This window comes from Bacillus sp. F19 (genome assembly GCA_023823795.1).
Taxonomy (GTDB): Bacteria; Bacillota; Bacilli; order Bacillales; family Bacillaceae; genus Bacillus_P.
Window position 1 is genome coordinate 3632343 of the sequence record CP085710.1, and the last position, 57671, is coordinate 3690013.

Genomic DNA, 57671 nt, shown 5'->3' on the forward strand with positions numbered 1-57671 from the left:
TCATCATTTGGCTCTTTTTTATTAGCTTTTACATAGTTCTCAATTTCAGTAAGACTGTTGCTGTCAGCGAGTGCACGCTGAGCAGATGTTTTCGACTGCAGAACTGCGTCGTAAATATGGAAGTTATAAACACTGATATTTTTAACAAGCATTTCTCTATCGAAAGATCGTGTTAAAAGCTGCGGACGCTCTGTTTCAGCAAGTCCAAGGTTGAAGAAAAATACACCAGCCACTAAAAGATAGAAAGCTGTTTTTTCTTTTCTTGTCACAGTTGCCTGAGTTTGAAATCTTGGACGCCTCATAAGCCAAAAAAGAATGACAATATCAACCAAAAGCAATAAATCAATTGGTTCAAAGAGTGAAGAAATACTGCTTCCAAGATCACCCATATTACTGGTCTGGAATAAAACAGGAATGGTTAAGAAATCATTAAAGAATCGGTAGAAAACAATATTGGCAATAAGGACAGCTGTTACAACGATGCTTGCCCCCAAAATGTACCTGTTTCGATTCTTCTCTTTCATAAACAGTCCAAAACCAAAAATGAACAGCAGAAAGCTTAATGGGTTTATGAACAGGATAAATTCCTGTGTGAAGTTTTCAATTTTAATGTCAAAGCTAGTTTTGTAGACAATGTATGTTTTCACCCACATAAACAATGTCGCAATTAGTAAAAATGAAATTTTAGAAAGTGATTTAATACGCATTTCATAACCTCCTCATACGTTAGAACCTGCGTAACGATTATCTTCCACTTATACATTTTCCATAAATTAGGCTGATTTGAAACAACTAAATCATATCTTAATACTTCTTTAACAAAAAATCAATCGTTTTTAACATTACCCATACAATAGGATGATAGAATAATAATGTTCAGCTTATTCGTTTTACCCTATAGTTAGACGTATAAAACCTAAAAAAGTTTCAAATTCACCAAAATAAAAATTATTCAGAATATTCCGCAATAAAGGAGCCTTATCTCACAAAGAAAGGCTCCTTCATATTATGACTTATTATATTATTTATATGTGCATCAAACTGTTGAAAGGTTTGTTTTTACAAGCCAAGCACCGCCGATGACTCCGGCATCATTGCCTAAAGAAGCAATTGAAATGGAAGCTCCCTCTGCAACGCGGGGAAATGCAAAACGCTTAAAATATTTTTCTGTATTTTTTCTTAAATGTTCGCCCGCTTTTGAAACACCGCCGCCAATGACAATCTTCTCCGGGTTTAAACCGTTGGATAAATTGGCAAGAGCAAGACCCAATTGTTTTGTAATATACTCAACAACCTCTGAAGCAACTAAATCGCCTTGTTCAGATGCTTCAAAAACATCTCTTGACGAAATACTTCCATTTTCCTCATATAATTTTCTTAGAGTACTAGGTGAATCGCTCTCATTCAGCTTTTCTACAGCAAGCCTTACAATTCCGGTTGCAGAAGCAATTGTTTCAAGGCATCCTTCTTTGCCGCAATTACAAGGGGCTCCTCCCTCTACTACAGAAGTTATATGGCCGATCTCACCGCCAGCTCCATTCACACCATGCACGACAATGCCATTTGAAATGATGCCTCCGCCTACTCCTGTACCTAAAGTGACACATATAACATCTTTCGCTCCGTCGCCGGCACCTTTCCACATTTCTCCGATAGCAGCAATATTTGCATCATTGTCGATTACAGCTTTTAAACCTGTTTCGATTTCAAGATGATGCTTTAGCGGGTAGTTCTTCCAGCCTAAGTTTACTGTTTCATAAACAAGGCCTGTCTCTAAATTCACAGGACCGGGAGCTCCCATGCCAATTCCGGCAAGTTTTGATTTCGTTTGTCCGAGCTCTGCAAGTTTAGCATCGATTGCTTTTGCAATATCTGTTGTTATCGTTTTCCCGCTTTTATCTGTCGGTATTTCCCATTTTTCGATCATTTCCCCATAATGGCTGATAAACGCCATCTTAATTGTTGTTCCGCCTAAGTCAATTCCTACTAGCCATTTATCTATCATTGTCTCTGCCATCCTTTGTTTATATTCTTCTAAGAAACCGTTTGCACAATTCATTGAAAGGTTTGCTTTAATTTTTCTTCCTCACGCGCTGGCCCTCTTGTCTTAAAAGCAGCACAGCCATCTGATAATCCTGAACTTCGATAAGATTTGATTCAAACAACTGTCTGACTTCCATTTCCATCAGTTCTAAATCAGCTGAACGGTCTCCAATGTATATGATTGTTCCATACTTTTTTAAAAGCTGCTGAATATCATAGATTGTTTTCACTTTCCCACCTACTCATTTGAAGCTTAATCTAACTACATTAAAGTATAAAGGAATGTTGAAGTGCGTCAAGAGAATTATCAGCAAAAAAGGAAATATCCGTACTGATCGAGAAATTGGGAGGTTTAATAAAGTGAAAAAGAGCAGTTTCCTGCCCTCCTGAAGCTTTTTTAGAATACCTTTGCATAATAGACTCCATAAAAGTATGCAAAAACTACAAACAGAATGGACAGTAAAGCTCCAATCAGCCTCAGTCCCCATTTGTGCTGTTTTGGCAGCTGAACAATCAGCGCAGCTAAAAAACCCCCAAACAAGCCTCCAAGATGACCTGCATTATCAATATTCGGCACAGCAAATCCAAAAAGAAGATTAAGCACAATAATGAAAATTAAATTTGAGCCAATCGTTCTGAAAAACAGCTTTGGTTTGCTAATTCCTAAATAAAGCAATGCACCGAAACATCCAAAGATGGCTCCTGAAGCTCCTGCAGATATGGAAGGACTCAGAGCAAAGCTTGCAAGCGTACCTGCTGCACCTGCAAATAAGTAAATGACTAAAAATTTAACAGAACCGTACATTTTCTCAACGGCGCTGCCGATGTAAATTAATGCCAGTGTGTTCATCAAGAGATGAAGCATGCCAATGTGAAGAAAAATCGGCGTAAAGAAACGCCACCACTCACCGCTAATAATAGAGGGGTTGTATTTAGCTCCAAACTGAATTAAGGTTTGTGTGTTTTGACTTCCGCCTGCTGCTTCTAAAAGCATAAACATAAAGATTTGGACCGCAGTAAACGTGTAGGTGAAGATTGGTTTTCCAAAATTGAAAATTTGCTTTTCTTCTTTTATTCTGCGATTTGAGTGAGAAATTGCTTCACTTTTTAAAATGGTAGTGTTAATTGTATCTGATGTTTTAGCAGTTAGGCTGACTCCAAGCAGCTTTTCAAGGTAAAAGAGGATCTCCTCTTCATTATCTTTATGAACGACAACTGATTTTAAAGTGGTTTGTCCCTCATGATAAGGTTTTTCAATTCGAAACTCCCAATGATCTACCGGCGGATACGCAGAAATATACACATTTAATAATTGTATGGGATGCTTCCAGGACTGTTTGCGAATGCGGTCTATGTGCATCGCTGTTCTTTCAATATCCTGCTGCAGCTGACTTCCCCAATCAAGGTCCTTTCTAATAAAGCGAACAATTTGAAACTCTTTATTGTTATATGGACCAAGCAAGACTTCCTGCTCATCATCTGATAAACGGATCAACTGATAATCATGCATCGTGACAACATCATGGATTAACTTCCAGAAAAGCTCATCCTGCTTAATTCCCATATTCTTCTCTCCGAACTTTTTATCAATAGTATATCAACTTAAATGAATGTTGTTAAAGTATTGTGCTTTTCAAATAAAAAAACACCTGTTTACTAAACAGGTGAGCGTTAACGAAAAGCACGAAACATAAATTTTTCCCTGATAAATGGAATTCTCATGGACAGCTGGATAAAAAAGTGGCGAATTTGCGGCTGACTGAGCACAACGTTCATCAGACGGTAACGATACTGGTAAAAAGCAAGCACTCCGAGCACCATAAGAAGTATAGAATTTAACTTTCGCATCTTCATCCCTCCTAGTAATACTTTTTGCCGGGATCCCCTTTTTTATCCGTATTTTCTTTCAGTATATAAGGAACGCTAACAAAGCAGCCGCAAGAATGGCTGAAAAATTAACTGCATCATTGTTTAAAAATCCTTTTATTTTATTGCCCTGTTTCTGACAATGCAAGTATCGTTCTGTTTTTTTCCCGCAGGCAGGACATTGATATTGCACCTGAATCGAAGCACCGAGCACCGTATCTATCAAATTGCCCATGAATCCAAGCATAATGATAAGCAGTAAATCCACAGCTTGAATCGAAAAAACCAAATAAGCTGAAATTCCTATCAGCCATGCACCGGAAAATGCTGATGCAGTTCCAAGAGAACTTACTGCTCCTGATGTTCCTTTCCTTACCTGCTTCAAAGTGAAAATCATTCTTGGCATTTTTTTGCTGAGCGTTCCTATTTCAGATGCCCATGTATCCGCGTTTGCTGCAGCGATAGAAGCGCTGTAAACCATGAAACTCCCGTCAAATGGCATAAAAGCATTTACAATGCTGATGAATGCAGAAACACCTCCATTTGCCAACACTTGAATGGCGTCTCTCTGATCCCCTTTTACAAGTAAATCGTCTATACTCTTTTTTTGATCACGCTTAAACTTGCTCCAAAAACTTGAGCTTCCAAAGAAAATCCCGAGTAAAATCAATCCCGGATAGCCGAAGCCTGCAAAAATAGAAATACCAATAAAGCATGCAGCAACAGTTCCGCTAATGGTTAATGACTTCATCTTCAGCCCTGCAAATGAAATCAGGAGAATAAAGGATATGGCAAGAAAATGATCACTCACTTGTTATAATCACCTCATTTTCCGTCAAAATTTGATGGACAGGCAGATCATGTGCTTCTGCAGGAATACATGAAACTAATTGAATTTCAAAAGCTAGTGAAACAGTTAAACCGCTGTATAGTGTCAAGTACCTGTCATAATAACCCCCGCCATAGCCAATTCTATAGCCATTTCTGTCATAGCATATTCCAGGAACTATGAGAAGATCGATTTCATCAGGGGAAACTGGATCTGTTTTTGAAACAACAGGCTCTTTTAAGCCGAAATAAACAGTTTCAAGCTGATCTGTTGATTGAAACGTCCGAAATTTCATTTTCTTTTCCCCTGGGTAGCATTTAGGAATTGCCACTCTCTTATTTTGCTTTAAGGCCTCTTGAATGATCAGGCTTGTGTCCACTTCTTTGCCATTTGAAATGGTAATGGCTATTGTCTTGCTCTGCTTCCAGAAGGATTGCTTAAAAAGTCTTTTATTTATACGTTCGCAATTCTTTTTGTATGTATCAAAGTCTAAAGATTCGAGCTTGCTTTTTACGTCATTTCTAAGTTTTGTTTTCAGCATTCCAAAAACTCTCCCTTTGCCCAGTATTTGTATGTATAAAAAAAACAGCAAGGAAAAATTCCTGCTGCTTACTTTGTTTCGCGGTGTAATGTAACCTTTTTCTCTCTAGAGCAATATTTTTTAAGCTCCATACGATCCGGGTTATTACGTTTATTCTTTTTAGAAATGTAATTACGTTCGCCGCACTCTGTGCAAGCTAATGTAAGATTAACGCGCATGTTGATTTCCCTCCAAACTAAAAAACTTATACTAAATCAGACTTAACTATAATAGCATTTTTAAAAAAGAAATTCCACATTATTTTATTTTTTTCTTCAATCTATAAAAAGAAGAGAATTAAGAATCCCTTTTCGTATACTCTCTCCAGGCATTAACCGTCTCTTCATTTATATCTGCGAGCGCTGAATGATCCTGAATCTGACAGTGGCCAATCATCCCGCCAATGCTGCAGGATTTTCCCACATAGCTATTTTCCCATAAAATCGAATGGGTAATTTCTGATTTTTCATGGATAATAGCAGACTCTGAGAGAACCGTCTGCGGACCTACTATTGCGCCTTCATGAATAATCGTATTTCTGCTTATATATATCGGTCCTTTTAATGTCACATCATCATAAATGGTCACACCATCCTCCATCCAGATGCCTTTAGCTATCTCTTTGCCCTTAGAAGGAAGACTGACTTTATGATGGAGCATGTCAAACTGTGCCTCGCGATATGTTGCAAGTGTCCCAATATCAGACCAATACCCCTCAGCTTCAAAAATACTGATTTTCTCATTATGCTTTAAGATTGCAGGAAACACATCTTTACTGAAGTCATAATGAGTAAAATCTTCGAGATAGGTAAATATCTTTGGGTCCAGAATATAAATCCCCGTATTAATTGAATGTTTAGTAAGGTCGCTCCAGTTTGGCTTTTCGAACATCTTATCCATTCTTTTATCTGAAGACAAAAGCACTCCATACTCGATCGGCAAATCCAGCGGTTTTGTAAAGATAGTCGCTGCTGCAAGCTGGTCCTCATGATGCTGTATTCCTGCACTCAAATCAAAATCCGTCAGAATATCTCCGCTTATAACAAGAAATGATTCCGTCAGCATTTGCTCTGCCAGTTTTACACTTCCTGCTGTACCGAGAGGCATTCCGTCTTCACTGTAAGTAATAGTGACACCCCATTTTGAACCGTCGCCAAAATGGGAACGGATGGAAGACGACAGATAATGAACAGTCATAATAATATCAGTTATTCCATGTCTTTTTAATAACTCAATGCTATATTCCATGACAGGCTTGTTTAATATAGGGACCATTGGTTTTGGACAGTGATTTGTAAGAGGTCTAAGCCTGCAGCCTTCTCCGCCTGCGAGGATCACAGCTTTCACATTTTTCAGCTCCTTATCTTTTATGATAAAGCACTTCATACTCTTGAATAACTTTTTTCACGATATGTTCATAGGCAAAACGGCTCAAAATTTCTTTATATCCCTGTTGGGCCAGACGGTCTGCCCGCTCTTTATGTTGGAGTGCCTCTAGGATTGCTGATGCCAAAGCTTTTGAATTTCCTCGCTCAAATAGGAGGCCATTTTCATTGTGCTTGATAATCTCTTTTAACCCGCCGGTATTTGCAGCAATTGTCAGTTTTTTTGCCGCCATGCTCTCCAGTGCAACAATTCCAAATGGTTCATAATAGCTCGGAATAATAGTCATCTCACAGTGCGTAAGGAGTATATGTATAAGGTCTTCATCTATAAAACCAAGGAATGTTACATTTTCATGAACGTTCAATTCTTTCGCTTTTTTTTCATATTCGTTGCGATGCGGTCCATCTCCTGCTATAACAATGTGGATTTTAGGAAAACGCTTCAAAATACCCGGTATAGCGGATAACAGCACATCAAAACCTTTTTCTGCGACAAGTCTTCCCATCGAGAAAAGATAAGGCTGCCCAGTCAATGATATATCATTGCGCTTTGGTGAATTTTTATCATACATATTAGTTTTTAAAAGATTTATTCCATTAGGGATTACAGTTAGTTTTTCAGAAGGTATGTGAAATTGCTCCGTGACCTCTTTCAACATATAGTCACTGCATATAATCACTTGATCTGCAGCTTGCACCAGCAGGCTTTCTTCCCTTTGTATGTACTTTTGCAGCTGGGTCATGATCCCGCCGTTCCTTCCCATTTCTGTCGCATGAATCGTGGCAATCAGCGGCACTTTAAACAGCTTTTGTATAGATCTTCCCGCCCCTGCTGTCAGCCAATCATGAACATGCACTAAATCATATTTGATGTGACTATTCTTTATTAGAAATTGAACAAATGCACGATTGTAATTTATTACCCACTCAGAGAGCGACTGATGCTTTTGCTGAATAGACTGAATCCGGTATATATGAAGGTTTGGAACTGGATTCTCATACAATGGGAGTTCTTCATCTGAAGCTATTGTAAGAAGCGCAACTTCATAATTTTGTCCAGCAAGTGCATTTGTCAGCTCATCCACATGTCTTCCAAGCCCCCCAACAAGATTTGGGGGGTACTCTGTAGACACCATCAGTATTCTTGGCCTGACAGCAAACTCTTGTAACTCAGATGTGTTTCTTTTCAATGGAAGAAATGTAAATAAATCTGGTTCCGGGTTATAGTTTTCTAATTCTTCATCCGATCGTTCGCTCAGTTCGTAATAATGATTTAGGTGCTTTTGAATACGATAATGTCCATAATCAGCAGAAGTGCCGTTTCCAATCATGAATGTCCAGTCGCTGCTTGCGGCAAGCATCCATTCCTTAATAAGATACCATTTTTTCCTTGTATTCATTTCCCGGGAATTTACAGACTGGCTGTATAACTGCTTCTCGATTAAATGAAAGTGCTGAAAGTATTCCGCTGTTTTTTCATTCAGCCAAATATCACCGTACCCATTTCTTCCCCATGTAGAAAAACCTAAGCCGACATGGCGGCTGACCTTATTTTTATTTTTCAGCCAATCAGAAGGGAGAACAAACGGGTTTTCCTTTTTTAACAGCTCAGAAAGAAAGGCCGGACCCTCAAACCACCAATGGCCGAATAACTCAAAATCAAATGGAAGCACGATAAGCTCAGTTGCAGAACACAGCCTCTCCAAAAAATTATGAGCATCATTTTCAGCTTGTTCAAATGCGATTTCATCATTATAAATCGTTTTATCTTCCGTCTTTCCAGTTATGCTCCAAAGTTTCAGTCCGGTATTGATTCTTGTCTTTTTAAGAAATGCAAACTCTTTAATATCTTCCCAATTTCTTGTCAGCCCGACATCCCGGTAATATTCCCGATATACATGATGTGCAGGGTATCCACTATGCTTATCCCATACAGCATTAGCTTTTTCACTGTTCCGTTTAAAAATTGTGAGGCCTTTATAGTTCAAAACAGGGCCATTTATTTCAGGAGAATCAGCAAACGTGTATTTAATTCCTTGTTGAATGAGAATCTGCGCGGTTTGATCATTTATCGCCATTTCTGGAAGCCAAAACCCTTTTGGAGCTGTTCCGAAATGGTGTTCAAACACTTTCATTCCCGTTTCCACTTGCATTTTCATGCCTTCATCCGTGCAATGAAACGGGAGAATTGCATGCGTTGCACATGTAGTGATAACCTCAATTTTTCTTCTTTTGAATAGATCAATATATCCTTTTAAAATATTGCCCTTAAATTCTTCAAAGGTTTGGATGATCTTATTGTAATGAGAAAGATAAAAATGTAATACTGATTGCTCCTCATTAGTTGCCCTGCTGAATTCTGATCTGATTAACAAAATCATCTTGTCCAGGTGACAACGGTATTTTTCCTGGGTCTTCTTATCGGTCAGCATTTCCATAAGAGTAGGGGAAAAAGAGATTGTTATGGACGGATTGTCCACACCGTTTAAACTCCAAAGCATTGGAATATACGATTCTGAGAGAGCTTCAAAAAGCCAGAGCTGTTCATATTCTGTATTTGTATAGTCAGTTATGAAAGGCAAGTGGGCATGAAGGATGATCATGCTGTTTTTCACCATGTGCTAATTCTCCTTCTATTTGTCATATACCGTATAAGCTGAGAATTGCTTTTCCCAGGATTCAGGTTCCCCTTTATAAACTGTCCAGTCAGTATCTCTGCCATCAGTATCCGTCATTTTCAATTCATTTGACTTCAGAATAGTCAGTTTAACATTTTCAGATGTATGCAAAATTAATTCTGCATAGTAGCTGGAAGCTGCTCCTATGCCTTCAATAAAAAGATAAGTGTGTTCATCTGTGATTTTAAAATCTTTATAGTAAAGAGAGCTTTTCTTTTTTTGATAAAGTCTTAACGTTTTTTTCAGAGAAGAAAAAGGCTCCATGCATAATATGGAGATCGCGATCTCAGTTTTAAACCCTACATTCCACTGTAAATACAAAACAGATGGATTTTTCATTATAAGAGTCATTGCATCTCCATGCAGATGGTTTAATTGATCCATCGAGGTCTGATTTACCAAAGGGCTTCATCCCTTTCATTGTTCATTGCTGTTATTATTATGACATAAGTATAATCTATGAGAAAATCACTTGAATTAAGACATTTTTCGACAATTTACATATTACCCTTTAGAATGTATCAAATCTATGATATAAAGAAAAAGGGAAAAAATATTAGAAGGTGAATAAATATGGAGATTATGATCATTGCCCTGTTTGTAGTCAGCATTCTTTTAATTGGCATCTCTTTCTTTCAGAGAGATCACGTAAAAGATATTGAACAGGAAGTTGAACACCTGTCTGTTTCTTCGATGCAAGAAATATACAAGCTGAAGAAAAAAGTCAGAGTGCTGGAAGAAGAAATTCTTCAAAATGATTTGGAGCTTACTGATAATGATTCGATTGACCCTCAGACGCTGCAGCGCATCATTTTGAAACATAATCAAGGCTTATCCACTGAGGCAATTGCAAGATCTGAATACTTAAGCGAAGAAGAGATCGGAGCCATTCTTAGAAAGAATGAGAGGGTCTTAACATGAGCAAAAAAGGATTTCAATCATTCGCAGCCGGAATGATTTTGTCTACATCTGTCCTTGCTGCTACATATTTCATAGGTGACAGCAATGAAAAAACAGCTGTTCCTGTAAACAAAGAATTTACCGAAAATGATATTAAAGAATTTTTAATAAAAAATGGCCAGACAGCGATTGATACAAAAGAGTATGACGAGCTGATTGCGTTTAAAGAAACAACGCTGATTGAAAAACAAAAGCAAGCTGAAGCCCCTCCTGAAGAAAAGCCTCAAAATGAAAAATACACGCTGAAAATTGTAGAAGGCATGAATACAGGTGATGTTTCTGACATCCTTGAACAAGAAGGCGTCATTGCCTCTGCAAAGGAATTTAACGAATTTGTCATTAATGGGAATTATCACACAAAGGTGCGCATGGGAACTTTTGAACTTACTAAAGGCATGAGCTTCAGCGAAATTGTCAATGTACTTGTTAAATAATGAAAGAAGAGCTTGTCACTCCCAGGTGACAAGCTCTTTTGGCCTTATGCATTTAAATCATATCTTCTGCCTTTTACAAGATATAAGACACTTTCAGAAATATTCGTTGCATGATCTGCAGTACGCTCAATATATCTGCAGACAAACATTAATTGAGTAATCTGCTGCATAAGCTCTTTGCGCTCCGGCATGATTTCCAGAAGCTCTTTAATTGTTTGTCCATATAAATCATCTACTTGATCGTCCATATCAGCAACCTTCTTAGCTAATAAGACATCTTCCTCGTTATATGCCTTAACAGAAAGAGAAAGCATTTCTACAGCAAGCGCATGCATTTTTTTGATTGTTTCAATCGGTTTGAATAAAGGTTCATCACCTATTCGGATCGTTGATTTGGCGATATTAACTGCAAAGTCAGCCATTCTTTCGATATCATTAGAAATTTTAATGGCAACAATAATACGTCTTAAATCAATCGCAACTGGCTGCTGTTTTGCAATAAGCAGGATAGCTAAATCATTAATTTCCTCATCCAAATCATCAATGCGCTCATCGTTTTCAATGATTTCGAGCGCCGCTTCTACGTTTTTAGTTTCCAGGGCCTGGATAGCTTCTGTTAAAGCCAGCTCAGTGAGTTGTGCAATTTCATTTAATTTATCACGCAGCAATTTTAAATCGTATTCAAATTTCTCTCTAACCACCATGTTTAGTTCCCTCCAAATTTTTATCTATTTTCTATAATTATAGATGATTGTCTAAAGATATGGGAATAAGTCGTGCAAGTTATCATCTGCACGACTTATTCCTTTAAACATTATCCGAAACGTCCAGTAATGTAATCTTCTGTTCGTTTATCTGAAGGATTTGAGAATAAACGGTCTGTTTCTGAATACTCAACAACTTCACCATTTAAGAAGAACGCAGTCCGATCCGAGATACGTGCAGCCTGCTGCATATTGTGAGTAACGATTACAATGCTGTACTGTTTTTTCAATTCCTGAACAAGCTCTTCCACTTTTAATGTGGAAATTGGATCAAGAGCAGATGTAGGTTCATCCATTAAGATAACATCCGGCTCAATTGCAAGACAGCGGGCGATGCATAGACGCTGCTGCTGACCACCAGATAACCCGAAAGCATTTTCTTTTAGACGGTCTTTTACTTCGTCCCAGATGGCAGCACCCTTTAAACTCTTTTCAACGATTGCATCAAGTGTCTTTTTGTCACGGATCCCATGGATTCTTGGACCGTATGCAACATTGTCATAAATTGATTTTGGGAAAGGATTTGGCTTTTGGAATACCATGCCTACTCGTGTGCGCAGATCTTCCACTCCATAGCCTTTATCAAAGATATTTTTACCGCGGTAGATGATTTTTCCAGATGTTCGAACTGTAGGAATCAGCTCAACCATGCGGTTTAGCGTTTTAATATAAGTAGACTTTCCGCAGCCAGACGGTCCGATAATCGCCGTTACTTCATTTTCATAGATATCCAGGTCAATATTTTTTAATGCCTGATCATTTCCGTACCAAAGGTTGAGATTATCTGTTTTGTAAACGATGCTTTTTTCTTTTTTTGCATTCGTTTCAAATTCTTCGTTTTCCTCGCGCTCTTTCACAATTTTTGTCATTTCCATGTGAAACCTCCTTCATCCATATCAAAAAAATCTTAGTAGCGTTTTTGGAACTTGTTGCGAATTAACACGGCAACTGAGTTCATAACGATCAAGAAAATAAACAATACAATAATTCCTGCAGCAGCAACATTCTGGAAGTCAGCCTGAGGCCTTGAAGCCCAGTTATATATTTGAATAGGTATGACTGTAAATGTGCTCAAGAAACTTTCCGGCAGGTAATTTACAAAGGCAAATGCTCCAACCACAAGCAGAGGTGCAGTTTCGCCAATTGCTCTTGAGAAAGCAAGGATACTCCCTGTTAATATACCTGGTACAGCAGCAGGCAAAACAACTTGACGAATTGTCTGCCACTTAGTAGCACCCATTCCATAAGATGCTTCGCGCATCTCTTTTGGAACTGAACGGATGGCTTCTTGTGATGCAACAACAATAACTGGAAGAACAAGCAGCGACATGGTGAATCCACCTGCGAGAATGCTTCTTCCGAGGTCAAAGAAACGCACGAAAACCGTTAAGCCCAATAATCCGAAAACAATGGAAGGAACGCCTGCAAGGTTGGCAATGTTAATTTGCAGGAAGTTTGTAAATTTATTTTTCTTTGCATACTCCTCCATATATAGTGCCGTCCCTACTCCCAAAATTAAACCAGTTGGAATGACGACAGCCATCATCCACAAGGAACCTACTAATGCAGCTTTTATTCCAGATGCCTCAGGTCTTCTGGAAGCAAAGTTTTGAAAGAATTCCGGAGTCAAATAACTAAATCCTTGAGTGAATATCCGATATAAAAGAATCGCCAGTACAATTAGAGCAAAGCTTGTCGCTAATAAGAAAATACCTTTATAGATACCATTAACGGCCAATCTGCTCGTCATTTTCTTTGCGACAGTGTCTTTATTGATGTAGTTCATTTTAATATTCCTCCCTAAAGCGGCGAGAAATGAACTGCGCCAGTAAATTCATCAGTAATGTAAAGAGGAACAGCGTCATCCCTACAGCGTATATACTATAGTAGATTGTTGTGCCATAACCCGCATCCCCTGAACTTACTTGAACAATATAAGCAGTCATCGTCTGGATCGATTCTGTCGGATCAAATGTCAGCTTAGGTGTAGCTCCGCCTGCAAGAGAAACAATCATTGTTTCTCCGATTGCTCTTGAAATAGCTAAAACAAATGATGCAACAACACCTGATACAGCAGCAGGAAGAACAACTTTTATCGCTACCTCGAATTTAGTAGAACCTAGTGCCAAGGCACCTTCCCGCATTGATTTAGGGACAGAAGTCATTGCATCTTCAGAAAGAGATGCAATCATTGGAATAATCATGATTCCTACAACAATACCCGGACTAAGCGCATTGAAAAATCCTAAGTCTGGAATCATTGATTGCAGCAATGGCGTCACAAATGTAAGAGCGAAGAAGCCATAAACAATCGTCGGAATTCCAGCTAATACTTCTAATATCGGTTTAATAATTCTTCTGACTCGATCTGAAGCATATTCACTCAAATAAATAGCAGAAGCTAATCCTAACGGTAAAGCCACTACCATAGCTATTACAGCTACAAGTAGGGTTCCTGAAATTAACGCAATAATTCCATATGACGGATCGCTTTCAAAGAATGGATACCATTCTTTTTGTGTAATAAAGTCAATAAACGGAACCTGGCTGAAAAAGGTAAATGTTTCAACGATCAGTGTAAATAAGATTCCTACCGTAGTAAGGATGGATATAATTGCCGTCAGCAGCAAAAAAGCAGGAACCATTTTCTCTGTATATTTTATCCAAGATTTTTTCTCTTTTTTTTCTCTGATCAGTTCACTGACAGAGCGGCTAGTTTCAGTTGCCATATTGTGAAAACCCCTTTCCAAAACATGGGAAGATGAGAAGCGGTTACGCTTCTCATCTATTAGATTTTGAAATTATTTTAAACCTTCGATTGTTTCAAGCTGTTCTGTATATTTTTCTTCCGGAAGACTTACATAGCCAACTTCTTCAGATAATGCGCCAGCGTTTTCCAGGTAGAATTTAACAAACTCAGCAACTTGCGGCTTTTCTTTCATTGAAGCGTTATTAACATAAATGTAAAGCGGGCGTGAAAGCGGATTGTACTCGCCAGTCTCAACTGATTCATTAGTCGGTTCAACGGCTTTTCCCTCTTCATTTACGATAGGAACAACTTTCAATGTATCTTTATTTTCCAAGTAGTAAGCATAACCAAAGTAACCCATTGCATTTTTATTGCTTTGTACACCTTTAACTAAAACATTGTCATCTTCAGAAAGAGTAGCTGCTTTAGCAACAGGCTCTTCGTTAAGAATTACCTCATCGAAGTAATCGTATGTCCCTGAATCAGTACCAGGTGAGAATAATGTAATTTTTTCTTTAGGCCATTCAGGGTTAATGTCAGACCACATTTTTTCTTTGCCGTCTTCAACCCAGATCTTTTTCAAATCTTCTACAGTTAATTCTTTAATGAAATCATTTTCTTTGTTAACTACTACTGATAAACCGTCAAATGCTACTTGTAATTCTGTATATTCAATTCCAGCGTCTTTCGCTGCTTTAGCTTCTTCATCTTTAATTGGACGTGATGCTTGAGAAATATCTGTTTCGCCAGCTACGAACTTTTCAAAGCCGCCGCCAGTTCCTGATACGCCGATTGGAGCTTTAACATCTTTGTATTCCATAGCGAATTCTTCAGATACTGCTTCACCGATAGGAGCAACAGTTGATGATCCGTCGATTCCAACTTCACCTTCTAATTGAGCTGCTTCTTCAGAAGATCCATTTTCTGAACCATTGCCTTCTGAACTTTCACCATTTCCACATGCTGCTGCGAATGCAAGCAATGATGAAATCATAATTGTCATGGCTAAAAATTTGAAGCTTTTCATATTTCTTAATTCCCCCTACAAAGTGGTGTTTTTGTCCTACAAGTAATACAATAACGCTAAAGTGTTAACATGGTTTTAATCGAATGTTAAGGTTTTGTAAATGTATGAATAATCGTGTCGTCTTTTGTAGAATGATTTATACATAATAAAAAGCACTCTATATAGAGTGCTTTTATTATTTTCATTTGAATGGCTATCTATTCATTTCATCTTCAATCACCCTTGCATTCTCCGGCTGACCTACACCTTCCTGAATGCCTTCTTTGCTTTGTTCGCTTTTCAGCTCAAAGTATTTATCCATAACCCTTCTTCCGATCAGATTATTAATTGGATGTGAATTTTTAGCTGTATCATAAGCCCATGGCACTACTACAGCAAATGCAACCTCCGGGTTATTGTGGGGAGCATATCCAACAAGTGTTAAGTTGTAGGTAGGAGACAGAAATTTGTCTTTATTGGGCCCATCATAGAAAGCCTGTGCCGTCCCTGTTTTTCCTGCAGGAAAATAATCTGCCCCTGAAAAATAACTATAGGCAGTTCCATTTTTCTCCTGCATTACACGCCTGAAGCCTTCCTGTACCCTCTCAATGTACTCACTCTTCATATCAAGCCGGTTTAAAATTTCAGGGTTTATTGATTGAATGACGGAACCAAGATTATCTTTAGGCGACGGCTCTCTGATCTCTTTTACAAGCTGAGGTTTCATGCGGTATCCGCCGTTTGCTATTGTTGAAACGTATTGTGCCATTTGCAGCGGCGTATACGTATCATATTGTCCAATGGACAAATCAAGCAATAATCCAGGAGTCAGGTCCTCTCCTTTGAAGCCGGTTGCTTCATTAGGAAGGTCTATACCCGTTTTTACCCCTAATCCGAACTGACTGTAATAATTACGGAGCACAGAGAACGCAGACGTATCAAGGGGCAATGATTTGTTTCTTCTGTATTCCCCGTTTGCCATTGCTATCACAGTTTTGAACATATACACATTGGATGACCGCTGCAGAGCTTCAAGATCATCAATATTCCCCATATTGCGGTACGATTTTTTGGGAGGAGATCCCTTAATATATAATGGTTCATCAAGCTGGACAGTTCCGGGTTTAATGACACCGGACTCAAAGCCGGAAAGAACTGTAGCTCCTTTAACTGCAGATCCCATTGTGTATGAGCTGGTCATTGTTCCTAATGCATAATCTTCAAAAACCATTTTTCCGTTTTCGTCTTTTTTAATTTGCTTTCCTGCCATTGACAGCATTTCGCCATTTCTAGGATCCATCATGACGACAAATGCGCGGTCAAGTAAAGCTGTTCCAGGTTTTTTCTTAGCAGCAAGCAGTTCTTCCTCAATAATCTTCTCAACCTCTTGCTGAAGCTGTACATCGATTGTCATGATCAGGTCCTTGCCGCTTTTTCCTTCAGATATAATTTCTGTTTCAAGAATATTGCCGGACTTATCAGTAATATTGCGGGCTTTTGCTTTTTGTCCTTGAAGAATATCCTCATATTGATACTCTAAATAGCTTTTCCCCACCCGGTCATTTCTGCTGTAATCACGGGATGTGAAATAATCCAGACGATCCTCTGGAATGCCTTCTTCTGAAGAGGAGATGCTTCCAATCAGCGTTCTTAAAGTTTTGTCATAAACGTAATGGCGTTCCCAGTCTGTTGTAATATCCACACCGGGTAAATCTTCCAGATGCTCGCTAATATAGGCAAATTCCTGTTCTGAAATATTGTCTTTTTTGATAATTTGCGGCGTTAATGCATACCCGCTGTCCATTTCTCTTTTTATCGAAAGTATTTTTAATTCATCGATTGAAATCTCCTGCAAATCTTTTTCAGTTATCCGCTCAAGCTGAAGATCGTAGAGGTCATCATCGCTCATGACTCCATCAAGAACTTTTTGTCTATCCGCTTTTGTAATTTTCTTTTCTGCTTCTTTTGGACGTGTTAAAATCCAATAATCTTTTTTATCCCTGAGAGTGATTTTTTCTAACTCTTGTTTCAGTTCCTCTTGATCTTCTTTAGAGTTCGTTCTGTCCTGGTCAAAAATCTTTGCAAGCTTTGCTGCAACTTCCAAACGTTCTTCTTGTGACGTAGTATTCGACCTGGTGTATGTAATGGCATTAATAGGTTTATTATCGACAATTGTATTGTAGTTCCGGTCAAAGATTTTCCCCCTCGGAACCGAAGTGCTGATATTCACTTCCTCATTCCGTTCAACTTCATTGCGGTAATCCTCGCCGTATACAATTTGAACAACCCCAAGCCTTAATATCATTCCTGAAAAAACTAAAAATACTAGGAAAAACAAAATATTAAGGCGAAGCTGAACTGTTCTTTTCTTTTTCTTTGACATATAGCACCGCCTTATTTTCTTTAAAAAACACAATAGACACCATTTTAAGGTGTCTATTGTTATAGTTTATGAAAAAAAACGACAAATTTCTACCAAATTCGACACTTGTAACATGATTGTCATATGTGGCGCTAACTGTTTTCTCCATCTACAAGATTCGATTCGGGCATATTTTTTTGACCGTTATCATTTATGGCCTCATTAGATTCCAATAAAGTCACTTTTCGGATAAACAAATAAATAAAGCTATGTCCAGAGCCAATAACCGCAAGTAGAATGGGAATACTCTGCTTTTCATCAAAGAGAGTGACGGCAAGAATGAATAAAAGAATGGATGAGATTCTGCCCAAGTTTAAAAATATTTCTCTTACGACGATATATTCAATTCTCGCTTCAGCTGCATTCCAAGACCGTCCAATCACATCGTAAGTCAGGGAAATATAAGGAACCAGCAGTATGGGATATGCAATCGCAATTGCAATAGCATACATAATCAGCTTTGGATATGTAAGGTCAAACAAGAGCAAAAAGATGGAAGCATATAATAATATTCCCCCGATTAAAATAGATTTTTTTCTCATTTTCTTTGTAATCAGCCGTGTTGCCAAATAGTAAAAAACAAAGGCTACAGCAGAGTTAATCAGGCCATATTTACCAAGGGCAAACTCGCTTCCGGTCGTAATAAATACAAGGACTCCAATGACGAAAATGAATGTTCCTTCCCTAATCCCCTGAAAAAAGTGGGCGTTTGTAATCATTCTCCAATTGACATTCCGTTTTCTTTCCTTCAATACGTCAAGCAGCAAATACCTGCCGTGTGCATGTCTTCTCTTTAAAAAAAGGCTTAATATAACGGCACAAAAAAATAATCCGAGTGAAATAGAAAAGATTGACTTATACCCAATATCACCTGCAAATCTTGAGATCACAAAACCTGCGACAATAGGACCGATCATGCCAGCAGAGGATGACATGATTCCTAAAAACCCGTTAAAAAAATCTCTTGTCTCAGGTTCTGTAATTTCAAATGTAAGCACATTAAAAGACAGCCAGTAAAACCCCGATCCAATCCCAAGCAGCCCTCCAAGCAAGATGATATTATTCGCTGCATTATTTCCTATTAAAAGCACCGATAAATAAAATACAGCTAAAAAAGCAACACCAAGCCTGAAAACTATTACACGATCAATTTTTTTTGCCCATCTTCCCGCAATAACAAACGTGACTGGCTGCATGATCACAATGGACAAATTATAAATACCCAAATCCAGAAAACTGCCGGACTGTTTCCAAAGATATACATTGACAAAAGAGTTAGATAGGGCGATTCCCAAAGAATATAATCCTCCAATAATCAGCAAAAGGATTAGTTCCTTATTGACTTCTACATCTCCAAATAATTTTTGCAACTTTGACATACTTTAAAACTCCCCTTTATTAGCTAACCATTAGTCTGTCTTTATGAGGTGGAGTTATGTATCCTAAATTTAACAGAAAAAAGCAGGAGATCTTAATAGACCCCCTGCCTTTAATTCGCTAAAAAAATTACTTCGCTTCTTCGTAGCGTCTTGTAACTTCTTCCCAATTGACTACATTCCAGAATGAAGAAATGTAATCCGGGCGGCGGTTTTGATAATTCAGGTAGTATGCATGCTCCCAAACGTCAAGGCCAAGAATAGGAGTTTTGCCTTCCATTAAAGGAGAATCCTGATTAGGAGTGCTTGTTACTTCTAATTCGCCGTTATTGACAACCAGCCAAGCCCAGCCAGATCCAAAGCGAGTTGCTCCAGCTTTAGCAAATTCTTCTTTGAATGTTTCAAAGCTTCCAAATTTGCTGTTGATTTTATCAGCAAGCTCACCAGATGGAGCTCCTCCGCCATTTGGGGAAAGAATTGTCCAGAAAAGGCTGTGGTTTGCATGTCCGCCGCCATTATTGCGGACTGCCGTACGTGCTGCTTCAGGAACTGCATCCAAGTTAGATACTAGTTCTTCAACGCTTTTGCTGAGAAGATCATCGTGACCTTCTAATGCTGAGTTTACGTTTGTGATATACGTGTTATGATGTTTTGTGTGATGAATGTTCATTGTTTCCTTATCAATATGCGGTTCTAATGCATCATAAGCATAAGGCAATTGCGGTAGTTCGTAAGCCATTTAAATCTCCTCCTTAAATTGTATGTAAATAGGAAGCTTATTCTTTCATAAGCTTGTCACTTTAAGATTACCAAAATTGTCCGATTGTTTCAATTTAAAAGCATTAAATATGTTTTGTTTGCATTATATATCGTCTTTATAGAACCACGAATAAAAAATAACCAATCATAATCAGCTGAATGATTGTTTTTGCAAACACACCGGATATAAATCCGATCAGTGATCCAAGACCTATTTTAACTGATTCTTTCATATCCTTTTTATGAACAAGAAGCTCTGCAATAACTGCACCAAGGAATGGTCCAATAATAATTCCTGCAACCGGAATAAGAAACGGACCTATCAATAAGCCTATTGTACTTCCCCATATAGCAGCCTTGCTACCGCCGACTCGTTTGATCCCCATTAAGTTTGACACATAGTCCGCCGCAAATAAAACCGCAACAAACACACCTTCAATCAGCCAGAATTGATATCCGTATTCCTGAAAGCCAAAAAATGCACCATAGAGAAGAAATCCTCCAACTATAAAAATGACGCTGGGTATAATTGGATAGATCAATCCGGCAAATGCAATGATAAACATTAATATAATCAGTGCCCAGTAAATAATCTCCACTGCCATCCACCACCATTCCATGATCTCTTATAAAACTGATGTAAAAAAAGCAAGAGCATAAGCCCTTGCTTTCATTATAACTGAAACATTCTTTTTTAAACATTATTTACGATAGCCTAAAACTGCCTCTGCAATGTTTACAGAATGATCACCGATTCTTTCAAGATTGCTGATAATATCTACAAACACAATGCCTGCTTGGCCAGTACAGCTACCTTCATTAATGCGAAGGATGTGTTTTTTGCGGAGCATGCGCTCCATTTTATCAATTTGATCTTCAGACTTCATAACCCTTGCTGCTAAAGATGTGTCTTTGTCATCTAATGCCGATATGGCATCTTTGATTGTTTGAATGGTTAATGCAAACATTTCCTCCAGATCTGCATATGCAGAATCTGTCAGTTTTACTTTATTTGCTAATTGATAATCAACAAGCTCAACGATATTTTCGAAATGATCACCCACGCGCTCAATATCTCTTAGAGCATCCATTAGTGCAGTGTGTTCTTCAGATTCATATGCAGACATTTCTGCTCTTGAAATGAGTACAAGATAATCTGTTATTTTGCGGTCAAGATTATTTATTGCATCCTCGATTTGATAAGCAGTATCTGAATGTTTTTGCTGATGGGTTTTTAGATATTGATTTGCTTCTTCAAGTCCTAAAGCGGCAAACTGTCCCATTCGCAGAATTTCCTCTTTAGCCTGGCCGAGTGCTATTGATGAAGATTGTTCAATGAAAAGAGGATCTAAATGCTTTGCTTTGTATTCCATCATTGCATCTTCTCCGGGAATCAGCTTTGTAACTATGTATGCAAGACCCCCGATAAACGGCAGCTGGATTATAGTATTTGTAACATTGAAGGTTCCATGGGCAAATGCAATCGTCATTTCTGGATTTAATCCTAAATTCATCTTCAGCATTCCTATAAAAGTTGTAAATAAAGGCAAGATTACTAAAAAGATTGCCGTACCTATTAAGTTGAAAAGAACATGTGTTAACGCAGCGCGCCTTGCAGCTACTGAAGCACCAATTGAAGCAAGGACTGCAGTTATAGTCGTTCCGATATTATCTCCAAACAGCACAGGCAGTGCAGCGTTAATATCAATTAGCCCCAAGCCATGCAATTCCTGCAGAATTCCAATGGTCGCACTGGAACTTTGGACGATTACTGTAAATACAGTTCCAATTACTACACCAAGAAGCGGATTATCGCTCATGCTGATTGTTAATTCCTGAAATTCTTCTAAAAAGCGCAAAGGCTGCATGCCTTCGCCCATAAGTTCCAATCCGAAGAAAAGAGCTCCAAAACCAAATATAATTTGACCGATGTTGTGTATTTTTTTATTTTTAAAAAAGAAAAGTAATACAGACCCTGCAAATAGGACAGGAAGCGCGTATTCAGAAATATTAATACCGATAATAAATGCCGTGACAGTGGTTCCAATGTTTGCTCCCATTATCACCCCAATTGCCTGTCTTAAACTCATAAAGCCTGCACTGACGAGACCTATTGTAATAACAGTCGTTCCGCTGCTTGACTGAATGAGGATGGTAACAAATATACCTGCTAGAACACCCATAATTGGATTTGTTGTAAATTTATCTAGAACATCCCGAAGTCTGTCACCTGCTGATTTTTGCAGACCGTCTCCCATGAATTTAATACCAAATAAGAAAATTCCCAGTCCGCCAACAAATTCAAATATCATTTTCTGTATATCTAAATCCAACCTATTTCAACCCCCAGCATCTTTAATCGACAACTTTCTACAACCTCCCCAATTATTATCGAATTGTGGATTATATGTAAAGGTATTTAGCCTTATTTTCTTAAAAATTTACAATTTCTTAATATTAATTTAGGCACTATACCTTTAGCCTTGTTTCTTTCTGCTGAGATGTATAAAATGAAAGCTGGATTATAATGAAGGAAGTGTACATAAATGAACATTTTTAAACAGTTTGCTAAAAGTTTATACTCTCCAAAGTCGATTTCCATGTTTAGATTTCAAGGAATAGGCAAAACCATTCTTTATGTGTTTTTACTAACCCTGCTTGCGACTCTCCCCATGGCAATCTACATGTCTACCGGCATTTCAGGGCTGTTGAAAGGATTAGATTCTACCCTGCAGGAAGACCTTCCTGACTTTAAAATAGAGGAAGGCACCCTAATTTCAGATACAGCTGAACCGCTTGAATTTAAAAAAGATGATTTATTTATTGTTTTCGATCCAACTGGGGCCTTTACAGCTGACGAGATTGAAAATAAGCAAAACGGAATTGGCCTTCTAAAAAATGAATTTGTTTATGCAGTTGCGGGCCAAGCTCAAAGCTATGATTATTCCATGCTGAATACAATGACTTTAACAAAAGAAGACATATCCCAATACTCATCTCAATTTGAAAATGTACTTCCCATTGTTTTGAGTGTTGTCATTGTCATGCTGTTCCTTTTTACAGCAGCTTCTAAATTCATTGAAATTACCTTTTTAGCTATAGTCAGCATTCTTTTTAAAAATAGTTTGAAGCGAAACGTTAATTTTAAACAACTTTGGGTCATGTCGGCATATGCTGTTACTCTTGCCACTGTTTTCTTTCTCATCATGGAGTTTCTTCAAGTTTCCGTACCGAGCGGAATTTTCGTTAACTGGTTTGTTAACCTGATCATGTTGTATCTTGCTTTAAAAGAAATTCCTGCAGCCAGAAAAAAATGAAACACTTAAAAAGCGAACCCCTTCATCCAAGGGGTTCGCTTTTTAACTCACTTTGTATTCTTTTGTGTACTTGAAAGATTTCTGGATAAATCCGTTAATTTTTGCCCTATTTGGTGAGTCCTGTTCATCTGAGCAATTTGCACTCCTGAAGCTGCGAGCATCTGTTCAGCCTGCACAGCTCCAGCTCTTACTATCTTTATCGCCTCAACAAGCTGACTATTATGTACGATCACATCATCAGCGGGTTCCCTGAGCTGCTCCCCCGTTACTGACAAATCTCCTGTAGTCAATGTTGCCTACCATCTTCTGCATTTGCGTCATCATTTGGTTAAAGCTTTTCATGAGTGAATTTATTTCAGGAATCGATGATTCTACATGGATATGCTTTGTTAAATCACTCTAAAAATTCTAATTCTTCTTCCACAAGATAAGCAAACATTAAATTACCTGCAATTTCACCGGTTAATTTCATTTTGATTCATCCTTCCCATTAGATCTATGAAAATTTCCCCGAATAATTATTAAGCAAATGTAAAGCCACCATTAATTTAATAAAAATATGCCTATATTTCAGAAGAAATCTAGGTCTTTTTACCTCTTTTCACTAAAAAAAGGACATATTCGAATGGGACAAGCATAAAAATAACTATCGTGAAATTACTGGGAGATGATTTTGTTGAAGCGTCTTATGATCTTCATTTTATTTATATTTCTGATCTATATCGTCTACTATGATATGAACAGCGGTACGATTGCCATAAATCCTCCTCTTGCGGCAAATGATGACCCTGCTGTAGAAACAATATCTTCAAGTTCTAAACCTTACACCGAAAAAAAGATCAATCAGGGAGAAACCGTTCTTACAATTGTCGAGCAGCTTCATAAGCAATTCCCTGTCCCGATTGATCAAATCAGAAAAGATTTTGAAAAGCTTAATCCAAGCGTAAAAGCTGACACGATACAAGTAGGAAAAACATATAAATTTCCGCTTTATGAAAAAGAAGTTGCTTCATAATTCTTGTCAATATTAAGCACACACTGTTACAATATGTGAGAGAAAGCACAATTTCTCGCATTGATCGATAAAAATGGTTAACATGATAATATAGAACCATGATTATTAATTTAAGGAGCGATTTACACGTGAGTGAAATCATACATCGTACCAAAACCCGTCCTGTTAAAGTTGGTAATTTAACAATTGGCGGAAACAATGAATTAGCCATCCAAAGTATGACAACCACGAAAACACACGATGTGGAAGCTACGGTCGCTGAAATCCTGCGATTAGAAGAAGCAGGCTGTCAAATTGTTCGTGTCGCTTGTCCGGATGAACGTGCAGCCGATGCTATAGCAGAAATAAAGAAACGCATTAATATTCCACTTGTTGTAGATATTCATTTTGATTACAAGCTTGCACTTAAAGCAATTGAGGGCGGAGCAGATAAAATCAGAATCAATCCAGGCAACATCGGCAGACGCGAAAAAGTTGAAGCCGTTGTAAAAGCTGCAAAAGAAAAAGGTATCCCAATCCGCATTGGGGTTAATGCCGGTTCATTAGAAAAGCGTATTATTGAGAAATACGGTTATCCAACAGCAGACGGCATGGTTGAAAGTGCCCTTCATCATATAAAAATTCTTGAAGATCTGGATTTTCACGATATTATCGTATCGATGAAAGCATCTGATGTGAACCTTGCGATTGAAGCATATGAAAAAGCTGCAAAAGCTTTCGATTATCCGCTTCACTTAGGCATTACAGAGTCGGGCACCCTTTTTTCAGGCACTGTTAAGAGTGCTGCCGGCCTTGGCGCCATCCTAAGCAAAGGCATCGGAAATACTCTGCGCATCTCACTTAGCGCTGATCCAGTTGAGGAAGTAAAAGTTGCAAGAGAGTTATTAAAATCTTTTGGACTGTCTTCAAACGCAGCAACACTTATTTCATGTCCTACCTGCGGCCGGATTGAAATTGATTTAATCAGCATCGCAAATGAAGTTGAAGAGTATATTTCAACTATTAAGGCTCCAATCAAAGTTGCGGTTTTAGGCTGTGCAGTTAATGGACCTGGAGAAGCACGGGAAGCTGACATTGGAATTGCGGGTGCAAGAAAAGAAGGACTTCTTTTCATGAAAGGGCAAATTGTCCGAAAAGTGCCTGAAGAAACAATGGTTGAAGAATTGAAAAAAGAAATTGATAAAATTGCGGCAGAATATTATGCAAAACAGGAAGCTGAAAAAGCATCTGCCGAAATCCAATAAAAACAAGCTTGGCATTTTATGCCAAGCTTGTTTTTTATTTCCTTAAAAGAAGGGCAAAATGAATATTCCAAGAATTAATGAGACGATACCAATACCGATCGCCCATCCGCCTAACCCTTCTGCTCCTCTGCGGCGTGCAATAAACCCTACAATAATCCCTGCTGCTCCTAAAATAACAGGGAAAATAAATAATGAAATGACTGAGAGGACGATGGCCAAATAGCCCATTCTCCGTCCATCATCAACTGTCTCGTCCTTTTCTTCATGACGATCATAGTCTGCATCTCTTCTCAATGTTGCAGGTGCTGCAATTTCAGCCGCTGTTTCTTCTTTGTAATCATCGCGCATATCTGGTCTGTTGTAGCCAACTTCATCTTCACGGAGATCATATTCTTTAATATTTCCGTGATAATCATAATGTTTCTCATCTGCCATGCATGATCCCTCCATTCATATAGTAAAGGAACATTTATAGTATGAGCCGCACATCCTTTCAGTATAACTGTCAAAGATTACTGTGATTGTAAGCACGGATTATGATACACTAGCTAGTATAGTTCAGACAGCAAGGGAGAGAGTACATGATGCTGCAATTAGGGATTGATATCGATGGAACCGTCACTTCGCCTGAAACATTCGTTCCATATTTAAACAAATCATTCGGCATAAACATTACGCTTGATGATATTAAGGAATATGATTTAACTAAATTACTTAACATTTCTGAAGAGGACTTCTGGAAATGGATGGATGAGCAAGAACCGCTGATTTACCAAGAAGCACCTATGGCGCCAGATGCAAAATTAGTACTGGATGAATGGAAGAAAACCCATAAACTTTTATTTATCAGTGCACGGAGAAGCCATTTGCAGGATGTGACATTTGACTGGTTCAAGCGCAATGAAGTATTTTATCATCAGATTGAATTGATTGGCACTCATGATAAACTTGGCGCAGTCAAAAAAAACAATATTGATGTTTTTTTTGAAGACAAGCATGATAATGCCTGCATGATCAGCGAGGAATTTAACATACCCGTTATTTTATTTAATACACCATATAATCAGGAACCCATCCCAAACGGAGTTATCCGTGTGAAAAATTGGCTTGAAGCAAGGGATTGGGTCAATGCCTACCAGAAACGTGCAGTACTCCGATAAAACAATAAAAAAAGCTTGCGAAACAACGTTCGCAAGCTTTTTTTTATACAGCTTAAACTGTCAGTACATGGCACTCAGGACAAGTGCCGTAAATCTCAAATTTATGTCCGCTGATTTCATATCCGCTTAAATTTTCTTTTAATTTTTCCATTGGGCACGAGGCAATTTCTTTCGTCTTTCCGCAATTCAGGCAAATAAAGTGATGGTGATGATGATTCGTCGAACATGTAAATCGAAAATGCTTTTCTCCTGAGAGCTCTGTTGTTTCAAGAATACCCATTTCAGCAAACAAAGAAAGATTGCGGTAAATGGTATCAAAGCTTAATCCCGGATAGTCAGCCTTCATTTTGTCCAGAACATCTCTTGCTGTTAAATATTTATTTGATTGAGCAAATAATTCGAGCATTTCCTCGCGTTTACTTGTGTACTTATATCCTTTTTCCTTCATAAGGAGTAGAGCTTCTTGAACATTCATCTTACTGACCCCTTTTTATTTTGGTCCATAGTATCGACAGTATCAGGATGACGACTGAAAGCATAACAATCGTGCCTCCAGGAGCTAAATCTAATTGATAAGCCAGCACTAATCCAATAATAACAGAGATTTCTCCAAAGAGTACAGAAAAGAATATTGCCTGCTTAAACCCTTTGGCAATCCGGATACTTGCTGCAACCGGCAGCGTCATTAGAGAAGATACTAATAAAATGCCGACGATTCTCATGGAAGCAGCTATCACAAGTGCTACCGTTAAAATGAAAATAAAGTGAATCCACTTAGAATGAATGCCTGATGCCGCTGCGTGTTCTTCATCAAAGGACAGCAAAAAAAGTTCCTTATATAAGGCAAAAATAACAATCAGGACAAAAACTGAAATGGCAGAAATCACCCAAAGATCTGTTCTCGTTACCGCACTGACACTTCCGAAAAGATAATTAAATAAATCCGTATTAAATCCATCAGCAAGAGAAATAAAAATAACGCTCAGCCCTACTCCGGCCGAAAGAATTATCGGTATTGCGAGCTCCTGAAAATCCTTATAGACAACTCTCAATTTTTCTATAAATAACGACCCTGCCACAGAAAATCCCATTCCTAAATAAATCGGATTTATCCCCGGCATGCCAGCTTTTTTCTCAAGCAGCAAGCTTGCTGCGATTCCTGCTAAAGTCACATGACTCAGGGCATCAGCTATTAAAGAAAGTCTTCTTACGACAACAAAAACTCCAAGAAGCGGAGCAATCAGGCCGATGAGAATTCCTGCCAGGAATGCATTTTGTAAAAATTCATAATTAAGAATACTATTTATCATTTTACCTTCCCCCATGACCATGGTGATCGTGAGTTAATACATGAACAGAATGACCATAAAAGTCAGACATATCAGAGTTTTGCAGGCTTTCAAATTCCTGTGTATTTCCGTGGAAATGCAAATGTTTATTTAAACAGGCTACGTGTGTTACTTTATCTGTAATTGTCCCTACATCATGTGTGACAAGAATTAAAGTAATTCCCATTTCTGTGTTTAAATTTTTCAGCATTTCGTAGAAGCTCTGAACTGTTTGAGCATCAACTCCTACTGTCGGCTCATCAAGTATAAGCAATTTCGGATCACTTACAAGCGCCCTTGCGATAAATGTCCGCTGCTGCTGGCCTCCAGAAAGTTCACCGATATTTCGTTTTGACAGCTGTTCTAAACCGACAGCCTTAATGGCAGCTTTTACTTTTTGATGATGAGCCGGTTTCAGCATTTTAAATAAACCTAATTTAGATGTCAGGCCGCTTGCAACTACTTCGTACACAGATGCCGGAAAGCCTGTATTAAAGCTATTAGCTTTTTGTGAAACAAAGCCGATTTTATACCACTCTTTAAATTTGCGGCTGTCTTCACCGAAAAGCGAAATTTCTCCCTCATCAGGCTTTAATAGACCGAGAAGGCATTTCAGCAGTGTTGTCTTCCCCGATCCGTTTGGTCCGACTAATCCCAGAAAGTCGCCCTCTCTTACTTTAAAATGAACATCTTCAAGCACTTTAGTACGGTCATATGTGAATGATAAATGACGGATATCAATAATAGGCTGATTCATTCGTTTCACCTTCTAGTTTAAGAATCGTTCCGATTTAAATTCGTAAAAAAAGATCAGAAACAAATGTCTGATCTTTAACATAAAGATTATACAAGATTGTATAGAAAAGAGCAAGAAACATGTTTAAAGTCTTTTAAAAGAAGTTTAATGAATCGCTGACTTGAAATTTGTCCCTTTTGTTTCTTGTGTATTCATTATTGTAATAAATGCATTTGTATCGATTTCATGAACAATTGATTTTAGCTTTGTCACTTCGAGTCTTGTGACAACTACATAGATGACTTCCTTTTCGTCATCTGTATAGCCGCCTTTGCCTTTTAATTTTGTGGTTCCGCGCCCAAGCCTTTGAAGGATGGCATCAGATACATCTTCATAATAGTCAGAAACAATGATCACTGCCTTTGTTTCGTCTAATCCTTGAATGACAGTATCAATCGTTTTAAATGCTATATAGTAAGCCATCACCGAATACATAGCTTGCTCTGCCCCAAATACAAATGCTGCCCAGGCAAAGATGAAAATGTTAATAAACATGACAAATTCCCCTACTGAAAACGGCAGTTTTTTTGTAAGCAATATGCCTAAAATTTCTGTTCCGTCCATTGAACCGCCGTTTCGTATGACCAGCCCTACACCCACACCAAGGATCAGTCCTCCGAAAACAGTTGCTAAAATCGGCTCTGCCGTGAACGGTTCAACATGGTGCAGCATGCTTTCTATGATAGCCAGAGAGACTATACCAAAAATCGACGATATCATAAATGTTTTACCTATTTGTTTATAGCCATAATACATAAACGGCAAATTTAAAATGACGACCAGTGTTCCAAAATTGATGAATGACAGACTGTCAGGTGTGATATGGTCGACAATCAGCGATATGCCGATTATTCCCCCATCAATAATCTGATTGGGAATAAGGAAGAGTTCAATTGAGACAGCTGCAAACGCTGCACCGATGATAATCAAAATCAGTCTTGTTAATAATCGTCCTGTACTTTCTTTTTTATGCTGTTTTTTTGTCATTTAAATGATTCCCCTCTCATAAAGAAAAGCGCAGGCGCCTTGTTCAGCTCCGAATTGCGGATCCGTTCTGACCGAGGAGTTTACGCGCAGGAGCTAAACATCAATGCGCGAAATTTTATACTTTTTTATCATTTAAGAATAGTGCAGAAAGCTAAAAAATTTTATCCTATTCGATTACTAAAAAAATAGGCACTTTTCCTAAATCTTCACCATACATTGAATGGTGAGGGAGGTATGTACGTGATTTTATTTCAAAAGATCGTTAACCAGAAACTAAATTCATTGGACACAGATGGATTGCTTCAGCTTGCTAAACAGAACAGCCTTGCAATCAACAGAGCTCAGGCTCAGGAAATCGTGAAAATCATCCGCGGCAGAAACATTAATATCTTTAATGATTCAGAGCGCATCAGCCTATTAAAGAAGGTAGCTGCGATTACTTCGCCTGCCACTGCACAGCAAATGAACCAATTGTTTCAGCAGTTTATAGGCTAAAAAGCTGTCGATTTTCTCCGACAGCTTTCTTTTTTATGCCTGATTTCGGATGCGTTCCAGCAGATCAGAATTGAATTCTTTCCCCCGCAGCATCTCAATTTCAAAACGGTATGGCGGTTTTTTATCTTTCTTATCTTCACCTACATAAGGAGTTTCAAGAATTTTAGGCACATCTGCAAGCTGCGGATGATGAACGATATCATTCAATGCCTTAAATCCGATATGGCCAAATCCGATATTCTCATGACGGTCTTTCCGGGCTCCAGAAATATTTTTGCTGTCATTTATATGAAGCACCTTCAATCGATCCAGACCGATAATGGAATCAAATTGCTGCAGAACTCCATCAAAATCATTGATGATATCATATCCTGCATCATGTGTATGGCACGTATCAAAGCATACTGAAAGATGCTCATTATGCGTGACACCCTCAATGATCTGTGCGAGTTCTTCAAATGAACGGCCGCACTCAGAGCCTTTTCCGGCCATTGTCTCAAGAGCGATTTGAACATTTTCTTCTCTATCAAGAACTTCATTGAGTCCTTCGATGATTTTTTTAATGCCTGCTTCTGATCCTGCTCCAACATGAGCCCCTGGATGTAGCACAATTTGTTTTGCTCCAAGAGCGTGCGACCGGTCAATTTCAGATCGCAAAAATTGCACGCCAAGTTCAAAGGTTGCCGGATTTGTTGTATTGCCGATATTGATGATATATGGTGCATGAACAACTATATCAATCATCCCATTTTCCCTCATATGGGCCTGTCCTGCTTCAATATTCAGCTCTTCAATCTTTTTACGTCTAGTATTCTGAGGTGCTCCTGTATAGATCATGAACGTATTCGCACCGTAAGATACTGCTTCCTCACTTGCAGCCAGCAGCATTTTTTTTCCGCTCATTGATACATGTGATCCTATTTTCAGCATCTATTCTCCTCCTACTTGCGCTTTTGATTCAATCTTCTTTGACGTTTTTTAATTTCATCCATTTCTCTCGTCAATTTCTTTTTGTATCCAGGTTTTACACCTTTTGGCTTTCTAACCTTGCTTTTCGCCATTTGGTCAACGCCATCTGAAGGTCTTACGCGTTTTTGTCTGCGTTTGCGGTCCTCAACTTTTTTCCACTCGCCGTCAACGAGATCCTGGTTTTCAAATTCTATCCCTAATTTTTCGAGGGTGATTAACGCATCTTCATTTTCCGGCTCATAGATCGTCGCTGCAATACCTGAGTAGTCTGCACGTCCCGTACGTCCAACACGGTGAATGTAAAAATCGAGATCACTTGGAAGCTCAAAATTGATGACATGGCTTACACCGTCAATATCAATGCCTCTTGAAGCCAAATCTGTCGCAACGACATACTGATAATCAAGATCATTAATTTGCTTCATCATTTTTTTGCGGTCTCTTGGTGATAAATCGCCGTGAATACGTCCAACTTTGAGGCCTTTTGCAATCAGCCCGTCCGCTACCTCATCCGCTTTTTTCTTTGTGTTTGTAAACACAATAGCTAAATAAGGGTTGTAGTTTTTCAGCATTTCAAATAAAAGATTTGTTTTATTACGGTGGCGCAGCGGCACCAGCACGTGCTTAATTTTCTTGGCAGTTGCCTGCTTTGGTGCAACGTGAGTAAATTTAGGGTTTTCCATATATTTTTTCAGGAAAGGTTTTAATTTCTCGGGAATAGTTGCAGAAAAAACAAGGATTTGCAGTTTTTCAGGCATATTGCCGCCAATTTTATCAACATCTTCAATGAATCCCATATCAAGCATAAGATCTGCTTCATCAACAACTAATGCTTTTGCCTGATGAACGAAAAGAGCTTTTTCGGCAATTAAATCCTTAATTCTGCCCGGCGTGCCGATGACAAGCTGAGGCTGGCTTTTCAGTTTATCAATTGTACGCTGCTTGTCTGTTCCGCCAATAAAACATTTAGCAGAAATCGTTTCATTTTCCGGTGCAAATTTAAGAACATGCAGAGCATCCTGGTAGATTTGATTGGCTAGTTCTCTTGTAGGGGCAGTAATAACAACTTGTACGTTTTCATTTGAGGGATCAATCCTTTGAATAAGAGGCAATAAATAAGCATGCGTTTTCCCTGTGCCTGTCTGTGATTGTCCTATAGCTGTTTCCCCTTTTAATAGTGAAGGGAATAAGCGAGCTTGTATTTCAGTCGGTTCATAAAAACCCAGCGCTTTGACAGCATCTATAATAAAAGGCTTAAATGGAAACTGATTGAACTTTGTTTGTTCCATGTTCATCATCTCCTTGATGAGTAAATTAATAAAAGGCTCCATTTTAAGTTGTTGCTGTTTTCATTTATACATCTTAATTAGAAAAGAGCACGGTTTCCTAATAAAAGGATGCGCGAATTCATCTTTTTATGAAGGGCAGCAATTCTTGCGATAACAGCCAAAAAATAAGACGGTTGTCCATCAAAACATTATATACGATTTGAGAGAAAAACTCCAATCGATTCCGCCTATTCTTAAAACCATGCAAACCTTTCAGCTGCTTCTGCATATTGTGTAGGTAGTATACACGTTAGTTTAAAAGGAGGATCATCATGTTTCAGCAAAGACCTATGCCTCCAATGCCTTCTAGAGGATTCCAGCCTCAAAGAATGCAAATGGGCGGTCAGCCGTTTTCAAACCAGCCTTTTGGAAATCAGCAAGCAAGGGGATTTAGACCTACTCGTTCCTTCCAGCCGTTTGGGCAGCAAAGGGGACCTTTTTCATCACAGTTTGGACCGCCTGGGTTTGGCGGACAGCAGTTTGGACAGCAGGCAATAGGAAGAGGCGGCGGCATCAAAGGCATTCTCTCAAGATTTTTGCCTGGAGGCGGCCAAGGTGCTGCAAGTGCTGCAAATACTGCTCAGGGTCTGCAGGGAATAGCCAATCCCGCTAATTTATCAAGCATGCTCGGAAACGTACAGAAAGTTCTCGGCATGGCTCAGCAGGTCACGCCCATGGTTCAGCAATATGGCCCGCTTGTCAGAAATCTGCCTGCCATGATTAAAATATACAGTGAATTAAAAGGCGGAGGGCAAAGCGATGAAGAAAGTACTGGTTCAGATGAAGAAAATTCCTCGTCCGACGTTTCCGCTTCAGCACCGTCTGATGGAGACACAGTTGTTATTGATTCACCTAAGAAGACAGTAAAAGAAGAAATCGAGAAAGCACCTCCTGTAAAAGGAGCATCTGCTCCAAAGCTGTATATCTGACATTCTTCTTTGTATTCTTCTGCAGTCTCCGCTATAATAATAAGAGATTACGAGAGCCAAAAGCCTTTTTCTTGGCTTTTTTATATTCTCTCTCGAACTTCTCTCTAGGAGGATCCTTTAATGGAAGTTATTAAGATTGCACCGCGGGGATATTGCTATGGTGTTGTTGATGCCATGGTTATTGCAAAGAATGCCGCTTTAGATAAAACTTTGCCAAGGCCTATCTATATTTTAGGCATGATTGTTCACAATAAACACGTAACAGACGCTTTTGAAGAAGAAGGTATTATTACTTTGGATGGCAGCAACCGTATGGAAATATTGGAAAAAGTAGAAAGCGGCACCGTTATTTTTACAGCTCACGGAGTTTCTCCCGAAGTCAGGAAGATCGCTGCTGAAAAAGGCCTTGTCACTCTTGATGCAACATGCCCTGATGTTACAAAGACACATGATTTAATCCGGGAAAAGAAAGCTTTGGGCTATCATGTGATCTACATCGGGAAAAAGTCGCATCCAGAACCAGAAGGAGCTGTCGGTGTAGCACCAGATATTGTCCATTTAGTAGAAACAGAAGAAGATGTTGATGCTCTTACTTTCCAAAATGATAAAATTGTCGTCACAAATCAGACAACAATGAGTCAATGGGATGTATATGACATTATGGAGCGCGTGAAAGAAAAGTATCCACATGTAGAATATCATCAGGAAATCTGCCTGGCTACTCAAGTAAGGCAGGAAGCTGTTGCAGAGCAGGCAAAAGATGCTGACCTGACAATTGTCGTCGGAGATCCGAAGAGCAACAATTCAAACCGTCTTGCACAGGTTTCTGAAGAAATTGCCGGAACAAAAGCATACAGAGTATCAGATATAAGCGAAATAAAGCTAAAATGGTTTGAAGGTGTAAAAAAGGTAGCGATTACTGCAGGAGCCTCAACTCCTACACCAATTACAAAAGAAGTCATTCAATTCCTTGAAAAGTACGATCCGGAAAATAGCCTGACATGGAACATCGAACATAATGTTCCTCTTCAAAAAATCCTGCCTAAAGTAAAAGCAGTCAAATAAAGAAAAAACAAAACAACAAAACCGCTGGGGATCAACACCAGCGGTTTATTAATTAAACAAATGTAAATGGATCTGTATGAATCTCTGAAGGGAAAATACTTACTTCAAATTTCTTTTCTTCACACATAGAAAGAAGCAAATCTGTTACCCCTTTTTTCATGACTTTCTCTACATTGTGACCTGGATCAATCACATTTAAGCCCATCATCATGGCATCATGCGCTACGTGATAATAAAGATCCCCGGTAACATAGACATCAGCTCCCTTACGCTTTGCCTGATGAATGTACTTATTTCCATCCCCTCCGAGCACAGCAACTCTCCGTATCTTTGCATCCTTATTCCCTACCATTCTTACACAAGGAACATCAAGCGCTTCTTTCACATGCCGGGCAAATTCAGACAATGTCATGTCATTCTCAAGCAAGCCTATGCGTCCCAATCCTAAAGCTTTGCTCTGCCCTTCAATTGGATAAATATCATATGCAGGTTCCTCATAAGGATGAGCTTTTAGCATAGCAGAAACAATCTTTCGCTGCTTGCTTTCCGGAATGATCGTTTCAATTCTTTCTTCTTCCACAAACTCAATTTTTCCTGATTGTCCAATATAAGGATCTGTTCCCTCAAGAGGAAGAAAGCTTCCTGTTCCATTTGATGAAAATGTGCAATGACTGTACATTCCAATATGTCCTGCACCTGATTGTCCCAGAACAGCCCTTATATCGTCCGCGCGGTCTTTTGGTACATAGACGACCAGCTTCTTCATTTCCTCCAGATAGGTGTCAGCGAGAACCTCTGTGTCCGTTAATTGGAGAGCCTCTGCAAGTAAATCATTGACTCCTCCGGCTGCGACATCTAAGTTGGTATGTGCCGCGTATACAGCAATATTATTTTTAATGCATTTTTCAAGCAGTGCACCGCCCGGCTGATCCGTTGCTAAATTTTTTAGAGGACGGAATATTGGCGGATGATGGGCGATAATTAAATTCGCATTTTTTTCAATTGCTTCATCAACTACTTCATCGAGAACATCGAGTGCGACCAGTACACCATGAATCGGTTTATTCAACGTTCCAATTTGCAGGCCAATTTTATCGCCTTCCATGGCATATTCTTTTTTCGAAAACGATTCAAACAATTGGATGATTTCGTAGCCGTTAGGTATTTTGCTCATTTTCTGATAACCTCCTCAAGCATTGCAATCAAATCGTGAAGCTCTCTCTTCTTCGCTTCATTCCCGGGGCTCACTGCCGCACTTTCTATACTTGTTAATATCCTTCTGAAATGCTCGATTTCCTGGGTCCATTTTTTTATAAACGGTTTAGATTTTTCTTTCATCAAAAAAGGACCCACAAGTAAACCTTTTTGCAGTGCAGTATGCTGATAAGGAGCTTTAGCCTCGCCCTTTTCAGCAATAAGAACCTCATAAATCTTGCCGTCTTCCTCTAATATTTCTTCATTTACCAGTTCCCAGCCGTTTTCTAGCAGCCATTTTCTTACATGATGTGCATGAATATTAGGCTGGAGAATCAGCCGCTTGACTCCTGCTAATTTTTCCTTTCCGGCTTCCAGAATCTTTTCAATTAATGCCCCGCCCATTCCTGCGATCGTGATGCAAGTTGCTTCATTAGGATCAATGACATCGAGCCCGCTTCCTAACCGCACGGATATGACGTCCTGCAGTCCGCTTTTTTGGACTTGCTTCTTTGCAGACTGAAACGGCCCCTGGACTACTTCACCCGCAACAGCTGAAGCTGCCAGTCCGTTTAAGATTGCATAGCAGGGCAAGTAAGCATGATCTGAGCCGATGTCTGCCAGAACAGCGTTTTTAGGTATATAATCAGCTACTGTTTTCAGCCTTTTTGATAAATTAACATCATTCATTTTAAACCACCACATTCTTATGTACTTTTAATTAGATCCCTCTATATAATAAGAAAAGTCCTCCGCAGATGCAAAGGACTTTTCTTTTTCGCTCAAAAGGAACGGTTCATATAAACTCTTTTGTTTAGAACTATTTGACTTTAGAAACCCATTCTGCCATCTCGTCCAGTTTTTCATCAGGAACTAAACCGGCAGGCATGTTTCCCCGGCCATTTTTAATCGTTTCTTTAATTCCGTCAACGCCGAGCCTGTCCCCAACTCCTTTAAGAGCAGGACCAGCACCGCCTTCGTAATTCTCGCCATGACAAGAAATACAGCTTTGCTGGTAGATTTCCTCTGGTGAAGCGTTTGCAACTTCTTCCGATTTATCTTCCTCTTTACCTTCTCCAGCCATTTCTTTCATATCGCCGAGCCCTTTAATAGATAGAAAAAACATAAGGCCGATTCCGATTACGGCAACTAAAGCAAATGGAATAAGTGGATTGCGATTCATTATGTAACCTCCCTTATGTAAAAATCTTGAAATGCAGGTAAACGATAGATTTAAACAATCTCTATTTTACTTCAAAATTTGAGGAAGTAAAAGACTTATTGTATAAGTTGGGCTATTTTTCAAAAATTAGTCAAAAAAACCTCATCAATTAAGATGAAGTTCTTTTTTTATTTCGTCAGCAGCCAATCTGTCTTGCAATGACCATCCTCTGAACTTCACTTGTGCCTTCGCCGATTTCAAGCAATTTAGCATCACGCAGATATCGCTCAACATGATATTCTTTCATATAGCCATAGCCGCCGTGAATTTGAATGGCCTGATTTGTCACTTCTGTACACATTTCGGATGCAAACAGCTTGCAAAAAGAGGCTTCTTTCGTATATGGCTTTCCCTGATCCTTTAACCAGGCAGCTTTATAAACCATTGTACGTGCCAAATCGATATTCATTGCCATATCTGCAAGCTTGAATTGAATAGCCTGGAACTCACTAAGTGTTTTTCCGAATTGTTTTCTTTCTTTTGAGTAAGCTAATGCTTTTTCAAAAGCTGCCTGAGCTATCCCGACTGCCATAGCACCAATTCCTATTCTTCCTCCGTCTAATGTCATGAGGAACTGTCTGAAGCCATTCCCCTTTTTACCAAGAAGATTCTCTGCTGGAACGACAACATCTTCTAATATCAATTCAGTTGTATTAGATGCATTCAGTCCCATCTTTTCATAATTGTCTATTACTTTGAATCCCGGTGCATCAGTTGGGACAATAATGGCGCTTATCTCTTTTTTTCCTTCTGAGCGATCCGTGATAGCCGTCAGAGCCAGAAACTTTGCATAAGATGCATTCGTAATGTAACATTTGTTTCCATTTATGGTAAACTGCCCATCCCTTTCAACAGCTTCGGTCAGTGTGCCCCCTGCATCCGACCCTGCATTTGGCTCAGTCAGACCAAAAGCACCCATTGATTCTCCCGAGCAAATTTTTGAAAGATACTTTCTTTTTTGCTCTTCTGTACCAAACATATTAATCGGAGCTCCGCCTAATGAAATGTGGGCTGAATATGTAATGCCGGTTGAACCGCATGCTTTGCTTAGTTCTTCCGTTACAATCGCGAAACTGATCGTATCTGCGCCGCTCCCTCCGTATTCTTCTGAAAATGGCAGACCAAGCATTCCCATTTCACCAAGCTGCTGAAAAATTTCTGCTGGAAATTGCTTTGTTTTATCTCTTTCATATGCTCCTGGTTCAACAACTTCTTCTGCAAATTCTTTAATGGTTTTCTGAATCATGCGCTGTTCTTGTGATAGTTCAAAATTCATTTTATCCCTCCGTTTTGAATACGCTTACATATTAAATTATAAAGTGAAATGGTCTGTTTTCACAACTTTTTAAATTTTTTATTTAATGAAAAAATATTTTTGTGCTACTTTGTTTAATAAAAAGCTTTCATTTATTTTGAATACATTCTTATGTATTTGTCAGTAATTTCAAGGTTTTTTCTAAGAAAAAGAAAGGAATTATGCATAAAATTTTGAAGATGAAATGAAGTTTTTGATGCTAGGTTAGGCATAAAATTTTATGAGGGTGATTTGCAAATTAAATAACAATTAAGTAAAATAAATGAAAAGATGATGTAATATGAAATTAGTTTTTACCGCTGTCAAAAATAAATAAACAAAAAAAAGCGAACTAAAGTCCGCTTTCTATTCTAAAAAGTCTTTTAATCGTTTGCTTCTGCTTGGGTGGCGCAGCTTACGAAGTGCCTTTGCTTCAATTTGACGGATGCGTTCTCTAGTAACGCCAAACACTTTCCCTACTTCTTCAAGTGTTCTTGTACGGCCGTCATCCAGTCCGAAACGAAGACGCAGAACGTTTTCTTCACGGTCAGTCAATGTATCCAGTACATCTTCAAGCTGTTCTTTTAACAGCTCGTAAGCAGCATGTTCGGAAGGAGAAGTTGCATCTTGATCCTCAATAAAATCTCCAAGATGTGAATCATCTTCTTCACCAATTGGTGTTTCAAGAGATACCGGTTCTTGTGCAATTTTTAGAATCTCTCTTACTTTATCAGGAGTTAAATCCATGTCTTCTGCAATTTCTTCCGGAGATGGTTCACGTCCTAAATCCTGAAGAAGCTGACGCTGAACACGAATCAATTTATTTATTGTCTCAACCATGTGTACCGGAATACGAATGGTTCTTGCCTGATCAGCTATGGCTCTTGTTATAGCCTGGCGAATCCACCAAGTAGCATAGGTACTGAATTTAAATCCTTTGCGGTAATCGAACTTCTCTACAGCTTTCATTAAGCCCATATTGCCTTCTTGGATAAGATCCAAAAACAGCATTCCACGGCCGACATATCTTTTAGCGATACTTACAACAAGACGAAGGTTGGCTTCTGCGAGTCTTCTCTTCGCTTCTTCATCGCCTTCTTCAATGCGGTTTGCAAGCTTAATTTCTTCATCTGCAGTTAAAAGATCTACCCGGCCTATTTCTTTCAGATACATACGCACAGGATCATTGATCTTAACACCTGGAGGCACGCTTAAATCATTAAGATCAAATTCTTCTTCCTTCGCCAGCTGCTGTATATTGGGATCATCAGTCGATTCATTATCACCAACTAATTCAACGCCCTGCTCGCCAAGGTATTCATAATACTCATCCATTTGGTCTGATTCAATTTCGAAGCCAGACATGCGCTCAGCAATCTCTTCGTATGTTAAAACTCCACGTTTTTTTCCGATTTCAGTTAATTGGTCTTTTGCTTGTTCCAATGTCAATTCAGAATCATGGGTTTGTTTATCAGCCATTGGATCCCCTCCTTCCAAACTCTTGCAATTAATGCTTTATGTGAATGGGCTAAATGATTTATGAAACCGATTAGCCGCAATGAATCTCTAAGTGTTGCGCAAGTCATTCGTCAGCCCTCATTTAAGATCGCGCTTAAGCCTTATGACTTCCATGGCGATATTGGCAGCCTTGACGAAATCCTTTTGGCGCTCTGCTTCATGCTTTTCAGCTTCTTTTTCTTTTATCATTAACCAATTTTGGTGATTCAACACCTGTTTAATATAATCTGACAGCTCCCGCTCAGATATTTCTTCGTTTACCGAGAGCATAGCTATATCTGAAACAAACTGATGAAGCTGATTGTCCGGCAGTTTTCTCAGAAACGAGCTGACATTTGCTTCATTTCCATCTTCGTAATAAGCATATAAGTACGTAATTATCGCTCTGTGCTCTTCTATATTGAATTGAAGTCCTATACGGTCAAGCACTTTTTGTGCAATGTCCCTATTGCGCAGCATATGCGCTATAAGAAGTCTTTCAGCATTATGAAATGCCGGCAGAAGCCTTCTTTGCTTAGGTTTCATCACATGCTGGACAGGAGTGCTCTGCTGCTGCTCCTTTTTTCGTTCAGGCTTTTGGCCTGATCTTTTATCCTGGATTTGACTCTTCAGAACATCCATCGATAATGAAAATTCTCCGGACAGCTGTTTTAAATACAGTTCGATTTCCACTGGATTTTCAAGGAGGCTGAGTTCTTTCAGTATTTCTTCTATATACTGCAGTCTTTGTCCTTCATCTTGAAGATTTTTTCCTTTGCGGAAAACCTGCATTTTAAAAGCCATTAACGTAATGCTTGCCCCTATTACATCTTTTTTGAACTTTTCTGCTCCGAATGTACGGATGTAGTCATCAGGGTCTGTTCCATCAGGCAGCGCGGCAACTCTCATTTTGCAGCCGGCAGCAGCAAGTGTTTTAGAAGCTCTTAATGTTGCTTCAAGTCCTGCAGAATCAGAATCATAACAGATTATAACATCTCCGGCGTTTCTTTTGATGATTTTTGCCTGAGCTTCTGTCAGTGATGTTCCCATCGTTGCAATTGAATGCTGCACATCTGAACGTACAGCAGAAATTACATCTGCAAAACCTTCAAATAAGACAACTTGCTGATTTTTTCGTATATGTACTCTTGCCTGATGAAAATTATAAAGAACTTTGCTTTTGTTAAAAATAGGTGTTTCGGGACTATTAAGGAATTTAGGCTGTTCTTTTCCAAGCACCCTCCCTGAAAACGCAATGGTCCGGCCGGTATGATCAAGGATTGGAAACATAATCCGATTGCGAAAACGGTCCAGATACCCATCCGAGGAGCTTTTCTTAACAAGCAGACCTGCTTTTTCCATCATCTGAGGTTCGTAACCCCGTTTTGTCAAAAACTTGGCGACGAAATCCCAGGAATCAAGCGCATAGCCAATTTCGAACTGTTCAATTGTTTCTTTGGTAAACCCTCTTGCTGTTAAATAATCGAAGGCAGCTTGCCCTTCTTTTGTGTTTACAAGTAAATGATGATAAAACTTCTTCAGCAGTTCATGTGCTTCGATCATTTTTTCATCATCGCTGTTTGCATCTTTTGGCTGAACTGCGTTAAGCTGATCCGGAAGATCAATATGCATTTTTTCAGCGAGTGCCGAAGCTGCTTCAACAAATGAATAGCCTTCAATTTGCATCAAGAATGAAAAGACGTTCCCGCCGGCGCCACATCCAAAGCAATGGTAGATCTGCTTATCATGTGAAACGGAGAACGATGGTGATTTTTCGCCATGAAATGGGCATAGCCCAAAATGATTTCTTCCCTGCTTCTTCAATTGAACATATTCACTGACAACATCAACGATGTCTGCCGATTGCTGAATTTTATCGATTATTTCATCGGGAATTCGATTTCCCATACCAACAACTCCGTGATACAAATATTCGCGATTTAACCACTAATTCCTGCATCTTTCGACAAAATCTTTTCCAGTGTGAAAATAAAACTGTCTCTGTCTGATTGGGTAAACTTTTTGGGGCCTTTTGTATGCTTTCCGCCTCGGCGTTCTTTCGCAGAAAGATACCTGAACTCAAGCGCCATCTCAATATTTTCTTCTGTATACTGTTTACCCCGCGGTGTCATGACTCTAACCCCTTTTTTCAGCAGCAGACCTGCAAGACCAATATCCTGCGTCACAACTAGATCATGGCGATAAGAATGATTAACGATGTATAAATCAGCAGATTCTTTGCCGGTGTCCACATAAACCCAATCATATCCGTATGTATTTGATGTTTTATGGTTATAAGACGCAACAAACAGGACGTTGATTTGATAATGGGCAGCTAGATCAGCGATTTCCTGTTTAACAGGACAGGCATCTGCATCGACAATTATCTGCATCTTTTTTTCGTCATCTTTCACTATTCTACATCACTCCGATAGATTCCTTCTTAACCTTTTAGAAAAGATTGCGAGGAAAACAAGACTGAATTTGTCGAATTATTTTTCACTACTTCACTTGACAGATCACAATAAATAGTTTATTCGTTCTTAGTCAAGTCTAAACCTAAAATAAGTAATTTTATCACAATTTTTTATTATAATACAAAGTCTTTAATTTTTCCATTCTTTTTCATGAACTTAAATTGTTAATTTCAGGACATATATAAAACTCAGAGCTTTTGTTTCTCTGAGTTCAATATTCGTGCGGTGATCTTCAGTTATATCCATTCATGATATTTTGGATCATGTTTGCCGTTTCTTCAACAGCTTTATTAGATACATCAATTACCTGGCAGCCTATTCTATCAATAACCTTTTCGAAGTATTCAAGCTCCACTTTGATTCTGTCGATATTAGCATAAATAGCTTTATCATTAAGCCCAAGTGAAATTAATCTTTCTTTTCTAATGTCATTTAATTTATCAGGGCTGATTTTAAGTCCGATGCATTTTTTTGGAGAAACTTTAAATAGTTCCTCTGGAGGTTCGACTTCAGGAACAATCGGCACATTCGCGACCCTAAAGCGCTTATGAGCCAAATACTGAGACAGCGGTGTTTTAGATGTTCTCGATACTCCCACAAGAATAATGTCTGCTTTCATGATGCCGCGAGGATCACGGCCGTCATCATATTTTACAGCAAACTCAATGGCCTCTACCTTTTTGAAGTAATCTTCATCAAGTTTACGGACTCTTCCAGGTTCATATTTTGCATTAATCCCATAAGCAGATTCCATTTTGTCTATTAACGGGCCGATGATATCATAATAGACAACACCTTGTGAATTTGCTTCTTCAATCAGTCCCTTTCTGAGCTCAGGAACGACAAGTGTAAAGCACACAATTGCCTGCTCCAATTTAGCCAGTGCCACCACTTCTTTAATTGTGCCTAAATCTTCAACGTAAGGAATTCGTTTAATTTTTGTATCAGCTGCATTTCCATTAAATTGGCTGATAGCTGCTTTTATAACCAGCTCAGCTGTTTCGCCTACAGAATCTGATACAACATAGACATGACGATTGTTCATACTATTCCCCACTTCCTCAGTTAGATGATTTCATTCTCCGCTAGTCCGACCAATATCTTCGTCATATTTGTTTTTGTAATTCTGCCCGTTACTTCAAAACCTTTGTCCGTCTCTTTAATGACTGGAATAGCATCTATTTGCTTGTTTATTAAAAACTTCGCGACATCCATGATATAATCCTCGCGCCTGCACATTGTAATGTTCGGCATTCTTGTCATAATAATATTCACAGGTATGGATGCAAGTTCCTGCTTTCCGATGCTTGCTCTGAGTAAATCTTTTCTGGACAATACTCCAGCGAGAATAGACCCCTGATCCACTACAAATAAAGTTCCGACATCCTCCAAGAACATCGTAACGATTGCATCATAAACCGATACATTCTCATTTACTACGACCGGAATTGACTGGAAATCTTTCACCTGAAGTTTTTTCAGTTTATCTGACAGAAGTCCGGCTCCTGTTTTACCTGTATAAAAATACCCAACCCTCGGCCTCGCTTCAAGATACCCAGCCATAGTCAATATAGCTAGATCAGGCCGAAGGGTCGCTCTTGTTAAATTCAGCTGATCGGCAATATGTTCACCAGTAATCGGTCCATTGTCTTTTACAATTTGCAGAATGTGTTCCTGCCTTTTATTAAGTTCGATTGTACTCACCGCCTTAAGGTTCCAATACATTTGTATCCGCGTTCTAATTCCCGATGGTTAAATAGGTTATACTATATAAAAATATTATATACTATTTGGACGGATTGAAAAGAACCTTTGGAAAAAGAAATGCGGAACCGACCGCTTAGACCCAACAGACAGATAAGGATCCGACAGAAAAGGCGCTTTTTGCCTTTACTGGCGGAGCCGTTCTGGCCGAGGGGATGGGAGGTGAAGCTGGACACCACGAAATGCTGAACCGACCGCTTAGACGCGAGAGAATGACGATCATTTTTACTTCTTAAACTTCAATCTTTATAAAATGAAGCAGACGATTGCCCTCTTTTAGGCAACCGTCTGACTTTATCATTTTACAATAACAGCATCCATATTAGCAAAGGATTCTATCAATGCAGCAAGCTTTTTCATTTGTGCAAGACGATTATTTTTCAAAGCTTCGTCTTCAGCCATGACCATCGTTTCGTTAAAATACGATTGGATAAATGGCTGCAATGTACGGAGGGATGCAAATGCAGAATTGTACTCACCGTCAGCTGCATGTGCTCCATACTCCTCTTTTACCTGCACATATTGATCATACAGCTCCTGCTCGTCTTTATTTTTAAAGAGCTCAGGATCAACAGCTTCTCCGGATGCTTTTTTCGAGATATTTTGAACTCTCGCAAAAGCTTCCATAATGCCCTTAAAGCTTTCATCTTTAGCTGCATTTTCCAAAACTGCTGCTTTGTTCAAGATAGCTGTCAGTTCCATTTGGCCTGCGCCAAGCACTGCATCAATAATATCGTATCTGATTTTCTTCTCATCGAGAACATGCTTAACTCTCATTTTGAAAAATGCAAGAAGTTCATTTTTCACTTTATTTTGATCAATTTCATTAAAAGGCGCAAGAGCAATGTCAAATAATTCTTCTAAAGAAATTGTCCATTTTTTCGCTAAAAGGATTTGAACAATCCCGCTCGCCTGGCGTCTAAGGGCGTAGGGATCCTGTGAACCAGTTGGAATGACACCGATTGAGAAGAAACCTGCAATCGTATCAAGTTTATCTGCAAGCGCCACTATCGCACCTGCAGTTGTTGCCGGTGCTGAATCTTCAGCATGCCGCGGCATGTAGTGCTCATTCACAGCTGCAGCAACTTCTTCTGCTTCACCAAATGCTCTGGCGTACTTTTCACCAATTATCCCCTGCAATTCAGGAAATTCATAAACCATGTGAGTGACAAGGTCAAATTTACAAATCTCAGCTGCTCGCAAGACATGCATTTTTTCTTCGGAGGAAACGTTAAATCGCTCAGCTAGAGTTTTTGACAAGGTGATCATTCTTCTGACTTTATCTCCAGTAGATCCAAGTTCTTCATGGAAAACAATTTTATCAAGTTTTTTCACATTATCCGAAATCACAAGCTTTTGGTCTTCATTGTAAAAGAATGCTGCGTCTGACAGACGTGCGCGCAAGACTTTTTCATTTCCTCTTGCCACATTTTCAATATGATTGTGGTCACCATTTCTGACTGTTACAAAATAAGGAAGCAATTGTCCTTCCGCATTTTTCACCGGAAAATAACGCTGATGTTCTTTCATCGTTGTCACAAGCACTTCTTCCGGAAGCGAAAGATACTTTTCTTCAAATTTACCAAATAAAGCAGTAGGATACTCAACCAGATTTGTCACTTCTTCTAATAAATCTTTGTCGATTGGAATGTTCCACTTATTTTCTTCTTCAATATGATGCAGCTGAGTTAGAATTGCTTCTTTTCTTTTTACAGGAGAAGCAATGACAAACTGTGAAAGAAGAGCCTTTTCATACGCAGATGGATGATCAATGACTTGATCTGAGCCTAAAAAGCGGTGTCCTCTTGTTTCTTTTCCTGTTTGGACGCCTGTAATGTTAAAAGGAATCACTTCCTGGCCGTACAGGGCGATCATCCATTTTATCGGTCTTGCAAATCTCAGGTCCTGAGATCCCCAGCGCATATTTTTAGGAAACGTAAGGCCGGTAATGATCTCACTTAAATCTGATAAAAGCTCTTTCGTTTCTTTTCCTTTTATGAACTTATGGACATGAGCATATTCAATGCCGCCAATTTCTTTAAAGAAAATATCCTCAACACTTGCTCCCTGGCCTCTTGAAAATCCGACAGCAGCTTTTGACCAGTTTCCGTCTCCATCAAGCGCAATTTTCTTGGCAGGTCCCTTAGCTTCTTCCTCGATATCCTCCTGTTTTGCAGCAACACCCTCTATTTGCACCGCAAGTCTTCTTGGTGTTGAAAAAACATTTACTTCACCAAAAGAGATATTTTTCTCCTTCAGCCAGTTCGTTACTTTTAGAGAAAGCTGGTTCATTGCTTCCGTTACAAATCTTGCAGGCAATTCCTCAAGTCCGAGTTCAAGCAGCAAATCATGTTTACTCATCTGTTTTAGCCTCCTCTTTTTTCAGCATTGGAAATCCCAGTTTTTCTCTTTCATCATAAAACGTTTTTGCCACTTTCCTTGCTAAGTTTCTTACACGTCCAATGTATCCTGTTCTCTCTGTTACAGAAATGGCTCCTCTAGCATCAAGGAGGTTAAATGTATGGGAGCATTTTAAAACATAGTCATAAGCAGGATGAACGAGTCCTTCGTCCATTTGTCGATGCGCTTCTTTTTCATAGATCGAAAATAGATTAAACAGCATATCAGCGTTTGACGTTTCAAACGTGTATTTTGAATGCTCAAATTCAGGCATCAAGAAAATATCGCGAACGGTAAATCCATCTGTCCATTCTAAGTCAAATACATTTTCTTTATCCTGGATGTAGGAAGCAAGGCGTTCAATGCCATATGTGATTTCAACAGATACGGGTTTGCACTCAATTCCGCCCACTTGCTGAAAATAGGTAAACTGAGTAATTTCCATTCCATCAAGCCAGACTTCCCAGCCAAGTCCCGCACAGCCAAGTGAAGGGTTCTCCCAGTTATCTTCAACAAATCGGATATCATGTTTCAGCGGATCAATGCCCAGAGCTTTTAATGAATCCAAATACAATTCCTGTATATTATCAGGAGACGGCTTTATGATAACCTGAAATTGATGATGCTGATAAAGGCGGTTTGGGTTTTCCCCGTAACGGCCATCAGCAGGACGGCGGGACGGTTCTACATACGCCACTCTCCACGGCTCAGGACCTATTGCCTTCAGGAACGTGTACGGACTCATCGTTCCTGCTCCTTTTTCAGTATCATAGGCCTGCATTAAAATACAGCCGTGATCTGACCAATGCTTTTGCAATGTTACTATCATGTCTTGAATATTCAAACCAAGCACCTCCAAATATCTAATAATTAAATAAACAAAAAAAACTCTCGTCCCTATGCCGTCTGATAGCAGCATAGGGACGAGAGTTAACCCGCGGTTCCACCCTAATTGCCAATGCATATCAAATGCATCAGCCTCTTTCCGGTAAAGTCGCTCAAGAAACGCCTTTCTTTGCCGGTTATCCCTTAGCTCGCACTATCCTAAGGTCGCTTTTCATAACGTTATGCAAATACTCTTTTTCCTTCACAGCAACATATTAATTTACAAGCATCATAATAGAAACAGAAGACAAAGTCAATATGTATAAATTATGTCAGTTTCCCTTTTAATGATTCCATCTGATCTAAAAATTTTTTTGACTTTAGAAATATGCCTGAGTATTCGCTGTAATAGGAATCAATCACCAATTTAAGCTCAGCTTTTGTTTCAGGCTTTACAGTTACTTTTCCCAGCCTTTCTAGATCAAAATAATAAAATAAACGCAATAATTTAGCGGTAGCCTGAGAAATCTGCAGCCTGTACGGATCGGCCCCGAAGCATCTGTGACAGATAAAACCGTTTTCTCTTATCGAGAAATGAAAGGTTCCATCCTTGCTGCTGCAGTTTACGCATGAATCAAGCTGCGGGTATAACCCGAGAACATTCACGATTTTCATCTCAAAAATAAAAAGCAGGACATCAGGATCCACGCCTTCATTCAGGAGCTGAAGGGTCTGGCTGAACAATTCAAAAAGAAAGGGATTAGGCTCATTCTGCTCTGTGCTTTTATCAAGCAATTCTGCTGCATATGAAGCATATGCCGTCAGAAAGATATCTTCCCTGATCCCCCTCATCGAAGAAATGGTCTCGCCCTGCTGCAGCCCTCCTAGTCCGGAAGACTTCTGAAATAAGAAATACCCGTATGTGAATAACTGAGTGGAAGAGGTTAACCGGCTATTAGGCTTTTTTGCCCCTCTAGCCATTACCCCCACCTTCCCAAGTTCACGGGTATAAATAGTCACAATTTTATTAGTTTCACCGTAATCATTTGTTCTAATGACAATGCCTTCGCACTTTTGAAGCAATCTTTCTCACCATCCAGAAGGATACGGTCAGATCACGAAATTGGAAAGTCAGCTTCCGCCAGCTCATGATCTTGTGAATCGGGTCCGTCACCTGTATCTTTTTCCAGTTCCTTAAAAAGAAGATAGGTATCAATATTACCTGTTTGAATAAAGACTTTCCAGGTAAAATCCAACATGTAAACCCCCACCTTTCTGTCGTTAAGACAAGCAAGCTATAATCCAATTTCTATAATCTTATCTTGACCTGAGATCCTTCGTTTCATGTTAAACAAATTTTGTTAAAAAGCTTAATATTCATCTTCTCTAAATCCGAAATCGCGAAGCTGAGTCATCTTATTGCGCCAATCCTTTTGAACTTTTACCCACAGCTCGAGAAAGACTTTAGTGCCAAGCAGCGCCTCAATGTCGACTCGAGCTCTCTGTCCCACTTCTTTCAGCATTTTCCCCTGCTTGCCGATGACAATTCCTTTTTGTGAATCACGTTCAACAATGACCGTTGCGCTGACATAAATAGACTGGTTATTGTCCCGTCTCTCAATAGCATCAATAACAACAGCAACTGAATGAGGAATTTCTTCCCTGGTTAAATGAAGCACCTTCTCGCGGATCAATTCAGAGATAATAAATCTCTCAGGATGATCTGTTACTTGATCTGCAGGATAGTATTGAGGACCTGCAGGCAAATAGGATTCAATCTGTTCAAGAAGCGTATCGACATTGTTTCCCTGCAGCGCAGAGATTGGAATGATTTCTTTAAATGGATAATAAGCCCGATATTGATCAATTAATGGGAGCAATTGATCAGGATGAATCTGATCGATTTTATTGATGATCAGAAATACAGGTGTTTTTGTGTGCTGCAGTTTTTCAATGATAAATTCATCGCCGCGGCCGTATCCTTCCTCTGCATTGATCATGAACAAAACAACATCTACTTCTTTTAACGTGTTTTGCGCCACTTTCATCATGAAGTCACCGAGCTTGTGCTTTGGTTTGTGTATTCCTGGTGTATCTATGAAAACAATTTGAGATTCATTTGTTGTATATACGCCTTGTATTTTATTGCGTGTAGTCTGAGGTTTGTCACTCATAATCGCAATCTTTTGGCCAATCACCCGATTAAGGAACGTTGATTTCCCTACATTTGGTCTTCCAATGATGGAGACAAATCCGGATTTGTATTCAGGTTCATTTCTATTCATGAAGATCCTCCGCTGAAAATGCCCCGGGCAATAAATCTGCCACTGTCCATTCTTTTACTTCACCATTCAAATTTGTCAGGATGACCTTCATATCCTTTGGACAAAGTTCAGAAATCACCTGTCTGCAGGCTCCGCACGGTGAAACAGGACCCTCTGTATCAGCAACAATCGCGATTGCAGCAAACTCTTTGTCGCCTTCTGAAACAGCTTTAAATAACGCTGTTCGTTCAGCACAATTTGTCATGCCGTATGAGGCGTTTTCAATGTTGCAGCCTCTGTATACTTTTCCGTCTTTCGTTAATAGAGCAGCCCCAACCTGGAATTTGGAATAAGGAACATATGCCATTTCGCGTGCTGCTTTTGCTTCTTTGATGAGTTGTTCTGAGTTCAAAGCTCTACTCCCTTTCTGTTTTGGCGACACCATGTATTTCTATTTTACCTAAAATGAGGTGAAATTTCACGCAGATGCCGTAAATGTAATTTAATTGTAAGAATTTTCTCATAACTTATAAAATTTTAGGGATAAAGATGATTAACCCTATAATAACTGCTAGCACTGCATAAATCAAAACTGCACCGGCTGCAGCATCTTTAGCTGCTTTTGCCAGCGGATGATATTCTGCCGTGACAAGGTCCACAAGCCGTTCTACGGCCGTGTTCATCAGCTCAAGCGACAGCATTCCCCCCATTAAGAAAAGGACGATAAGCCATTCAGTGAGAGTGATATGATAAAAGAAGGCTGCAGCTGTAACTAGAATACAAATGACGGTATGTATTTGAAAATTACGCTCAGATCCAAATGTGCTCTTTATCCCATCCCACGCATAGGAAAAGCTTCTAATGAAACGTTCCCGCTCAGATCTCTCTTTTGAGCCCATATGCATCCAGGATTTCTTTTTGTTTTCCAAACATTTTTTTCTCATCTTCCTCTGTCATATGATCATAGCCAAGCAAATGAAGCAGACCGTGAACAGCCAGGAAGCCAAGCTCTCTTGTAAAGGAATGACCATATTCCTCAGCCTGCTCAGATGCACGGGGGACAGATATAATAATATCTCCTAAAACCGGAGGCATGTCCACCCCTACAATTGAAACTTCCCCTTCCCCCTGTTCTTCCATGGCGAAAGATATGACATCTGTAACCTGATCTTTGCTGCGGTAATCCCGATTGATTTCTTTAATTTTTTCATTGTCAACAAATGTAACAGACAGCTCAGCGTCCTGTGCAACGCGTTCTGCTTCAGCTGCGTGCTGAAGCAGCGATTCAACCATTTCAAGCTGTTCTTCTGTCAGCAATTCTGTTTCATCTTCCATATCAATAATCATTCTAGTCATGCTTGTTTCACCTTCTGTTTTGAAATTTCAGGATATTCGATTCTGGAATGAAAAATACCTTTTAATGTTTCACTGAATGATTTTGCAATAATATCTAGCTCTCTGAGCGTTAAATCACATTCGTTAAGCTGATGATCCTGAAGTCTGTCTGTTATAATGCCCCGAATAAGCTTTTCAATTTTATCAGGAGTTGGACTCGACATGGATCTCACTGCAGCCTCAACACTGTCAGCTATTGAGATAATCGCGATCTCTTTCGTCTGTGGTTTAGGTCCCGGGTATCGAAACTCCTCTTCATAAATATCAGGATGATTTTGTTTAGCTTTATGATAGAAAAACTTCAATAACGTTGTTCCGTGATGCTGTTCGGCTATATCTACAAATTCCTTAGGCATTTTGTGCCTGCGTAGAAGCTCTGCACCATCTGACACATGAGAAATAATGACATTCTTGCTTAACTGCGGCGACAATTTATCATGCGGATTTTCAATATTCATCTGATTTTCGATAAAATACTGAGGCCGTTTTGTTTTGCCAATATCATGGTAATAGGCTCCCACACGAGCAAGAAGGCCATTCGCCCCAATTGCTTCACAAGCTGCCTCTGATAAGTTGGCAACCATGACACTATGATGGTATGTGCCCGGTGTTTCAGTTAATATTTTGCGGAGAAGCGGATGATTTGGATTCGATAATTCAATTAATTTCATTGTAGACAGTATTCCAAACCCCGTTTCAAAAAACGGCATAAATCCGATAGTCAAAACAGACGACACAAGTCCAGATGCAAGTGCCATGATAAAGTATGAGCCGAGTTCAATGTTTGAATAGCTTCCATTTTGCATTAATAGGATAGAAGTAATGATAAGGATATTTATCAAGGCTACAAATAATCCAGTCTGAAGAATTCTGAAACGGACATTTTGCTCATTCAGAAATAAGACTCCCGCTATACTTCCAAACAGGAAATACACGCCGATTGTAAAATTGAATGTACCCGTAACGCCTTCATTAAAGATAATACTGCCGCAGACGGCAAAAATTATACTCGTTAAAATGGCAAGCCTCTCGTGAAGAAGAAGCTTAATAAGCATGGCGCCCATTGCAACCGGAACCAGATATCCTACATTCGAATAATCAATTTCCTGGAAGAAACTGATAATTTTAATGAGCAGGATCGTAATGCTGAAAATTAAAACGTAAAGAATAAGAGAGTGATTTTTTCTCTCTGAAGGCTTATCAGGTGCTTCAAAATAATAAATCAGTGTTGCAATAATTAAAAGAATAATCAGCATTAGTCCTGCAAACGGCTTTAGTGCCAGCTGATTATCGAGAAGCCCGACAAGATCAAGCTTCCGGTAGATGTCTCTGCTGATGTAACCGCCTTCTTCAACGAGAATCTGGCCTTGTTTAATCTGCACTTCTTTCACATCATCATAAGCCTGCTGCTTTTTTTCTTCCGTTGCATCAAGATCAAATACATAGTTTGCAATCACCGCGTATCTCCCAAGCTGAACAGCTGCATTTGATAAGTCAGCCCGCAGATTAGAAGACTTAAGATCTTCTTCGACAAGGTCCTTTGCTTCATCCTGTTTCTGAAGGGGAATTTCATTGCTCATTACGCGATTAACGGCCGTAATGATTGCATCTTTTGCAATGGCCAATTCATTGTCTGAAGAGTCCAGCAGCGCCCTGAAGGCATCATCAGGAATTTTTTCTCTAATATCCGAAGTAAGCTTGTCCTTTAAACGTTTAAGCTTTTCATCTTCTGAAATAGAATAGGCTTCTTCACCTTCTGTGACATTTTCATTCTGCAGTTTTATTTCATCTGCTGCCTCTTTATTTGTTTCTTTTACAAAATCAAAAATGGATGTTATAACTTCTACTCTATTTACGACATAGTCTTTTCTTAAAACATATTCATCTTCAACTGCGTCATAGGCTTCCTGGCGCTTGTTGTCCGTTTCATAGGTATCATCTGCCTGTGTTGGGGCAATGATCGTTTGATCGGAATAAGTGAAAAGTTCAACATCAATCGTTTCCGGCTTTACATTGCTGTAAAGCGAGACAAAAATAACCGCGGCAAGCATGATATACATCGATATATGTATAAATTTATAATTCTTTATATTTTCGATTAGCTGACTAAATTTAGGCTTTAGCTTCGTTTTCATAACCTCACCCCCTGCTCCCCTTTGCAATCGTGAAAAAAGTGACCCGAAATCGGGCTGTCGGGTCACTTCGTCTGATCATATGCTTCGATGATTTTCGCAACCAGCGGGTGGCGAACAACATCTGATTGCTGCAGTTCGTTAAAAGCAATGCCGCTGACAGAACTTAAAGTTTCTTTTGCGGCAGCAAGTCCTGATTTAACGCCTTTTGGCAGGTCTACCTGAGTAATGTCTCCTGTAATGACCATTTTTGATCCAAACCCAAGCCTCGTCAAAAACATCTTCATTTGCGCTGGTGTCGTATTCTGGGCCTCATCCAAAATAACAAAAGCGTCATCAAGCGTTCTGCCTCTCATGTAGGCTAGAGGAGCAATTTCTATTGTTCCTCTTTCAATTAATCTTTGCGTGTGCTCCATTCCAAGTACATCATGCAAAGCATCGTATAGAGGCCGTAAATAAGGATCCACTTTTTCTTTAAGATCCCCTGGAAGGAATCCAAGGCTTTCTCCGGCTTCTACCGCAGGTCTGGTTAAAATAATTTTTTTAACGCTGTTATTCTTTAATGCACTCACTGCCATGACAACGGCTAAATATGTTTTTCCTGTTCCTGCAGGTCCAATACCAAAGACAAGATCTTTATTCCTGATAGAAGAGATATAATGTCTTTGTCCAAGAGTTTTAACCCTGATTGATTTCCCGCGGGCGTCTTTGCTGATCTCATCTACATATAATGCTTCAAATTCATCAAGTTTTAAGCGTTTTGCCATTTCAATTCCGTATAAAACGTCACGTTCACTGATGGTGATTCCTTTGCGGATCAGGACTAACAGTGACTTCAATACATCATTAACGATCTGAACACTGTCAGGGTCCCCGGATACGTAAACTGCTTCGCCTCTCGTTACAATGGAGACGTTCAGTTCATCTTCCATACGCTTTAAATGTGCATCATTATTTCCAAACAGGGCAATCGCTTCATTTGGGTTTTCTAATTGCTGATTTATCGTAACTAGTTCTTCTGGCATTATTTAATCTCCCTGAACAATTGGTGTAGTTTTTACGATATTTTCTATAACTTGGTAGAGCACTGTTAGTTTTACTTTACCATTCTCGTTCGTCTGGTGCAAAACTTTTTGACCCTTTATTTCTGCTTCTTCTCCCAATTCATTCAATAATTCTTTTTTGCCTAGTTCAAGGGCAGCTGTCCGTGCTTCCTCGTTTGTGTAACTGCGTTTAACAACTTCTTTTTCGCGGTAGATTTTTTTACCGTATCCAATTGGCAGGTCCCAATTCAGAAATTTAACTGATCTTATATCTTCCTCCACTTCAAAGTCTTTAAACATGTCCTGCTTAAATCCCCACACCTGAAGCTGCCATGACCCAAGTTCTAAGTAATACTTGCGTTTGTCATCTCCAGAAAAAACATTAAACGTTGTATGAATAGGCACTTCCACTTCAGAACGGTACCATGTCTCACCCAGTATCTCTGCTTTCGCTGCCACTTTTTGCTGATTATTCTCATTGCCTATTATTCCCGAAACAAGCAGCTGTCCTTTTTTTACATGCTCATTAATAGATACCGCAGGCTGTCCTTTTTCAACGTACATTTTAGTAATAATCGATTTTTTCCTTGCAACGATATGCTGCGGACTTGAATACGTGATTTTTTCCGGTTCATTTTTCTCAACAACCTCAAAATGATAATTTGTGCCCTTTAGCTCTACACCAACCCAAGTAAGCTCTTTGATATTGTTTGTCAGGTTTTTTTGAATGGAATCAGGATCAAGAGTAAAGAACTGCAATTTCCCAACCTTCACACCCATTGCATCAAGCTCTTTTTTTATAAGGTGCTCCGTGCTAGGCTTTGCTCCCTTTATATCAATTCCCCAAATCATGTTGGATAAAAGAAGAATAACGGTAAAAAATAGTGCAAATCCAATGACAAAACCGCTGTTTTTCAAGGATTTCTGAATAAGAAAAGGCAAGCCGGACACTTTCTTCAATGAGCATTTGCATTCATTTTTACGTGCCGCAGCCCGAATGGCATGTACATCTTTAAGACGAATAAAAAAAGAGACCGCCCCCTCTTCTCTTCTTACATTCCATACAGGTACGTCCTTCCTGATGCAGTCGTTAATAAACCTTTCAGTGCCTCTGCCTGTGATTGTCACTTTGATGACGCCGTAAAAGAAATGGGTCCATTGGTTTTTCATCGTTATCCTCCTATACTCATGATTGTTCTAAGTAATTAACTTGATCGATTTTTCCCTGCAGAAGGATTTCTTCCGGCAAAATCGTTTTTATAACAAAGGCTTCACCCTTAATCTGAAGCTGTCCCTGTTTGAGTAAAAGCCGAAGTTCATTATCTGTAAAAGTGAGCAGCCCTCTATGATTTTCAATATAAATATGTATTTGGCCGATCATCGTGATGCGGGGAAGATCCATCATGACATCCTGGGGTATTTCTACTGTTCGTGAGATCCATTTCGCTACATGCTGCCGCCATTTTTTCGCCATAAAAAAGAACCCCCTCTCATCTCATATGTATGAGTTGAAAGGGGGTTCTAACACTTCTTTTTTAAACTCGGCGTTTGGCAGAGGCATGCGGCTTTTTAGATCTTGGTGAACCGAGAATTTCACTCCAGATAATCCCTTGCACAACGTTATCCTTATTTATCACAGGGTTTGCTTTCGTGCGCTTAAGCTGACTGTTTTTAGAGTCAGTCTGAATTTCCGCTTGAATTTCATCAGCCGCTGAGCCAATTTCATTTCCAAGTCCGCTCATTTCACTTTTTGCTGAGTGATATCTGGTTTCTATTGTATCAATCGCTTCTTTCAATCGTTCTTTAGCTGCCGGCTGATTTGCGGTCTGATTAATTGAAGGTACGGGAGCAGACGCAGCAGATGCTGGGTTTTCCTTTTGCCTTCGCTGCTGTTTTTCCTTCTTTTTTTTGCCGAATAAGGATGATAAAACAAAGATAAAGCCCGCAATAACTAATGGATTGCTAAGAATAAAATCAACTAAGTCCATTCGTCAGCACCCTCCTTTTTCGAGCTTTTCCTATTTATTATCATGATCCGGCTGATCTTTTGATAACTTTCCAATTGAATCTCTCATATCTGTATCTGCATTGATGTTTTCAAAATTCATATAGTCCATGACGCCAATTTTCCCATTTCGCAAAGCTTCAGCCATTGCAAGCGGGACTGTCGCTTCCGCTTCTACTACTTTCGCTCTCATTTCCTGCGTTTTTGCATTCATTTCCTGCTCTAGGGCAACTGCCATAGCACGGCGTTCTTCTGCTTTTGCCTGGGCAATTTTCTTATCCGCCTCAGCTTGATCTGTTTGAAGGATAGCTCCGATATTTTTGCCGATATCAACATCTGCAATATCAATCGAAAGAATTTCAAAAGCAGTTCCGGAATCTAAGCCTTTATTTAACACTGTCTGAGAAATCATATCAGGATTTTCAAGGACTTTTTTATGATTGCTAGAAGAACCGATTGTACTGACTATGCCTTCACCTACACGGGCAATAATCGTTTCTTCGCCGGCTCCCCCGACTAACCGTTCAATATTTGCACGGACCGTAATACGTGCTTTAGCCTTTACTTCAATTCCATCCATTGCAACACCGGCGATAAACGGCGTTTCAATAACCTTAGGATTTACACTCATCTGAACGGCTTCCAAAACATCACGCCCAGCAAGGTCAATCGCTGCGCAGCGCTCAAAAGAAAGCTCAATATTCGCACGCTCTGCAGCTATTAAGGCATTGACTACCCGGTCTACATTACCGCCCGCTAAATAATGACTCTCAAGCTGATTAATCGTCACACCAAGCCCAGCTTTATGAGCTTTAATTAACGGATTGATAATTCGATTTGGGCTTACACGGCGAAGCCTCATTCCAATAAGAGTAAAGATGCTGATTCGAACTCCCGCAGCAAGTGCTGAAATCCACAGCGTAATCGGTACAAAAGTAAACAAAACACCTATTAATATAACTCCAATAACAATTAACCCTAACGTTAAAAGCAATGACGGATCCATTGTACTCCCCCTTGTATTAAAGGATTTCCCTCACGACAACACGTGAGCCTTCAACTTTAACAATCTTAATCTTTTGATCTTTTGCAATATACATTCCTTCTGTAACAACATCAATTCGTTCATCATCTATGAGGGCAGTTCCTGATGGTCTCATGGATGTGAGGGCTATACCAGTTTTCCCGATCAGCTCCAAACGATTCCGATTTGAAACATACCCGCTTTCAGTATTTGTAGAATCACGCAAGATTAGTTTCTTAAATATATTCATACGTTTTCCAAACACCTTTACAAATATGATGGCTGCCGTTACGGCAACGAGTAATGCAACAACTAATGAAAATGCCATATATGCAATATCATCAGTTGCTATAAAAAAGCTCAATATGATGGCTCCAAATCCAATAAAGCCGATAATGCCACCGGGAACAAAAAACTCCGCTGCCACAAGAATTAATCCAACGATAAACAAAATCACGGTTTCGAGTCCGGCAAGCCCTGCGATATAATGTCCGTAAAAGAATAGAAAGAGCGATGATAAGCCCATAAAGCCCGGCAGACCAAAGCCAGGACTGTATAATTCAACGATAAGTCCAAGACTTCCAATTGAAAGCAGGATCGGTATCACAATTGGATTGGTCACAAATCTTGCTACTTTCTCAGCAAAGCTAA

At 39.3% G+C, this 57671-nt stretch carries 62 protein-coding genes (2 of these 62 cut by a window edge); 9 read left to right on the plus strand and 53 right to left on the minus strand.

Annotated features, from left to right (window positions below; translation table 11 throughout):
* The 11 genes from LIT25_18710 to LIT25_18760 form a co-directional block, all read right to left on the minus strand.
* Positions 1 to 707, minus strand: partial view of an LTA synthase family protein gene (locus tag LIT25_18710; GenBank protein USK32611.1) — the start only. 1186 nt of this gene lie to the left of the window's left edge; the window shows 707 of its 1893 coding nt (coding positions 1-707); it begins with the start codon at positions 705 to 707; its stop codon lies beyond the left edge, outside the window.
* Positions 708 to 1036: 329 nt separating this feature from the next.
* Positions 1037 to 2005: an ROK family glucokinase gene (locus LIT25_18715; GenBank protein USK32612.1), complete on the minus strand. Its 969-nt coding sequence runs from the start codon at positions 2003 to 2005 to the stop codon at positions 1037 to 1039.
* 67 nt (positions 2006 to 2072) lie between these two features.
* Positions 2073 to 2273, minus strand: a complete 201-nt coding sequence (locus LIT25_18720) for a YqgQ family protein (GenBank protein USK32613.1) — start codon at positions 2271 to 2273, stop codon at positions 2073 to 2075.
* 167 nt (positions 2274 to 2440) lie between these two features.
* Positions 2441 to 3607: a rhomboid family intramembrane serine protease gene (locus LIT25_18725; protein ID USK32614.1), complete on the minus strand. Its 1167-nt coding sequence runs from the start codon at positions 3605 to 3607 to the stop codon at positions 2441 to 2443.
* Between the two features lie 107 nt (positions 3608 to 3714).
* Positions 3715 to 3891, minus strand: coding sequence for a hypothetical protein (locus tag LIT25_18730; protein USK32615.1), 177 nt, complete (start codon positions 3889 to 3891; stop codon positions 3715 to 3717).
* 58 nt (positions 3892 to 3949) lie between these two features.
* On the minus strand, positions 3950 to 4720 hold the full coding sequence (locus LIT25_18735; protein ID USK32616.1) for a DUF92 domain-containing protein: 771 nt from the start codon (positions 4718 to 4720) through the stop codon (positions 3950 to 3952).
* Positions 4713 to 5279: a 5-formyltetrahydrofolate cyclo-ligase gene (locus tag LIT25_18740; protein ID USK32617.1), complete on the minus strand. Its 567-nt coding sequence runs from the start codon at positions 5277 to 5279 to the stop codon at positions 4713 to 4715. Before LIT25_18740 ends, LIT25_18735 begins: the two co-directional genes overlap by 8 nt.
* A gap of 68 nt (positions 5280 to 5347) precedes the next feature.
* Positions 5348 to 5497 carry a 50S ribosomal protein L33 gene (rpmG, locus tag LIT25_18745; protein USK32618.1) on the minus strand — a complete coding sequence of 50 codons (150 nt, stop codon included), beginning with the start codon at positions 5495 to 5497 and terminating at the stop codon, positions 5348 to 5350.
* A 118-nt stretch (positions 5498 to 5615) separates the two neighbouring features.
* The gene (locus LIT25_18750) at positions 5616 to 6665 is read right to left on the minus strand and encodes an NDP-sugar synthase (GenBank protein USK32619.1); all 1050 of its coding nucleotides are present in this window, start codon (positions 6663 to 6665) and stop codon (positions 5616 to 5618) included.
* Positions 6666 to 6678: 13 nt separating this feature from the next.
* Positions 6679 to 9321 (minus strand): DUF1957 domain-containing protein, encoded by a 2643-nt coding sequence (locus LIT25_18755; GenBank protein USK32620.1) that lies wholly within the window; start codon positions 9319 to 9321, stop codon positions 6679 to 6681.
* A gap of 15 nt (positions 9322 to 9336) precedes the next feature.
* Complete coding sequence (locus LIT25_18760) at positions 9337 to 9783, minus strand: DUF4912 domain-containing protein (GenBank protein USK32621.1); 447 nt, start codon at positions 9781 to 9783, stop codon at positions 9337 to 9339.
* A 171-nt stretch (positions 9784 to 9954) separates the two neighbouring features.
* On the opposite strand from LIT25_18760, the gene LIT25_18765 reads away from it, so the two are divergent.
* Entirely contained in the window at positions 9955 to 10302 is a 348-nt protein-coding gene (locus LIT25_18765) for a hypothetical protein (GenBank protein USK32622.1), read from the plus strand.
* Entirely contained in the window at positions 10299 to 10775 is a 477-nt protein-coding gene (locus LIT25_18770) for a hypothetical protein (GenBank protein USK32623.1), read from the plus strand. Before LIT25_18765 ends, LIT25_18770 begins: the two co-directional genes overlap by 4 nt.
* Before the next feature lie 44 nt (positions 10776 to 10819).
* Here the strand turns inward: LIT25_18770 and phoU are convergent, their stop codons facing one another.
* The 10 genes from phoU to LIT25_18820 all read right to left on the minus strand — a co-directional run bounded on the left by phoU (position 10820) and on the right by LIT25_18820 (position 22184).
* On the minus strand, positions 10820 to 11479 hold the full coding sequence (gene phoU, locus LIT25_18775) for a phosphate signaling complex protein PhoU (GenBank protein ID USK32624.1): 660 nt from the start codon (positions 11477 to 11479) through the stop codon (positions 10820 to 10822).
* Positions 11480 to 11589: 110 nt separating this feature from the next.
* Entirely contained in the window at positions 11590 to 12414 is an 825-nt protein-coding gene (gene pstB / locus LIT25_18780; GenBank protein ID USK32625.1) for a phosphate ABC transporter ATP-binding protein PstB, read from the minus strand.
* A 32-nt stretch (positions 12415 to 12446) separates the two neighbouring features.
* Complete coding sequence (gene pstA, locus LIT25_18785; protein ID USK32626.1) at positions 12447 to 13325, minus strand: phosphate ABC transporter permease PstA; 879 nt, start codon at positions 13323 to 13325, stop codon at positions 12447 to 12449.
* Between the two features lies 1 nt (position 13326).
* Positions 13327 to 14268, minus strand: a complete 942-nt coding sequence (gene pstC, locus LIT25_18790; protein ID USK32627.1) for a phosphate ABC transporter permease subunit PstC — start codon at positions 14266 to 14268, stop codon at positions 13327 to 13329.
* Positions 14269 to 14340: 72 nt separating this feature from the next.
* Positions 14341 to 15315, minus strand: coding sequence for a PstS family phosphate ABC transporter substrate-binding protein (locus LIT25_18795; protein ID USK32628.1), 975 nt, complete (start codon positions 15313 to 15315; stop codon positions 14341 to 14343).
* Positions 15316 to 15508: 193 nt separating this feature from the next.
* A complete protein-coding gene (locus LIT25_18800) occupies positions 15509 to 17677 on the minus strand; it encodes a penicillin-binding protein 2 (protein USK32629.1) in 2169 nt (722 codons plus the stop codon).
* A gap of 131 nt (positions 17678 to 17808) precedes the next feature.
* Complete coding sequence (locus LIT25_18805; GenBank protein USK32630.1) at positions 17809 to 19095, minus strand: MFS transporter; 1287 nt, start codon at positions 19093 to 19095, stop codon at positions 17809 to 17811.
* A gap of 127 nt (positions 19096 to 19222) precedes the next feature.
* The gene (gene sodA / locus LIT25_18810; protein USK32631.1) at positions 19223 to 19831 is read right to left on the minus strand and encodes a superoxide dismutase SodA; all 609 of its coding nucleotides are present in this window, start codon (positions 19829 to 19831) and stop codon (positions 19223 to 19225) included.
* Positions 19832 to 19967: 136 nt separating this feature from the next.
* Positions 19968 to 20450: a DUF456 domain-containing protein gene (locus tag LIT25_18815; protein USK36330.1), complete on the minus strand. Its 483-nt coding sequence runs from the start codon at positions 20448 to 20450 to the stop codon at positions 19968 to 19970.
* 102 nt (positions 20451 to 20552) lie between these two features.
* Complete coding sequence (locus LIT25_18820) at positions 20553 to 22184, minus strand: Na/Pi cotransporter family protein (protein ID USK32632.1); 1632 nt, start codon at positions 22182 to 22184, stop codon at positions 20553 to 20555.
* A gap of 213 nt (positions 22185 to 22397) precedes the next feature.
* On the opposite strand from LIT25_18820, the gene LIT25_18825 reads away from it, so the two are divergent.
* Entirely contained in the window at positions 22398 to 23168 is a 771-nt protein-coding gene (locus tag LIT25_18825; GenBank protein USK32633.1) for a DUF1189 domain-containing protein, read from the plus strand.
* A gap of 47 nt (positions 23169 to 23215) precedes the next feature.
* Here the strand turns inward: LIT25_18825 and LIT25_18830 are convergent, their stop codons facing one another.
* Positions 23216 to 23458: a hypothetical protein gene (locus LIT25_18830; GenBank protein USK32634.1), complete on the minus strand. Its 243-nt coding sequence runs from the start codon at positions 23456 to 23458 to the stop codon at positions 23216 to 23218.
* Positions 23459 to 23844: 386 nt separating this feature from the next.
* Here LIT25_18830 and LIT25_18835 point away from each other — a divergent pair, with 386 nt between their 5' ends.
* Together LIT25_18835 and ispG are read left to right on the plus strand one after the other, a co-directional pair.
* On the plus strand, positions 23845 to 24183 hold the full coding sequence (locus LIT25_18835; GenBank protein USK32635.1) for a hypothetical protein: 339 nt from the start codon (positions 23845 to 23847) through the stop codon (positions 24181 to 24183).
* A 98-nt stretch (positions 24184 to 24281) separates the two neighbouring features.
* Positions 24282 to 25427 carry a flavodoxin-dependent (E)-4-hydroxy-3-methylbut-2-enyl-diphosphate synthase gene (gene ispG / locus LIT25_18840; GenBank protein ID USK32636.1) on the plus strand — a complete coding sequence of 382 codons (1146 nt, stop codon included), beginning with the start codon at positions 24282 to 24284 and terminating at the stop codon, positions 25425 to 25427.
* A 42-nt stretch (positions 25428 to 25469) separates the two neighbouring features.
* Here the strand turns inward: ispG and LIT25_18845 are convergent, their stop codons facing one another.
* On the minus strand, positions 25470 to 25775 hold the full coding sequence (locus LIT25_18845) for a hypothetical protein (protein USK36331.1): 306 nt from the start codon (positions 25773 to 25775) through the stop codon (positions 25470 to 25472).
* 236 nt (positions 25776 to 26011) lie between these two features.
* Here LIT25_18845 and LIT25_18850 point away from each other — a divergent pair, with 236 nt between their 5' ends.
* Positions 26012 to 26587: a hypothetical protein gene (locus tag LIT25_18850; protein USK36332.1), complete on the plus strand. Its 576-nt coding sequence runs from the start codon at positions 26012 to 26014 to the stop codon at positions 26585 to 26587.
* A 52-nt stretch (positions 26588 to 26639) separates the two neighbouring features.
* On the opposite strand, the gene LIT25_18855 is transcribed toward LIT25_18850, so the two are convergent.
* From LIT25_18855 to LIT25_18870, 4 genes are all read right to left on the minus strand, one after another.
* Entirely contained in the window at positions 26640 to 27062 is a 423-nt protein-coding gene (locus LIT25_18855; GenBank protein USK32637.1) for a transcriptional repressor, read from the minus strand.
* 1 nt (position 27063) lies between these two features.
* Entirely contained in the window at positions 27064 to 27897 is an 834-nt protein-coding gene (locus tag LIT25_18860; protein ID USK32638.1) for a metal ABC transporter permease, read from the minus strand.
* Between the two features lies 1 nt (position 27898).
* Complete coding sequence (locus LIT25_18865; protein ID USK32639.1) at positions 27899 to 28672, minus strand: metal ABC transporter ATP-binding protein; 774 nt, start codon at positions 28670 to 28672, stop codon at positions 27899 to 27901.
* A 144-nt stretch (positions 28673 to 28816) separates the two neighbouring features.
* Complete coding sequence (locus LIT25_18870; GenBank protein USK32640.1) at positions 28817 to 29698, minus strand: YitT family protein; 882 nt, start codon at positions 29696 to 29698, stop codon at positions 28817 to 28819.
* Positions 29699 to 29938: 240 nt separating this feature from the next.
* On the opposite strand from LIT25_18870, the gene LIT25_18875 reads away from it, so the two are divergent.
* Positions 29939 to 30193 (plus strand): DUF2624 domain-containing protein, encoded by a 255-nt coding sequence (locus LIT25_18875; GenBank protein ID USK32641.1) that lies wholly within the window; start codon positions 29939 to 29941, stop codon positions 30191 to 30193.
* A gap of 33 nt (positions 30194 to 30226) precedes the next feature.
* Here the strand turns inward: LIT25_18875 and LIT25_18880 are convergent, their stop codons facing one another.
* Positions 30227 to 31123, minus strand: coding sequence for a deoxyribonuclease IV (locus tag LIT25_18880; protein USK32642.1), 897 nt, complete (start codon positions 31121 to 31123; stop codon positions 30227 to 30229).
* 11 nt (positions 31124 to 31134) lie between these two features.
* A complete protein-coding gene (locus LIT25_18885; GenBank protein ID USK32643.1) occupies positions 31135 to 32451 on the minus strand; it encodes a DEAD/DEAH box helicase in 1317 nt (438 codons plus the stop codon).
* Between the two features lie 374 nt (positions 32452 to 32825).
* Between LIT25_18885 and LIT25_18890 the strand changes: the two genes are divergently transcribed.
* The gene (locus LIT25_18890; protein USK36333.1) at positions 32826 to 33419 is read left to right on the plus strand and encodes a YqfQ family protein; all 594 of its coding nucleotides are present in this window, start codon (positions 32826 to 32828) and stop codon (positions 33417 to 33419) included.
* 120 nt (positions 33420 to 33539) lie between these two features.
* Positions 33540 to 34484, plus strand: coding sequence for a 4-hydroxy-3-methylbut-2-enyl diphosphate reductase (locus LIT25_18895; protein ID USK32644.1), 945 nt, complete (start codon positions 33540 to 33542; stop codon positions 34482 to 34484).
* A 52-nt stretch (positions 34485 to 34536) separates the two neighbouring features.
* Here LIT25_18895 and LIT25_18900 read toward each other — a convergent pair whose 3' ends face one another.
* The 24 genes from LIT25_18900 to LIT25_19015 form a co-directional block, all read right to left on the minus strand.
* Positions 34537 to 35658, minus strand: a complete 1122-nt coding sequence (locus tag LIT25_18900) for a Nif3-like dinuclear metal center hexameric protein (protein USK32645.1) — start codon at positions 35656 to 35658, stop codon at positions 34537 to 34539.
* The gene (locus LIT25_18905; GenBank protein ID USK32646.1) at positions 35655 to 36368 is read right to left on the minus strand and encodes a tRNA (adenine(22)-N(1))-methyltransferase TrmK; all 714 of its coding nucleotides are present in this window, start codon (positions 36366 to 36368) and stop codon (positions 35655 to 35657) included. The genes LIT25_18900 and LIT25_18905 overlap by 4 nt, the downstream gene beginning before the upstream one ends.
* A gap of 130 nt (positions 36369 to 36498) precedes the next feature.
* The gene (locus LIT25_18910) at positions 36499 to 36861 is read right to left on the minus strand and encodes a cytochrome c (protein ID USK32647.1); all 363 of its coding nucleotides are present in this window, start codon (positions 36859 to 36861) and stop codon (positions 36499 to 36501) included.
* A gap of 175 nt (positions 36862 to 37036) precedes the next feature.
* A complete protein-coding gene (locus LIT25_18915; GenBank protein USK32648.1) occupies positions 37037 to 38176 on the minus strand; it encodes an acyl-CoA dehydrogenase family protein in 1140 nt (379 codons plus the stop codon).
* Between the two features lie 384 nt (positions 38177 to 38560).
* Entirely contained in the window at positions 38561 to 39673 is a 1113-nt protein-coding gene (gene rpoD, locus LIT25_18920; protein USK32649.1) for an RNA polymerase sigma factor RpoD, read from the minus strand.
* A 117-nt stretch (positions 39674 to 39790) separates the two neighbouring features.
* Positions 39791 to 41599 (minus strand): DNA primase, encoded by a 1809-nt coding sequence (gene dnaG, locus LIT25_18925; protein USK32650.1) that lies wholly within the window; start codon positions 41597 to 41599, stop codon positions 39791 to 39793.
* A 32-nt stretch (positions 41600 to 41631) separates the two neighbouring features.
* On the minus strand, positions 41632 to 42084 hold the full coding sequence (locus LIT25_18930; protein USK36334.1) for a YaiI/YqxD family protein: 453 nt from the start codon (positions 42082 to 42084) through the stop codon (positions 41632 to 41634).
* A 316-nt stretch (positions 42085 to 42400) separates the two neighbouring features.
* Complete coding sequence (locus tag LIT25_18935; protein USK32651.1) at positions 42401 to 43213, minus strand: kinase/pyrophosphorylase; 813 nt, start codon at positions 43211 to 43213, stop codon at positions 42401 to 42403.
* A 20-nt stretch (positions 43214 to 43233) separates the two neighbouring features.
* On the minus strand, positions 43234 to 43872 hold the full coding sequence (locus tag LIT25_18940; protein ID USK32652.1) for a helix-turn-helix transcriptional regulator: 639 nt from the start codon (positions 43870 to 43872) through the stop codon (positions 43234 to 43236).
* Positions 43873 to 44229: 357 nt separating this feature from the next.
* On the minus strand, positions 44230 to 46293 hold the full coding sequence (glyS, locus tag LIT25_18945) for a glycine--tRNA ligase subunit beta (GenBank protein ID USK32653.1): 2064 nt from the start codon (positions 46291 to 46293) through the stop codon (positions 44230 to 44232).
* Positions 46286 to 47176 (minus strand): glycine--tRNA ligase subunit alpha, encoded by an 891-nt coding sequence (gene glyQ, locus LIT25_18950; GenBank protein USK32654.1) that lies wholly within the window; start codon positions 47174 to 47176, stop codon positions 46286 to 46288. The genes glyS and glyQ overlap by 8 nt, the downstream gene beginning before the upstream one ends.
* Positions 47177 to 47484: 308 nt before the next feature.
* Positions 47485 to 48240: a DNA repair protein RecO gene (gene recO, locus LIT25_18955; GenBank protein ID USK32655.1), complete on the minus strand. Its 756-nt coding sequence runs from the start codon at positions 48238 to 48240 to the stop codon at positions 47485 to 47487.
* A gap of 32 nt (positions 48241 to 48272) precedes the next feature.
* Entirely contained in the window at positions 48273 to 48416 is a 144-nt protein-coding gene (locus LIT25_18960; protein ID USK32656.1) for a YqzL family protein, read from the minus strand.
* Between the two features lie 111 nt (positions 48417 to 48527).
* Positions 48528 to 49442: a GTPase Era gene (era, locus tag LIT25_18965; protein ID USK32657.1), complete on the minus strand. Its 915-nt coding sequence runs from the start codon at positions 49440 to 49442 to the stop codon at positions 48528 to 48530.
* The gene (locus LIT25_18970; protein USK32658.1) at positions 49435 to 49833 is read right to left on the minus strand and encodes a cytidine deaminase; all 399 of its coding nucleotides are present in this window, start codon (positions 49831 to 49833) and stop codon (positions 49435 to 49437) included. Before LIT25_18970 ends, era begins: the two co-directional genes overlap by 8 nt.
* A 115-nt stretch (positions 49834 to 49948) precedes the next feature.
* Positions 49949 to 50320, minus strand: coding sequence for a diacylglycerol kinase family protein (locus LIT25_18975; protein USK36335.1), 372 nt, complete (start codon positions 50318 to 50320; stop codon positions 49949 to 49951).
* Entirely contained in the window at positions 50298 to 50768 is a 471-nt protein-coding gene (gene ybeY, locus LIT25_18980; GenBank protein ID USK36336.1) for an rRNA maturation RNase YbeY, read from the minus strand. Before ybeY ends, LIT25_18975 begins: the two co-directional genes overlap by 23 nt.
* A gap of 5 nt (positions 50769 to 50773) precedes the next feature.
* Positions 50774 to 52951 carry an HD family phosphohydrolase gene (locus LIT25_18985; protein USK32659.1) on the minus strand — a complete coding sequence of 726 codons (2178 nt, stop codon included), beginning with the start codon at positions 52949 to 52951 and terminating at the stop codon, positions 50774 to 50776.
* A gap of 62 nt (positions 52952 to 53013) precedes the next feature.
* The gene (locus LIT25_18990) at positions 53014 to 53973 is read right to left on the minus strand and encodes a PhoH family protein (GenBank protein ID USK32660.1); all 960 of its coding nucleotides are present in this window, start codon (positions 53971 to 53973) and stop codon (positions 53014 to 53016) included.
* A 3-nt stretch (positions 53974 to 53976) separates the two neighbouring features.
* Positions 53977 to 55161: a sporulation protein YqfD gene (gene yqfD, locus LIT25_18995; GenBank protein USK32661.1), complete on the minus strand. Its 1185-nt coding sequence runs from the start codon at positions 55159 to 55161 to the stop codon at positions 53977 to 53979.
* Positions 55162 to 55177: 16 nt separating this feature from the next.
* The gene (yqfC, locus tag LIT25_19000) at positions 55178 to 55465 is read right to left on the minus strand and encodes a sporulation protein YqfC (protein USK32662.1); all 288 of its coding nucleotides are present in this window, start codon (positions 55463 to 55465) and stop codon (positions 55178 to 55180) included.
* A 61-nt stretch (positions 55466 to 55526) separates the two neighbouring features.
* Positions 55527 to 55979 carry a hypothetical protein gene (locus tag LIT25_19005; protein ID USK32663.1) on the minus strand — a complete coding sequence of 151 codons (453 nt, stop codon included), beginning with the start codon at positions 55977 to 55979 and terminating at the stop codon, positions 55527 to 55529.
* Between the two features lie 30 nt (positions 55980 to 56009).
* On the minus strand, positions 56010 to 57002 hold the full coding sequence (gene floA, locus LIT25_19010) for a flotillin-like protein FloA (GenBank protein ID USK32664.1): 993 nt from the start codon (positions 57000 to 57002) through the stop codon (positions 56010 to 56012).
* A gap of 16 nt (positions 57003 to 57018) precedes the next feature.
* Positions 57019 to 57671 carry the 3' portion of a nodulation protein NfeD gene (locus tag LIT25_19015; GenBank protein ID USK36337.1) on the minus strand. It continues 628 nt past the right edge of the window, so only the last 653 of its 1281 coding nucleotides appear in the window; the start codon falls outside the window, past its right edge; its stop codon occupies positions 57019 to 57021.

Bases quoted from the DNA above. Each gene is read 5' to 3' on its own strand.
- LIT25_18740 (USK32617.1), bottom strand. From the start codon at position 5,279: ATGCTGAAAACAAAACTTAGAAATGACGTAAAAAGCAAGCTCGAATCT.
- pstC (USK32627.1), bottom strand. From the start codon at position 14,268: ATGGCAACTGAAACTAGCCGCTCTGTCAGTGAACTGATCAGAGAAAAA.
- LIT25_18850 (USK36332.1), top strand. From the start codon at position 26,012: ATGCTGCAATTAGGGATTGATATCGATGGAACCGTCACTTCGCCTGAA.
- LIT25_18960 (USK32656.1), bottom strand. From the start codon at position 48,416: ATGTTGGATTTTACCTGGAAAGTCTTTATTCAAACAGGTAATATTGAT.
- LIT25_18895 (USK32644.1), top strand. From the start codon at position 33,540: ATGGAAGTTATTAAGATTGCACCGCGGGGATATTGCTATGGTGTTGTT.
- LIT25_18985 (USK32659.1), bottom strand. From the start codon at position 52,951: ATGAAAACGAAGCTAAAGCCTAAATTTAGTCAGCTAATCGAAAATATA.
- LIT25_18795 (USK32628.1), bottom strand. From the start codon at position 15,315: ATGAAAAGCTTCAAATTTTTAGCCATGACAATTATGATTTCATCATTG.
- rpmG (USK32618.1), bottom strand. From the start codon at position 5,497: ATGCGCGTTAATCTTACATTAGCTTGCACAGAGTGCGGCGAACGTAAT.
- LIT25_18990 (USK32660.1), bottom strand. From the start codon at position 53,973: ATGCCAGAAGAACTAGTTACGATAAATCAGCAATTAGAAAACCCAAAT.
- LIT25_18725 (USK32614.1), bottom strand. From the start codon at position 3,607: ATGGGAATTAAGCAGGATGAGCTTTTCTGGAAGTTAATCCATGATGTT.
- LIT25_18885 (USK32643.1), bottom strand. From the start codon at position 32,451: ATGGAACAAACAAAGTTCAATCAGTTTCCATTTAAGCCTTTTATTATA.
- LIT25_18905 (USK32646.1), bottom strand. From the start codon at position 36,368: ATGAATGATGTTAATTTATCAAAAAGGCTGAAAACAGTAGCTGATTAT.
- LIT25_19005 (USK32663.1), bottom strand. From the start codon at position 55,979: ATGGACTTAGTTGATTTTATTCTTAGCAATCCATTAGTTATTGCGGGC.
- LIT25_18900 (USK32645.1), bottom strand. From the start codon at position 35,658: ATGAGCAAAATACCTAACGGCTACGAAATCATCCAATTGTTTGAATCG.
- LIT25_18770 (USK32623.1), top strand. From the start codon at position 10,299: ATGAGCAAAAAAGGATTTCAATCATTCGCAGCCGGAATGATTTTGTCT.
- rpoD (USK32649.1), bottom strand. From the start codon at position 39,673: ATGGCTGATAAACAAACCCATGATTCTGAATTGACATTGGAACAAGCA.
- LIT25_18870 (USK32640.1), bottom strand. From the start codon at position 29,698: ATGACAAAAAAACAGCATAAAAAAGAAAGTACAGGACGATTATTAACA.
- LIT25_18860 (USK32638.1), bottom strand. From the start codon at position 27,897: ATGATAAATAGTATTCTTAATTATGAATTTTTACAAAATGCATTCCTG.
- phoU (USK32624.1), bottom strand. From the start codon at position 11,479: ATGGTGGTTAGAGAGAAATTTGAATACGATTTAAAATTGCTGCGTGAT.
- yqfC (USK32662.1), bottom strand. From the start codon at position 55,465: ATGGCGAAAAAATGGCGGCAGCATGTAGCGAAATGGATCTCACGAACA.
- sodA (USK32631.1), bottom strand. From the start codon at position 19,831: ATGGCTTACGAACTACCGCAATTGCCTTATGCTTATGATGCATTAGAA.
- LIT25_18755 (USK32620.1), bottom strand. From the start codon at position 9,321: ATGGTGAAAAACAGCATGATCATCCTTCATGCCCACTTGCCTTTCATA.
- LIT25_18935 (USK32651.1), bottom strand. From the start codon at position 43,213: ATGAACAATCGTCATGTCTATGTTGTATCAGATTCTGTAGGCGAAACA.
- ybeY (USK36336.1), bottom strand. From the start codon at position 50,768: ATGATTATTGATATGGAAGATGAAACAGAATTGCTGACAGAAGAACAG.
- dnaG (USK32650.1), bottom strand. From the start codon at position 41,599: ATGGGAAATCGAATTCCCGATGAAATAATCGATAAAATTCAGCAATCG.
- LIT25_18805 (USK32630.1), bottom strand. From the start codon at position 19,095: ATGTCAAAGTTGCAAAAATTATTTGGAGATGTAGAAGTCAATAAGGAA.
- LIT25_18765 (USK32622.1), top strand. From the start codon at position 9,955: ATGGAGATTATGATCATTGCCCTGTTTGTAGTCAGCATTCTTTTAATT.
- LIT25_18800 (USK32629.1), bottom strand. From the start codon at position 17,677: ATGTCAAAGAAAAAGAAAAGAACAGTTCAGCTTCGCCTTAATATTTTG.
- LIT25_18855 (USK32637.1), bottom strand. From the start codon at position 27,062: ATGAATGTTCAAGAAGCTCTACTCCTTATGAAGGAAAAAGGATATAAG.
- LIT25_18890 (USK36333.1), top strand. From the start codon at position 32,826: ATGGGCGGTCAGCCGTTTTCAAACCAGCCTTTTGGAAATCAGCAAGCA.
- glyS (USK32653.1), bottom strand. From the start codon at position 46,293: ATGAGTAAACATGATTTGCTGCTTGAACTCGGACTTGAGGAATTGCCT.
- LIT25_18975 (USK36335.1), bottom strand. From the start codon at position 50,320: ATGGGCTCAAAAGAGAGATCTGAGCGGGAACGTTTCATTAGAAGCTTT.
- LIT25_18845 (USK36331.1), bottom strand. From the start codon at position 25,775: ATGCGCGATGATTACAAAGAAGAAACAGCGGCTGAAATTGCAGCACCT.
- LIT25_18910 (USK32647.1), bottom strand. From the start codon at position 36,861: ATGAATCGCAATCCACTTATTCCATTTGCTTTAGTTGCCGTAATCGGA.
- LIT25_18730 (USK32615.1), bottom strand. From the start codon at position 3,891: ATGCGAAAGTTAAATTCTATACTTCTTATGGTGCTCGGAGTGCTTGCT.
- pstA (USK32626.1), bottom strand. From the start codon at position 13,325: ATGAACTACATCAATAAAGACACTGTCGCAAAGAAAATGACGAGCAGA.
- LIT25_18915 (USK32648.1), bottom strand. From the start codon at position 38,176: ATGAATTTTGAACTATCACAAGAACAGCGCATGATTCAGAAAACCATT.
- LIT25_18865 (USK32639.1), bottom strand. From the start codon at position 28,672: ATGAATCAGCCTATTATTGATATCCGTCATTTATCATTCACATATGAC.
- yqfD (USK32661.1), bottom strand. From the start codon at position 55,161: ATGAAAAACCAATGGACCCATTTCTTTTACGGCGTCATCAAAGTGACA.
- ispG (USK32636.1), top strand. From the start codon at position 24,282: ATGATTATTAATTTAAGGAGCGATTTACACGTGAGTGAAATCATACAT.
- LIT25_18930 (USK36334.1), bottom strand. From the start codon at position 42,084: ATGCAGATAATTGTCGATGCAGATGCCTGTCCTGTTAAACAGGAAATC.
- LIT25_18880 (USK32642.1), bottom strand. From the start codon at position 31,123: ATGCTGAAAATAGGATCACATGTATCAATGAGCGGAAAAAAAATGCTG.
- floA (USK32664.1), bottom strand. From the start codon at position 57,002: ATGGATCCGTCATTGCTTTTAACGTTAGGGTTAATTGTTATTGGAGTT.
- LIT25_18715 (USK32612.1), bottom strand. From the start codon at position 2,005: ATGATAGATAAATGGCTAGTAGGAATTGACTTAGGCGGAACAACAATT.
- LIT25_18825 (USK32633.1), top strand. From the start codon at position 22,398: ATGAACATTTTTAAACAGTTTGCTAAAAGTTTATACTCTCCAAAGTCG.
- era (USK32657.1), bottom strand. From the start codon at position 49,442: ATGAATAGAAATGAACCTGAATACAAATCCGGATTTGTCTCCATCATT.
- pstB (USK32625.1), bottom strand. From the start codon at position 12,414: ATGGAAATGACAAAAATTGTGAAAGAGCGCGAGGAAAACGAAGAATTT.